General features: G+C 58.0%; 55 protein-coding genes (1 of these 55 cut by a window edge). 18 read left to right on the plus strand and 37 right to left on the minus strand.

All coding sequences use genetic code 11. The features are described 5' to 3' along the window. Positions 1–205 precede the first annotated feature (205 nt). The 15 genes from KGB03_RS20355 to KGB03_RS20425 all read right to left on the minus strand — a co-directional run bounded on the left by KGB03_RS20355 (position 206) and on the right by KGB03_RS20425 (position 16368). Entirely contained in the window at positions 206–535 is a 330-nt protein-coding gene (locus KGB03_RS20355; protein WP_178082235.1) for a GlpM family protein, read from the minus strand. An 8-nt stretch (positions 536–543) separates the two neighbouring features. Beyond that, a complete protein-coding gene (locus KGB03_RS20360) occupies positions 544–1872 on the minus strand; it encodes a sigma-54-dependent transcriptional regulator (protein ID WP_223528576.1) in 1329 nt (442 codons plus the stop codon). Further along, positions 1869–3770 carry a sensor histidine kinase gene (locus KGB03_RS20365; protein WP_223528579.1) on the minus strand — a complete coding sequence of 634 codons (1902 nt, stop codon included), beginning with the start codon at positions 3768–3770 and terminating at the stop codon, positions 1869–1871. Before KGB03_RS20365 ends, KGB03_RS20360 begins: the two co-directional genes overlap by 4 nt. Positions 3771–3842: 72 nt before the next feature. Next, positions 3843–4577, minus strand: coding sequence for an amino acid ABC transporter ATP-binding protein (locus KGB03_RS20370; RefSeq protein WP_074874020.1), 735 nt, complete (start codon positions 4575–4577; stop codon positions 3843–3845). Beyond that, positions 4574–5245 carry an amino acid ABC transporter permease gene (locus KGB03_RS20375; protein ID WP_033053683.1) on the minus strand — a complete coding sequence of 224 codons (672 nt, stop codon included), beginning with the start codon at positions 5243–5245 and terminating at the stop codon, positions 4574–4576. Before KGB03_RS20375 ends, KGB03_RS20370 begins: the two co-directional genes overlap by 4 nt. Continuing rightward, on the minus strand, positions 5245–5991 hold the full coding sequence (locus tag KGB03_RS20380) for an amino acid ABC transporter permease (RefSeq protein ID WP_111451999.1): 747 nt from the start codon (positions 5989–5991) through the stop codon (positions 5245–5247). Before KGB03_RS20380 ends, KGB03_RS20375 begins: the two co-directional genes overlap by 1 nt. 193 nt (positions 5992–6184) lie before the next feature. After that, positions 6185–7099: a glutamate/aspartate ABC transporter substrate-binding protein gene (locus KGB03_RS20385; protein ID WP_111451998.1), complete on the minus strand. Its 915-nt coding sequence runs from the start codon at positions 7097–7099 to the stop codon at positions 6185–6187. Between the two features lie 269 nt (positions 7100–7368). After that, positions 7369–8646 carry a tryptophan permease gene (gene mtr / locus KGB03_RS20390; RefSeq protein ID WP_223528582.1) on the minus strand — a complete coding sequence of 426 codons (1278 nt, stop codon included), beginning with the start codon at positions 8644–8646 and terminating at the stop codon, positions 7369–7371. A gap of 118 nt (positions 8647–8764) precedes the next feature. Next, on the minus strand, positions 8765–10102 hold the full coding sequence (locus KGB03_RS20395; RefSeq protein ID WP_218538361.1) for an amidase family protein: 1338 nt from the start codon (positions 10100–10102) through the stop codon (positions 8765–8767). Between the two features lie 44 nt (positions 10103–10146). Next, entirely contained in the window at positions 10147–11847 is a 1701-nt protein-coding gene (locus KGB03_RS20400) for an NAD(P)/FAD-dependent oxidoreductase (RefSeq protein ID WP_218538393.1), read from the minus strand. A gap of 26 nt (positions 11848–11873) precedes the next feature. After that, positions 11874–12359 carry an aromatic-ring-hydroxylating dioxygenase subunit beta gene (locus KGB03_RS20405; RefSeq protein ID WP_223528585.1) on the minus strand — a complete coding sequence of 162 codons (486 nt, stop codon included), beginning with the start codon at positions 12357–12359 and terminating at the stop codon, positions 11874–11876. After that, positions 12337–13614 carry a Rieske 2Fe-2S domain-containing protein gene (locus KGB03_RS20410; RefSeq protein ID WP_223528588.1) on the minus strand — a complete coding sequence of 426 codons (1278 nt, stop codon included), beginning with the start codon at positions 13612–13614 and terminating at the stop codon, positions 12337–12339. The genes KGB03_RS20405 and KGB03_RS20410 overlap by 23 nt, the downstream gene beginning before the upstream one ends. Before the next feature lie 40 nt (positions 13615–13654). Beyond that, positions 13655–14602, minus strand: coding sequence for a flavin reductase family protein (locus KGB03_RS20415; protein WP_218538364.1), 948 nt, complete (start codon positions 14600–14602; stop codon positions 13655–13657). Between the two features lie 7 nt (positions 14603–14609). Then, complete coding sequence (locus tag KGB03_RS20420) at positions 14610–15020, minus strand: DUF4440 domain-containing protein (RefSeq protein WP_218538365.1); 411 nt, start codon at positions 15018–15020, stop codon at positions 14610–14612. Next, complete coding sequence (locus KGB03_RS20425) at positions 15001–16368, minus strand: MFS transporter (RefSeq protein ID WP_218538366.1); 1368 nt, start codon at positions 16366–16368, stop codon at positions 15001–15003. Before KGB03_RS20425 ends, KGB03_RS20420 begins: the two co-directional genes overlap by 20 nt. Positions 16369–16473: 105 nt before the next feature. On the opposite strand from KGB03_RS20425, the gene KGB03_RS20430 reads away from it, so the two are divergent. Next, positions 16474–17361, plus strand: coding sequence for a LysR family transcriptional regulator (locus KGB03_RS20430; protein WP_218538394.1), 888 nt, complete (start codon positions 16474–16476; stop codon positions 17359–17361). 63 nt (positions 17362–17424) lie between these two features. Here KGB03_RS20430 and glpD read toward each other — a convergent pair whose 3' ends face one another. The 4 genes from glpD to KGB03_RS20450 form a co-directional block, all read right to left on the minus strand. Continuing rightward, positions 17425–18963 (minus strand): glycerol-3-phosphate dehydrogenase, encoded by a 1539-nt coding sequence (gene glpD, locus KGB03_RS20435; RefSeq protein WP_218538367.1) that lies wholly within the window; start codon positions 18961–18963, stop codon positions 17425–17427. Between the two features lie 276 nt (positions 18964–19239). Continuing rightward, a complete protein-coding gene (locus KGB03_RS20440; protein WP_027922833.1) occupies positions 19240–19995 on the minus strand; it encodes a DeoR/GlpR family transcriptional regulator in 756 nt (251 codons plus the stop codon). A 254-nt stretch (positions 19996–20249) separates the two neighbouring features. Further along, a complete protein-coding gene (gene glpK, locus KGB03_RS20445) occupies positions 20250–21755 on the minus strand; it encodes a glycerol kinase GlpK (RefSeq protein ID WP_033057460.1) in 1506 nt (501 codons plus the stop codon). A gap of 76 nt (positions 21756–21831) precedes the next feature. After that, positions 21832–22683 (minus strand): MIP/aquaporin family protein, encoded by an 852-nt coding sequence (locus tag KGB03_RS20450; protein WP_218538395.1) that lies wholly within the window; start codon positions 22681–22683, stop codon positions 21832–21834. Between the two features lie 370 nt (positions 22684–23053). Here KGB03_RS20450 and ybaK point away from each other — a divergent pair, with 370 nt between their 5' ends. Then, positions 23054–23524: a Cys-tRNA(Pro) deacylase gene (ybaK, locus tag KGB03_RS20455; RefSeq protein ID WP_007971306.1), complete on the plus strand. Its 471-nt coding sequence runs from the start codon at positions 23054–23056 to the stop codon at positions 23522–23524. Positions 23525–23630: 106 nt separating this feature from the next. Further along, a complete protein-coding gene (locus tag KGB03_RS20460) occupies positions 23631–24413 on the plus strand; it encodes a PhzF family phenazine biosynthesis protein (RefSeq protein WP_111451995.1) in 783 nt (260 codons plus the stop codon). Between the two features lie 111 nt (positions 24414–24524). On the opposite strand, the gene KGB03_RS20465 is transcribed toward KGB03_RS20460, so the two are convergent. Both KGB03_RS20465 and argF read right to left on the minus strand, forming a co-directional pair. Beyond that, positions 24525–25634 (minus strand): ABC transporter ATP-binding protein, encoded by a 1110-nt coding sequence (locus tag KGB03_RS20465; RefSeq protein ID WP_129438036.1) that lies wholly within the window; start codon positions 25632–25634, stop codon positions 24525–24527. Further along, positions 25631–26551, minus strand: a complete 921-nt coding sequence (gene argF / locus KGB03_RS20470; RefSeq protein WP_033053690.1) for an ornithine carbamoyltransferase — start codon at positions 26549–26551, stop codon at positions 25631–25633. The genes KGB03_RS20465 and argF overlap by 4 nt, the downstream gene beginning before the upstream one ends. Positions 26552–26968: 417 nt before the next feature. Between argF and KGB03_RS20475 the strand changes: the two genes are divergently transcribed. The 3 genes from KGB03_RS20475 to grxD all read left to right on the plus strand — a co-directional run bounded on the left by KGB03_RS20475 (position 26969) and on the right by grxD (position 29938). Continuing rightward, positions 26969–27259: a hypothetical protein gene (locus KGB03_RS20475; RefSeq protein WP_111451992.1), complete on the plus strand. Its 291-nt coding sequence runs from the start codon at positions 26969–26971 to the stop codon at positions 27257–27259. A gap of 134 nt (positions 27260–27393) precedes the next feature. Next, entirely contained in the window at positions 27394–29499 is a 2106-nt protein-coding gene (locus KGB03_RS20480; RefSeq protein ID WP_223528591.1) for a molybdopterin oxidoreductase family protein, read from the plus strand. Positions 29500–29596: 97 nt separating this feature from the next. Further along, entirely contained in the window at positions 29597–29938 is a 342-nt protein-coding gene (grxD, locus tag KGB03_RS20485) for a Grx4 family monothiol glutaredoxin (protein WP_007943565.1), read from the plus strand. Between the two features lie 175 nt (positions 29939–30113). On the opposite strand, the gene bfr is transcribed toward grxD, so the two are convergent. Together bfr and KGB03_RS20495 are read right to left on the minus strand one after the other, a co-directional pair. After that, positions 30114–30587, minus strand: a complete 474-nt coding sequence (bfr, locus tag KGB03_RS20490; RefSeq protein WP_008155586.1) for a bacterioferritin — start codon at positions 30585–30587, stop codon at positions 30114–30116. A gap of 198 nt (positions 30588–30785) precedes the next feature. Next, positions 30786–31004, minus strand: a complete 219-nt coding sequence (locus KGB03_RS20495; protein ID WP_008155585.1) for a bacterioferritin-associated ferredoxin — start codon at positions 31002–31004, stop codon at positions 30786–30788. 302 nt (positions 31005–31306) lie between these two features. Here KGB03_RS20495 and KGB03_RS20500 point away from each other — a divergent pair, with 302 nt between their 5' ends. Further along, positions 31307–31909 (plus strand): peroxiredoxin, encoded by a 603-nt coding sequence (locus KGB03_RS20500; protein ID WP_111451990.1) that lies wholly within the window; start codon positions 31307–31309, stop codon positions 31907–31909. Positions 31910–31984: 75 nt separating this feature from the next. On the opposite strand, the gene rnt is transcribed toward KGB03_RS20500, so the two are convergent. Both rnt and pyrC read right to left on the minus strand, forming a co-directional pair. Beyond that, the gene (gene rnt / locus KGB03_RS20505; protein WP_008155580.1) at positions 31985–32662 is read right to left on the minus strand and encodes a ribonuclease T; all 678 of its coding nucleotides are present in this window, start codon (positions 32660–32662) and stop codon (positions 31985–31987) included. Further along, positions 32659–33705, minus strand: a complete 1047-nt coding sequence (pyrC, locus tag KGB03_RS20510; RefSeq protein WP_223528593.1) for a dihydroorotase — start codon at positions 33703–33705, stop codon at positions 32659–32661. The genes rnt and pyrC overlap by 4 nt, the downstream gene beginning before the upstream one ends. A 159-nt stretch (positions 33706–33864) precedes the next feature. Here pyrC and KGB03_RS20515 point away from each other — a divergent pair, with 159 nt between their 5' ends. Both KGB03_RS20515 and KGB03_RS20520 read left to right on the plus strand, forming a co-directional pair. Beyond that, positions 33865–34773, plus strand: a complete 909-nt coding sequence (locus KGB03_RS20515; RefSeq protein ID WP_218538371.1) for a flagellar protein MotY — start codon at positions 33865–33867, stop codon at positions 34771–34773. Between the two features lie 129 nt (positions 34774–34902). Continuing rightward, a complete protein-coding gene (locus tag KGB03_RS20520; protein WP_007898502.1) occupies positions 34903–36120 on the plus strand; it encodes an argininosuccinate synthase in 1218 nt (405 codons plus the stop codon). A gap of 154 nt (positions 36121–36274) precedes the next feature. Here the strand turns inward: KGB03_RS20520 and KGB03_RS20525 are convergent, their stop codons facing one another. Continuing rightward, a complete protein-coding gene (locus KGB03_RS20525) occupies positions 36275–36907 on the minus strand; it encodes a hypothetical protein (protein ID WP_192410298.1) in 633 nt (210 codons plus the stop codon). A 580-nt stretch (positions 36908–37487) separates the two neighbouring features. Here KGB03_RS20525 and KGB03_RS20530 point away from each other — a divergent pair. Continuing rightward, the gene (locus KGB03_RS20530; protein WP_218538372.1) at positions 37488–38114 is read left to right on the plus strand and encodes a response regulator transcription factor; all 627 of its coding nucleotides are present in this window, start codon (positions 37488–37490) and stop codon (positions 38112–38114) included. Between the two features lie 88 nt (positions 38115–38202). On the opposite strand, the gene KGB03_RS20535 is transcribed toward KGB03_RS20530, so the two are convergent. The 8 genes from KGB03_RS20535 to metG form a co-directional block, all read right to left on the minus strand. Then, on the minus strand, positions 38203–38382 hold the full coding sequence (locus KGB03_RS20535; protein WP_007898493.1) for a PA3496 family putative envelope integrity protein: 180 nt from the start codon (positions 38380–38382) through the stop codon (positions 38203–38205). A 106-nt stretch (positions 38383–38488) separates the two neighbouring features. After that, on the minus strand, positions 38489–39127 hold the full coding sequence (gene nth / locus KGB03_RS20540) for an endonuclease III (RefSeq protein ID WP_111451985.1): 639 nt from the start codon (positions 39125–39127) through the stop codon (positions 38489–38491). A gap of 25 nt (positions 39128–39152) precedes the next feature. Further along, a complete protein-coding gene (locus KGB03_RS20545; RefSeq protein WP_218538373.1) occupies positions 39153–39740 on the minus strand; it encodes an Rnf-Nqr domain containing protein in 588 nt (195 codons plus the stop codon). Then, positions 39733–40344, minus strand: a complete 612-nt coding sequence (locus tag KGB03_RS20550; protein ID WP_218538374.1) for an RnfABCDGE type electron transport complex subunit G — start codon at positions 40342–40344, stop codon at positions 39733–39735. Before KGB03_RS20550 ends, KGB03_RS20545 begins: the two co-directional genes overlap by 8 nt. After that, the gene (locus tag KGB03_RS20555) at positions 40341–41333 is read right to left on the minus strand and encodes an RnfABCDGE type electron transport complex subunit D (protein ID WP_218538375.1); all 993 of its coding nucleotides are present in this window, start codon (positions 41331–41333) and stop codon (positions 40341–40343) included. Before KGB03_RS20555 ends, KGB03_RS20550 begins: the two co-directional genes overlap by 4 nt. Then, complete coding sequence (gene rsxB / locus KGB03_RS20560) at positions 41320–42330, minus strand: electron transport complex subunit RsxB (RefSeq protein ID WP_223528597.1); 1011 nt, start codon at positions 42328–42330, stop codon at positions 41320–41322. The genes KGB03_RS20555 and rsxB overlap by 14 nt, the downstream gene beginning before the upstream one ends. Then, a complete protein-coding gene (locus KGB03_RS20565; protein WP_218538377.1) occupies positions 42327–42896 on the minus strand; it encodes an electron transport complex protein RnfA in 570 nt (189 codons plus the stop codon). The genes rsxB and KGB03_RS20565 overlap by 4 nt, the downstream gene beginning before the upstream one ends. A 142-nt stretch (positions 42897–43038) precedes the next feature. Continuing rightward, on the minus strand, positions 43039–45090 hold the full coding sequence (gene metG, locus KGB03_RS20570; RefSeq protein ID WP_223528601.1) for a methionine--tRNA ligase: 2052 nt from the start codon (positions 45088–45090) through the stop codon (positions 43039–43041). Between the two features lie 386 nt (positions 45091–45476). Here metG and apbC point away from each other — a divergent pair, with 386 nt between their 5' ends. Then, entirely contained in the window at positions 45477–46571 is a 1095-nt protein-coding gene (gene apbC, locus KGB03_RS20575; protein WP_192410306.1) for an iron-sulfur cluster carrier protein ApbC, read from the plus strand. A 176-nt stretch (positions 46572–46747) separates the two neighbouring features. Here the strand turns inward: apbC and KGB03_RS20580 are convergent, their stop codons facing one another. After that, on the minus strand, positions 46748–47506 hold the full coding sequence (locus KGB03_RS20580) for an SDR family oxidoreductase (RefSeq protein ID WP_111451978.1): 759 nt from the start codon (positions 47504–47506) through the stop codon (positions 46748–46750). Positions 47507–47673: 167 nt separating this feature from the next. Between KGB03_RS20580 and KGB03_RS20585 the strand changes: the two genes are divergently transcribed. The 4 genes from KGB03_RS20585 (at position 47674) to groL (ending at position 51183) form a co-directional block, all read left to right on the plus strand. Continuing rightward, positions 47674–48405 (plus strand): HugZ family protein, encoded by a 732-nt coding sequence (locus KGB03_RS20585; protein ID WP_008155551.1) that lies wholly within the window; start codon positions 47674–47676, stop codon positions 48403–48405. A gap of 66 nt (positions 48406–48471) precedes the next feature. Continuing rightward, positions 48472–48948, plus strand: a complete 477-nt coding sequence (locus tag KGB03_RS20590; RefSeq protein WP_223528604.1) for an FxsA family protein — start codon at positions 48472–48474, stop codon at positions 48946–48948. Between the two features lie 248 nt (positions 48949–49196). Then, positions 49197–49490: a co-chaperone GroES gene (locus KGB03_RS20595; protein WP_008155545.1), complete on the plus strand. Its 294-nt coding sequence runs from the start codon at positions 49197–49199 to the stop codon at positions 49488–49490. Positions 49491–49539: 49 nt separating this feature from the next. Next, entirely contained in the window at positions 49540–51183 is a 1644-nt protein-coding gene (gene groL / locus KGB03_RS20600) for a chaperonin GroEL (protein ID WP_008155543.1), read from the plus strand. Between the two features lie 184 nt (positions 51184–51367). On the opposite strand, the gene KGB03_RS20605 is transcribed toward groL, so the two are convergent. Both KGB03_RS20605 and KGB03_RS20610 read right to left on the minus strand, forming a co-directional pair. Then, complete coding sequence (locus KGB03_RS20605) at positions 51368–52111, minus strand: phosphatase PAP2 family protein (protein WP_223528607.1); 744 nt, start codon at positions 52109–52111, stop codon at positions 51368–51370. A gap of 54 nt (positions 52112–52165) precedes the next feature. Beyond that, entirely contained in the window at positions 52166–54115 is a 1950-nt protein-coding gene (locus tag KGB03_RS20610; RefSeq protein WP_218538380.1) for an LTA synthase family protein, read from the minus strand. Between the two features lie 204 nt (positions 54116–54319). Here KGB03_RS20610 and colR point away from each other — a divergent pair, with 204 nt between their 5' ends. From colR to KGB03_RS20625, 3 genes are all read left to right on the plus strand, one after another. Next, positions 54320–55003, plus strand: a complete 684-nt coding sequence (gene colR / locus KGB03_RS20615; protein WP_008155536.1) for a two-component system response regulator ColR — start codon at positions 54320–54322, stop codon at positions 55001–55003. Beyond that, positions 54993–56270: a sensor histidine kinase gene (locus KGB03_RS20620; RefSeq protein WP_223528610.1), complete on the plus strand. Its 1278-nt coding sequence runs from the start codon at positions 54993–54995 to the stop codon at positions 56268–56270. Before colR ends, KGB03_RS20620 begins: the two co-directional genes overlap by 11 nt. 162 nt (positions 56271–56432) lie before the next feature. Further along, positions 56433–56704: the beginning of a class I SAM-dependent methyltransferase gene (locus KGB03_RS20625; RefSeq protein WP_223528755.1), read on the plus strand. Its footprint extends 397 nt past the window's final position; only the first 272 of its 669 coding nucleotides appear in the window; the start codon lies at positions 56433–56435; its stop codon lies beyond the right edge, outside the window.

Raw genomic sequence — 56704 nt, forward strand, 5'->3', positions numbered from 1 at the left:
TATCGGCGCTTGGGTGAAAGGAGGAGGGGCGAAATCTCCCACGGTCTGTACTGCGTCAACAGTCGGAATCGAGCCTTGTCCCTCCTCCTCCCTTCAAGTCCTACCATACAAGCGAGCCTGCTCGCGAAGAGGGAGTGTCAGTTGGCATTAATGTCGACTGAAACACCGCCTTCGCGAGCAAGCTCGCTCCCACAGTGATTTGCGCTCAATTCTGGAAGTGGACCCAAACCGAAACCAGCACCGTAGCCGCCATCAACCAAGCCACCGCTGCCACAGCGAGCGAAGCCTCCAGCCGCATCCGGTCCACCATCACATACAACGTCGCCAGGTAGATGAAGTAAGGAATGATCGACCACATCCCAAACACGATGGTGGTCTTCAAATCCTCCAGCGAGCGACCCTTGCCGACGATGTAATGCGCAATCAGCGCAAAGGTCGGAAACAGCGGCACCAATCCTGCGATGTAATAGTTTTTGGTCTTGGCCAGTGCGGCGAGGATCACCACCACGGCTGCGCCCAGGGTTGCTTTGAGGATCAGGTCCATCAGTGGCTCAGCCCGTACTTCTTCACTTTGTCGAACAGCGTGGTCTTGGCCATCCCGAGTTCCAGACTGGCCTGGGTCAGGTTGCCGCCACTGCGCTGCAAAGCGTCGCTCAGCAGGTTGCGTTCAAACGCTTCTACCGCTTCGGCGAAGGCCAGGCCCTGATTGCTGCCGATGGCGCCGGATTTCTTGAAGGCCGGCAGACCGAGGGCAAAACGCTCGGCGACGTTGCGCAGTTCGCGTACGTTGCCCGGCCAGTCGTGGCTCATCAGGTTCGACAGGGTCTGGTTGTCCAGGTCCGGCACGGCACGGTCGAAGCGCAGGGACGACTGCTGCAGAAAGTGTTCGAACAATTGCAGGATGTCTTCGCGGCGTTCGCGCAGCGGTGGCAATTCGAGGGTCACCACGTTCAAGCGGTAATACAGGTCGCTGCGAAATTCGCCCGCCTTGCTCGACTCGTCCAGATCGGACTTGGTCGCCGCGATCACCCGGCAATCCACCGCCACGCTCTGGTTCGACCCGAGGCGTTCCAGGGTGCGTTCCTGCAACACCCGCAGCAGCTTGATTTGCAGCGGTAGCGGCATGCTTTCCACTTCGTCGAGGAACAGCGTGCCGCCGTCGGCGTGTTCGATTTTGCCGATCCGGCGCTTGCCGGCGCCGGTAAAGGCGTTGGCTTCATGGCCGAAGATTTCGCTTTCGAACAGGTTCTCCGGCAGGCCACCGCAGTTCAGCGCGACGAACTGCTTGGTGTGCCGCCGACTGAAATCGTGCAGGCAACGCGCAACCAACTCTTTACCGGTGCCGGTTTCGCCTTCGATCAGCACGTTGGCCGACGTATCGGCGACGTTGGCGATCAGTTCCCGCAGGTTCTGCATGGCGGGCGAGCGGCCGATGATCCGGCCTTCGAGGGAATCCCGTTCCGCCAGTTGCCGACGCAACGAAGAGACTTCCCGCGCCAGGCTGCGTTGCTCCAGCGCACGGCGCGCTACATCGACCAGACGCTCGGGGGAGAAAGGTTTCTCCATGAAGTCATAGGCGCCTTTCTGCATTGCGCCGACGGCCATGGAGATGTCGCCGTGACCGGTGATCAGCACCACCGGCAGGCTGCGGTCGCGGGCCTTGAGTCGGGTCAGCAATTCCAGACCGTCGATGCCCGGCAGGCGGATGTCGCTGATGACGATGCCGGCGAAGTTGTCGCCGACCCGCTCCAGCGCTTCTTCGGCGCTGCCGACGCCCACGCAGGGAATGTCTTCCAGGGTCAGCGCCTGTTGGCAGCCGAGCAGCACATGGGGGTCGTCTTCGACGATCAGCACACTAAGGTCGTTGTTCATATTGGCTCGGCGTGAGTGGGGCTTACCAACGGTAAACTGAGGACGAAAGTGGTACCACCGCTGGCCGGGTGCTCGACACCCAGGTGCCCGCCAGTGGCGGCGGCCAGGCTGGCGGAAAGGGTCAGGCCAAGGCCCAGGCCCTGTTCGCCGGGTTTGGTGGTGAAGAACGGCTCGAACAAATGCTTGCGCGCTTCGGCGTCGATGCCGTGGCCGTTGTCGCGTACACGAAGGCGATATTTGCCATCGTACTCTTCGCCTTCGAGCCACAGTTCTGGCAGCGGCTGCGCCTGCATGGCGTCGAGGGCGTTGCCGATCAGGTTGACCAGAATCTGCTCCAGACGGGTCTGGTCGATCTGCACCTGCACATCGGCGAAGTCTCGGTGCAGTTGCAGATGCGCGCTTTCCACGCGACCACCGAGCAGCTGCAAGGCTGCATCCACCCCTTTGCCGAGGCTGGCCTGACCTTTGTCGTCTCCGCGGCGAGCGAACGAACGCAGGCTCGCGGTGATCCGGCCCATGCGGTCGATCAATTCGTTGATGGTCTTGAGGTTGGTGCTGGCAACGTCCAGTTGACCACGTTCCAGAAACCGCACGGTGTTGCCGGACAAGGTCCGCAACGCCGCCAGTGGCTGGTTCAATTCGTGGGCGATGCTGGTGGACATCTGGCCGATGGCCGCGAGTTTACCGGCCTGCACCAGTTCATCCTGGGCACGGCGTAGCGTCTCTTCAGCCACACGTCGTTCGCGGATCTGGCCCTTGAGCCGTTCGTTGCTGGCGCGCAGGTCGGTGGTGCGTTCGGTAATCCGACGCTCCAGTTGATTGTTGGCTTCCTGCAAGGCTTCCCGGGCGGCGAGGCGCGTGGCAATGACCTTGCGCCGCTCGTTCCAGGCGATCAGCAGGAACGCCACGAGGGCAAACGCCACCGCCACCAGAATCCCCTGATTGATCGCTTCGCGACGCAAATCCTGCAGGGGGGTGAGCAGGGTGAAATTCCACGGGGTATCGCTCAATGGCCGGGTTTGCGAGAGGTAGCTGATGTCCTCTTCATCGGATTCCACTTCGCTGTTGGCGGGGAAGGTCAGTTTTTCCTCGCCTTCGGCCAGTTGTTCACGGGCCAGCGGTTGCAGTTCGTTCAGTGGGAACCAGTAGTACTGAAGGCTGCGGGCCAGTTTTTCCTTGGTCTCGTCGCTCAGCGGTACAACCGATTTCAGGCGCCGTGCCGGATCGCTGGAAAGAATGATGATGCCGTTTTCATCGCTGACGAACGCTTCCAGCCGCGCGCGCTGCCAGCGTTCTTCCATGGCTTCGAGGCGCACCTTGACCACCGCGACGCCAATGATCTTGCCGTGTTCTTCCAGGCCATGAGCCAGGTAATAACCGGGCTCGCCGTTGGTGCTGCCGATGCCATAGAAGCGCCCCGGCTGACCGCGCACGGCATTCTGGAAATAGGCGCGAAAGGACAGGTCTTCGCCCAGGTAACTGTCGACATCGCGCCAGTTACTGGTGGCCATGACCCGGCCAGTGGTGTCCATCACGTAGATAGCCCGACTGCGGCTGCGCCGGTTCAGGCCTTCGAGGTATTCATTGACCGTCTGTCGGTGTTCTGGCGACGGGTCGGCTAACAGCGTCGAAACGCTGGATTCGAGTTCCAGCAGGCTGGGCAGGTAGGTGTACTTGCTGATCTCGCTCTCGACGGCGCGGGCGTGCAGTTCCAGCTGACGCTGGCCGTTCTCGCTGAGGCTGCGAATCCCGTAGTGTTCACTGACCCAGAAGCCGAGGTAACCCAATCCGATCATCAGGGCGATGACCAGCGGCGGCAGGAACAGATGGCGAATCAGACGGGGTTTCACGGCGAGTGATGGCGGCGCGGCGCGATAGAGATTGGTGTCGCATTTCATCACAGATGCCTTGGGTCAACCACAACACAAATCTCCAGACCACCACCGGCCCCTGTGGGAGCGGTGCCTTTCTTAGTGCTGCAGAATCTTGGCGAGGAAGTGCTGCGTACGCTCGGCGCGGGCGTTGATGTCGCCGAAGAACTCCTCTTTCTTGCAGTCTTCGATGATCTTGCCCTGGTCCATGAAGATCACCCGGTCCGCCACTTTACGGGCGAAGCCCATTTCGTGGGTCACGCACATCATGGTCATGCCTTCGTGGGCCAGTTGCACCATCACGTCGAGTACTTCGTTGACCATTTCAGGGTCCAGCGCCGAAGTCGGTTCGTCGAACAACATGACGATCGGGTCCATCGCCAGCGCACGGGCAATCGCCACACGCTGTTGCTGACCACCGGAAAGCTGGCCCGGGTGCTTGTGCGCATGGGCAGACAGCCCGACGCGCTCAAGCAGTTGCAGGCCTTTCTTGGTGGCTTCTTCCTTGCTGCGGCCCAACACCTTGATCTGCGCGATGGTCAGGTTTTCGGTGATGGTCAGGTGCGGAAACAGTTCGAAATGCTGGAACACCATGCCAACGCGCGAACGCAGTTTCGGCAGGTCAGTCTTCGGGTCGGCGATGGACGTGCCATCGACCACCACGTCGCCTTTCTGGAACGGTTCCAGGGCATTGACGCATTTGATCAGGGTGGATTTGCCGGAACCGGACGGCCCGCACACCACAATCACTTCGCCTTTTTTGACCTCGGTGCTGCAGTCAGTCAGTACCTGGAAGTCGCCATACCACTTGTTGACATTCTTGATAGAGATCATACGGCAAACCTTTTTTGCAGACGCTTGACCAGCAGCGAGGCGGCAAAGCTGATTGTGAAGTACGTGAGACCTGCAAAGATCAGGAACTCGTTGGAGCGACCGATGATGTCGCCACTGGCACGGGAGGCGTTGAGGAAGTCCACCAGACCAACCGCGTAGACCAGCGAGGTGTCCTGAAACAGGATGATGCTCTGTTGCAGCAGCAGCGGGGTCATCTTGCGGAACGCTTGCGGCAGGATGATCAACCGCATCATCTGGCCATACGTCATGCCCAGGGCTTGGGCTGCACCCATCTGACCCTTGGAAATCGACTGGACGCCGGCCCGGACGATTTCGCAGAAGTACGCCGCTTCGAACATCATGAATGCCACGATGCACGAGGCAAATGCGCCGATCGGGGTGTCTTCGCCGGTGATCCAGCGCAGTACGAACGGCACCGCCAGGTAGAACCAGGTGATCACCAGCAGCAGTGGAATCGAGCGGAAGTAGTTAACGTAGGCGCCGGCAATGTTCGACAGCAGTTTGCTGTGGGACAGGCGCATCAGCGCCAGGATCGTGCCGAGGATGATCCCGCCGACGACGCCCAGCGCCATCAATTGCAGGGTCATGACCATGCCGTTCCACAAGCCCGGCAGGGACGGGATGATGCCCGAGAAGTCGAATTCCATCATTTACCCCCTACGGAGATCAGGCCCGGTACGGCGACTTTCTTCTCGACCATGCGCATCAGCAGCATCAGGCCCATGTTCAGGGTGAAGTAGATCAGCGTGGCCAGGGTGAAGGCTTCGAACAGGTTGGCGGAGAACTCGGCGGTCTGTTTGGTCTGCGCGAGCAACTCCATCAGGCCGATCAGCGACGCCACGGAAGAGTTCTTGAACACGTTCAGGAATTCCGAGGTGAGCGGCGGAATGATGATCCGGTAAGCCTGGGGCAGCAGCACGTTCCAGTAGATTTGCGGCAGTTTGAAGCCCATGGCGCGAGCGGCGGATTCCTGGCCGCGAGGCAGCGCCTGGATACCGGTACGCACTTGTTCGCAAACACGAGCGGCGGTGAACAGGCCCAGGCAGACGACGACGCTGAGGTAAGCCGAGGTGGTCGGGTTCAGGTCCTGCTTGTACCAGTCTTGCAGGTTCTGAGGCAGCAGGTCGGGCACCAGGAAGTACCAGATGAACAGCTGAACCAGCAGTGGCACGTTACGGAAGAGTTCGACGTAACAGGTCGCAATGCCCGATACGATGCGGTTCGGCACGGTGCGCATGACGCCCAGCATCGAGCCCAGCAGCAGTGCAACGATCCAGGCCACGACGGCGATGGCGATGGTCCAGCCCAAACCGGAGGCGTACCAGTCGAGATACGTCTCGCTGCCCACTCCGGTGGACTTGAAGAACACGCCCCAGTCCCAGTTGTAATTCATTAGGGTCTCCCCTCAGATCGATCGATGTACAAGTGCCCGCCTGGGGAAGCTCCGTTCCCGCCCTGATCGTGAAGACCGGGCACACACGAGCGGCTCGACAGCCACCGGTTCGAGTGTTTCCAAAAATGCCAGCAGGGAGTGACTATCCCCCGAAAGGGCAGTGGCCCTTTCAGGAGATAAGGTTAGTCAGAAATCAGGATTTCTTTTCGTCAGCCGCTTTATCGGTCGGATTGGCGATCAGGGCCTTGAGCTCGTCGCTCATCGGGAACATGAGGTTCAGATTTTTTGGCGGGATTGGCTGCATGAACCATTTTTCGTAGATCTTGTTGATCTCGCCGGACTTGTAAGTCGCGATGATTGCGTCATCCACAGCTTTCTTGAATGGTGCGTCGCCCTTGCGGACCATGCAGCCGTAGATTTCGTAGGACTGTGCAGTACCGGTCACGGCCCAATCGGTTGGCTTCTTGGCCTTGGCCATTTCACCGGCCAGCAAGGCGTCGTCCATCATGAAAGCCACGGCGCGGCCGCTTTCCAGCATGTTGAACGACTCGCCGTGGTCTTTGGCGGAGATGACGTTCATGCCCATTTGCTTGTCGGCGTTCATCGACTTGAGGATGCGCTCGGACGTGGTGCCAGCGGTGGTCACGACGTTCTTGCCTTTCAGGTCCGGGAAGTCCTTGTAAGGCGAATCTTTCTTGGACAGCAGCTTGGTGCCGATTTCGAAGATGCCGACGGAGAAGTCAACTTGCTGCTGACGTTCGACGTTGTTGGTAGTGGAGCCGCACTCGACGTCCACGGTGCCGTTCTGCACCAGCGGGATACGGGTTTGCGAAGTCACGAGGTTGTATTTGACCTGGAGGTTCGGCATGTCCAGGTCTTTTTTGATGGCTTCAACGATTTTCAGCTGGATATCGTGGGAGTAGCCAACCGGTTTGCCGGAAGCGTCCGCGATGTAGGAAAACGGAATGGAAGCGTCACGATGCCCGAGGGTGATAACGCCGGACTCTTTGATCTTCTTCAGGGTGCCGGTGAGTTCGGCGGCGAAAACTGGAGTGCTGATCAGAGCGGCAGCAATGGCTGCGCCCAGGAGATGGGGAACGATGCGCATCAAATTTTCCTCGACATTGTTTTTATATGGAGCCAGTTCATCGGCTCTTTTTTGTGCTTCGAATGCTTGCCGGCTCCTGAAGGGTTGGCACAGCTGTCATTCGTCCAAGAGTGTAGAGCATGACTCGTGCCAGGCCAGGCTGAATAGATCAACCTATTGATTTATAAGGGGATTAAATATTTATGGCGAGATTTTTGATGGTGGGTAAATACGGTTATCCGAATCGACCGACTGGTCGCGTTCGGAAAACCGAATGGTGTTCAGGCCTGCTAACGCCACACCGGCAACCAACCCAGTGAAAACAGGACATGTGAAACCGCGCTGATCACGCCGAAAAACAGCACCAGGGCAATCATGGGCTGGCCTCCCCAGACGCGATACCGCGGGCTGCCAAAGCGTTTGCGTGAGGCGCTGGCCAGCAATGCCGGGGTGATGACGGCCCAGAGGGTCGCCGCCAGACCGGCGAAACCGATGGCATGGATAAATCCTTCGGGCCACAACAACCCGCAGAGCATGGGCGGTAGAAAGGTGGTGGCCGCAGTTTTCAAGCGACCTCGCGGGCTGTCATCAAAACCCAGCACATCGGCCAGATAATCGAAGAGCCCCAAGGTCACACCGAGAAAGGAGCAAGCAACGGCGAAGTTGGAAAAAAATGTGAGGAACACGTCGATTTTTGCGCTGTTGAGCATTGCTCCCAACGCGCTGATCAGTACGTCGATATTACCGCCACGCTGAGCGATATTCTTGAACCCGTCCCGGGGAATGTTGCCCATGCTGCAAACCATCCAGACGACGTAGAGCCCAAGCGCGATGAGGGTGCCGCTGACCAGGCAGGCACGGATACGCTGCGGGTCTTTGCCGAAGTGTTTCACCAGGCTTGGAACATTGCCGTGAAAACCGAAGGACGTCAGGCAGAAGGGCAGGGTCATCAGCAGGTAAGGGAGGTAGTGGTTATCCGTGGCGTTTCGATTGAGCAGCGTCGCCGGTTGCACATGACCGAGCAGCCCGCCGAAGGTCAGGAAAAACGCGATGATCTTTGCGCCAAAGATCAGCGTGGTCACCCGGCTCACCGCTGCCGTGCTCAGCCATACGATGAGCGCGACCGTCAGCGTGAAAAACCAGCCCCCGGTACGTGCCGACAGATTCCATTCCAATGATTGGGCGCTGTGATGAATCACCGAGCCGCTGGCCGAGATGTAAGCGTAAGTTAGCGTGTACAGGACAAACACGATGCTCAATCCGTTCAACACATTCCAGCGACGACCCAGCAAGTCTTTGGTGATCGTTGAAAAACTGGCGCCCGGACGATAGTTGAGGTTGGCCTCAAGAATCATCAACCCGGAATGCAAGGTGCAGAACCAGGCAAACAACAGGACCGCGACAGAGCCATAAAACCACAGGCCGGACATGACGACCGGCAGCGAAAACATGCCGGCGCCGACAATGGTGCCACCGATCATCATGGCGCCGCCGAGCACCGAAGGCGACCGTTCGAGTGCGACGGGGGTAGTGGATGAGGTGGAAGAGGACGTAGAAGTGCTGCGCATGGCAAGGCCTGCATTTGAATTATTAGAGGGCTGTTCTTTCGGCGGGCTGTGCTGCCGGCCGCGCGTGCGAAAGGATCAGCGCCATTCAGCGTTGCTGATGAATGGCGCCGACAGCGCGTTAGTGCATGGCCAGCAAGCGTGATAACTGACGGGCTCTCTCCAGCAGCAGGCTGTCCTGACCGGGCAATGCGTCGAACGAGAGTCCGACCGGCAGCGAGTGTTTTTCCGCTACGGGAACGGTGACACTGGGAGCTGCCAGATTGCTGGCCGGGTCGGTGTTGCGCACGAACGTTTCGAAGTTGCTTTCTGCCTCGCAATCGGTGAGCAACGGTGCCGTGCAGCTGACGGTGGGGTACGCAATCACATCCAGTTGATGGACATTGAACAGACGGCTGTATTCCCGACCCAGCTGCAGCTTGCTCATCAATGCCTGCACATAATCCTTGTAGGAAATCGCCGGGCTTTCGAGTTGTGCCGTCAGTATTTTCTTAATGCCCGGGTCCTGGATCTGCGCCAGGATGCTCAGGAAGTTGTCGCCCCAGCCTTCCTTCATCAAGAAACGCGGGAAGTCGATAAAGAACTCATAAATCGGCAACGGGAACTGAATGCTCTCGTTGATTTCCCCGATCAACAGGTCATCGACTGGAACCAATTCCACGCCCTGATCTGCCAGTACTTCGATCGCTGCGAAGCAGTCGCGTCGGACTTTCTCTTCGAGATCGGCCCAGAGGAATTTTTCCGGAATGCCCACCCGTAGCGGTCTGGTGTCGTCCGGGGCGGCGGGGGGGGACCCGATCAGTTGATGGTGGATGAACTGGCAGTCTTGCAGGGTGCGGGTCAGTAGCCCCGGCGTGTCCTTGGTCTGGGAAACGGGCACGATGCCATCGACCGGGTAGCAACCCGTGGTGGGACGGAATCCGACGATCCCGCAGAATGCTGCGGGGATGCGCACCGAACCGCCGGTGTCGGTGCCCACGGCGCAGGGCACCAGACCGGCGGCGACGGCTGCCGCACAACCGCCGCTGCTGCCGCCGGCGCTGTAGCGTTCGTCGACCGGGTTGACCACGGCGCCGTGGGTTCGGTTGGCCGACGTCACCCCGAACGAAAGTTCATGCATGTTGTTTTTACCCACGACTCTGGCGCCCAGCTGCTTGAAGCGCTGGACAATCCCGGCATCGGACGACGGGTAGTAGGCGGCCAGCCCCGGCGTGCCTGCGGTGGTCGGCATGCCGTTGACATTGATGTTGTCCTTGAAGGAAACGGGCATGCCATACAGGCCGGCCTCTCGGTCCGCGCCGGGGGTGCCCTCGAACGCTGTCGGATCGAATGTGATGAAGCTGTTCAGGTGTTGATGATCACGCTGTTTGTCGCGCTGGGATTGGTGCCAGGTGTCCAGGCAGTGACTGCCACTGCGAAATCCGCTGACGAGTTCTTCAATTGAATGTTGGCTGTACATAAAACGGGTCTCGGCTATGGGGATGGAGGCTTGCGATGAAGGCATCAGCAATAGCGGTATTGAGCGTGCAGCCCGTCCAGCGGATTGTCGGCAATCAAGTCGCCACCCAGACTGCTGATCACCGCACAGGCACCGTTGAGCGCTGTTTGAATGGCGCCTTCCGCCCAGCCTCCGGTGAAAGAGCAGCCGCACCCGGCGAGGTACAACCCCGTGTCCTGTTGTGAGTCGAGGGCTGTTTTGAATTGGTAGAACAAACGTTCCGAGTAAATATCGTCACCTGGAAAGTTGAGTTTGAAGGCCCCCAGTGAATGCTTGTCGGTCAGCCAGTCATACTCCAGGACGTATCGCTGGTAGTTACCATTGAGCGGTAAAAGGTGGCCGGCAAACTCAGGTGCACTCATGGCCAGTTCATCGACAAGACGCAAGCAGCGTTGAACTTTGTCGGTCATTGAAACCATCTTGTGGGAGTCGTCTTCCCAGGTGTAACTGATCAATACCACGCCCCAGGAATCAGGGTCTTGCGGCGCGTAATCCAGGCAATACACGCCCTTCACCAAGGTGTCCGTCTGGATGTTCTGTGGCAGACCGTGTTTCAACCAAAACTTGTCTTTGGTCAGGATGAACAGCTTGGACGAACCGACCATGTGGGTTTCGTTGATCGCCCGGGCGACATCTCGATTCACGAAGGCCTGGTTCTGTGTGAGCTTCATGTTCACTTGCAGCGCCCGGGTTGTAGTCGTGGTGATCACCCGGTCGCAGGCATAGGTCTCACCATTACTGCCGGCCAGCAGGATTTCACCGTTATCGCCCTTGTTGATGGACTCGATGCGGGTGCGGCAGATTCGGTCGCGCAATGGCATGCCGTTGAATGATGTATCGGCAATCAACTCCGACAGCGACGAGATGCCCATTGGCACCAGTCGTTGATTGACTTCGAGGCCATTGACCACCAGCCGCAGGATCTCGGTAAAGGAGGCGCGGTAAACCGATTGGAAACCGCCCGAGCCAATCCCCAGAGACCCGAATAGATGGAAGTCTTCGGGTTTGCGCCACTGTTGTCCGCCGGGCGGGTTGCTGCCGGTGAAAATCCGCACCATGGCCGAATAGAACGAGCTGTCGCCGAAACAATCCAGATAGCGCTGCCATTCCGGCTGCACTTCCGGGTAATTGTGTTGCTTCAGTAACTCGGTCAGTAATAACGGTGGCGCCAGGCAGGTGCCGTCATCGAAGGTCACGCCCTCTTTCAAAAAGGCATTCCAGCCCCGATGGACCGTGCTGAAGATGGCCGGTGGCGGCTGCATGGCGGCCCAGTGGTAAGTCTCCCCGCGGTAGTGAATTTCGGTATCCACCACACCGGGGTCAGGAAACGCTTCAGTGGTTTCGATGCCGAACCGGTTCAGGTAGTGAAACAAACCGACCTCGCTGGGAGGAAAACGCATCGCCCCCATTTCGGCGATGAATTGCGGGTGGTCATCGTCAAAGCGTTGGGTCAGCAACCGACCGCCCAAGTGTTCCTCGGCAGCCTCGAACAGTGTGACGCGGTGGGCGCCGGCACGGAGTAATTCATAGGCAGCGACCAGCCCGCTCAATCCGGCGCCGACAATGCCAATGTGTTTGTCGGCCGCTCCGGGTGGCAAGTAACCGATTGCATCAACGGCATTGCGCAAAAACTGGCCGTAGTCGTACAACAGATCGACATACGGAAAAGAACAGGGAAATGTGGCTTCGTCGAAGCCGGTACTCATAACGTTCACGTGTGATTCTCGATAAATCAGATGATTAACTGCAGGCTTTCAATCGCACGGGAGGGATTGAGCAGAAGTACTTTTTTGCCTTTGATTTTCCAGGTGCCTTCGACGTTAATCAGTTGATGCTCGACGGTGACCGGGTAATGCCATTCGCTGTCACCGCGGGCTTCGCAATAGAGCATGTTGGTGCTGCTCGATGCGCTCAGTTCGTCGTCTTCCATACGGATCAACGAACACTGGGCAATATGCAAGCTGCGGCTCTTGGGCTGTTGCGAGTAGTTGCGCGCATTGGCCAATCGGTTGATGCGCAACGTCGTCAGAAACCGGTCTTCATACAGCAGCGACGACTCATGAAGGGGGCTGGTCTGTTCTCGTCGCAACGGTATCCAGTAGGTGTACTCGAGGGTCAGCAGTTGTTGCCAGGCACCGAAATCTTGTTGGTCCAACAGCTGGATTTCGGTGGCGATCAACTGTTCGATGGCGTGTTTATTGTTCGGATCGAGTTGCATTGTTTCCCCGCATCAAGTGCTGCCAGCTGTTGTAAAAGTTGCGCATCGCCATTTCGCTGGTGCCCGAAACCACCTGCGTCCGCTCATAGGATTCGTTCGATTCAAAGAGTCGCGCCACGTTGACCCACTCGTTGGCGTCGCTGCGCAATCCCTCCGTCGCCCGCTCGTACATTTCCACATCGTCGTGGGCAACCATCGAGCAGGGGGAATTGATCAGGTTGTTGTACTGGACGGTTCTTTCCAGCAACTGGATGGGGGCACCCAACAACTCGAAGATCCACGACTCGACCACCGTCTCCTGGGCGCTGATCGGCTTGATCACCCGCAACGTCTGGATCGGTCCCTTGACCATCAGGTTCGGGAAATAGACGGTGTTGTGTCGGGTGTCTTCGAGAATCTCGGTGGCCTGGCGCTCGCCATAGCTCTGGACCATCAGGTCCCAATAACCCGGAATATCGGCATAGGCTTTATGGATTGAGTTGCTGACGCCGGTATGCCCATGGCCGTTGGGCCAGGTGCGAATGCCCATGTTGGCGAAAAACTCGTAGGACGCCATGAACGGTGCAAACAGTTCGACCGCCATGGGCGAAGGGCTGCTCTGGTCGCTGGTTTCCTTCCACAAGCGAATTGCCTCGCCCGCCGAGGACTCATGGGCAATCATCGGGTGACAGGTATCGGTCTGGTTATCGACGACCATTTTCCAGTTGCAGTGATGTCGGTGCAGGAGCGGCTGGCCAACGACGCGAAGCTGACCCAGGGGCGAGCGCAGCACCATGTTGTCCAGTGTCGATAATGACTCGCCGAAAAACGTGTTGAAGTCGATGCCTTCCACCTGGAGGCGGACAAACACAAAACCGCGATAATTCTCCACCGCTGCGACGGCTTGCATCCCCTTGTGGGCGGAGCAGGCGCTGAGGTCGCAATCGTCGTATTCCTTCTTCACCGGAATACTCAACAGTTCGCCATCGGTCTTGAATGTCCACGCATGGTAAGGGCAGCGGATGAACCGGCCGACGTTGCCGCGAGGCTCGGCCAATACTTTCACGCCTTTGTGCGGGCAGCGGTTATGCAGGACAACTATCTCGCCATTTTTTTGCCGGACCATTGCCAATGGTTGTTGGGCAATGTCGGTGGTGAAAAAGTCACCAGGCTGCGGGATCAGACTGTCGTGCCCCACGTAGCACCAACTGGCGGCGAAGACGCTGTGTTGTTCTTGTTCGAAGAGTTGCTGATCAAGGAAGAGCGATTTGTGCACTTCTCTGCCGTTGAAGTAATTGTCCAAACGGTTTACCTCGTTAGATAGCCAGCTTCAGGCGTTGGCTTTTGGCTCGCGAGACGCAGGGATAAATCCTTGCGCTACAGGCAGCTTCTTTTTCGCTCATGATGAAATCGCGATGGTCGACTTCGCCCTCAAGGACCTCTAGCGCGCAGACGCCGCACTCACCGCGTCGACAGTCGTAGAGCGGGTCTAGACCGGCAGCCTCCAGCGCCTCCAGCAAGGTTTGATCTTGATCGACGTTGACGCTGATACCCGACTCGACGGCGTCAATCACAAAGGCCGACTCATCGTCTTCCCGGACCACATTGAAGATTTCAAAATGGATGCGCTCGCGCGCCAGGCCATTGGCTTCGGCATGGCAAAACACGTCGTTGAGCATCGATTGCGGACCGCAGACGTAGAGCCGGTCGTGTGGCGAAAGGTCTGCCAGGACCTGGCTGACGGAGCGGCGGCCATCGGGTTGACTGGAGAAGTGGAAGTGCAGGCGCTCCTGCAACAGTGCCTTCATTGGCAAGGCATAGGCCGCGTCGTCGTCGCTCCTGGCGAAATAATGCAGATGTGCGCTTCGATTTAATGACGCCAGGTGATGAAGGATCCCGGTCAGTGGTGTAATGCCGATGCCTCCGGCAAGCGCAATGTCTCTGCCGACGCTTTCAACGAGCGGGTAGGTGAACGTATTGAACGGGCCATCGAGCTGCACCGTGTCGTTGACGGCCAGCGAACGAATGTAGCGACTGCTGACCGAGTCGGCAGTGAGCCGGATGGCAAAGATGACGCTGCCTTGCGGCGTAGTGCGGTCTGCCAGCTGTACCGCCGAGTAGTGCCGCCATTCATTCAGTTCGGGGATGAACCATTTGAAATGTGCGCCCGCTGCTGGCGACGCAGACCCCGCTGCTAGCGGGCTGACGGTGATTTCTTTGATAGACGCCGAGAGCATTCGGCAATCAGTGATGGTGTAGTTCATACGATAATCAGCTTCCCTGACTTAGCGGCGTTTCATGCAGGTAGATCCATTGGGCGTTGTGGTGATGCATGCCAATGATCGCCACCGAAACCCGTGAGCTTTCGCGCTGGGCGAGGTGATGGGTTTCCTTGTAGCGGATCGCCACGCTGTTGCCTTCCTGCCAGACCGTCTGCAGGTCGCTGATGACGATCTCCAGGCCTGGCTTGGCGCCGACTGCACCTTTGAACATCTGTTCGACCGTCGCCCGGCTGACAATGGCGGCCGAGGTGGTGACCAGGGTGAAGTGCTCGGCAAAGGCCGACATCAGCGGTTCAAGCACGGCCTGCCCCTTGCCGTTTGCGTCGGTGAACAGGGTGTGGATCAGCTCGTGCACGTGATGAATGCTGTGGTGCGCCTGTTCAACTATTTTGTTGTGCATGACAGTCCTTTTGAGTGTTCAACTGACTCAGTTGAAAGAGTGGGAACAGGCCCACCAGCGCGGCGATAGCAAAGGTCACGTGGTAGGCCTGGGTGGTATCGAAATGCTTCAAGAGCAGGTTGAAAACCATCAGGAAGAGGGCGGCGCCGATGCTGAATGACATCTGTCGGTTGATGTTCCAGATGACACTGGCCTTGTGGGTGTCATTGCCCTCGAAGTCCATCAGCGACGTGGTTTGTGCTGTGTTGGCGCCGATGCCGCCGCCGATTCCCATCAAGCTGTAGGCGATGACAATCACCATAAAATCTGAGGGATCGTTCACCAGTAACAGGGTGGCGATGCCGGCGCTGTGCAAGAGCATGCCGAGGGCAAACAGCCGCTTCGCGCCCATCCGGTTATAGACCCGGCCACAGATCAGCATCGCGATGAACGCGCCGATGGCGTACAGGATCATGAACATCCCTGTCAGTCGGGCACTGAAGTGCAGAGTGTTTTGCAGGAAAAAGATGCTCATCAAGTTGACCCCCGTGAACACACCGGGAATCGCGTAATAGATAAAGATGGAGGTGCTGAGTTTTTTGCTTTTGAGCAGGCTCAGTTCAATGATCGGGTTTTTGCAGGTGCGGTAGTGCAGCCCGTACAGCACGACGAAAGCAACGCCGGCCATGACGAAGAGGGCGGCCACCCATGCCGGAGCGTCGCCGCCATACAACGACATGCCCATCAGCAGGCTGCCGAGTGCCGCGCTGACCAGCAGCAAGCCCTTGATGTCGGGCCGGGGTAAACTCGTCGGCCGCGCTTCGTTGATCCAGAACCAGGACAGCAATGCCGCGATCAGCGAGAACGGGATGTTGCTGTAGAACACCCAGCGCCAGGAGCTGCTGTCGACGATGACACCGCCGATGGTCGGTGAAATGGCGGGCGCTATCAGGGCAACGGCCATGACCAATGTGGATATTTTCGCCCGCTGCTCGCCCTTGAACAGGTTGAACGTCAGCGCCTGGCCGACAGGAATCAAAAGGCCGCCACCAATCCCCTGGACGAAGCGCCAGATCACCAAATCGTTGAAGCTGTTGGCCAGTCCGCACATCCACACCGAGGCGGTGAACACGATCATCGAGGCGGTGAGGATTTCCCGGCTGCCAAGACGACCGGCCAGCCAGGTGCTGACCGGGATGATCAGAGTCAGCCCCAGAATATAAGCGTTAGCCACCCAGGCAACGTCTGAAGTACTAACGTGCAGCGCCGCCGAGATACTCGGTAATGCGACCGCCGACATAAAGATGTTAATGCAGTCTATAAAAAAGCCGATCAGAAATATCAGTGCAACTTTGTAGCGATAGGTCATGTTGTTTCCCCTTTGCCACAAAGCATAGGGGCGGTGGACTTGAACTGTCGATACGACTATCCTTGAAACAATGTTTGACGGGATTTAACAGTGAGCCTTATTGCTATGCACACTCATCTTAATCGGGTCCAGACATTCCTGGCCGTGGTCGATTTTGGTTCTTACACCAAGGCTGCCAATTACCTGAGCATCAGCAAAGCCATGGCCAGCCTGCATGTCAAGGCGCTGGAGGACGTGCTGTCAGCGACGTTGTTGATTCGAAATACCCGAAATATATCCCTCACCGAAATCGGTCAGGACTTTTATGAAGAGTTCAAAGGTATTGTCGCGGACATCGATAATGCCTTCGATAATGTATTAAAAGGGCATGATCGGGTGTCCGGCAAGTTGCGCTTCAGTTCCACCAGTGAATACGGCGAGGCCTATATTCTTCCGTTGATACCGCAATTTATAGAGCGTTATCCGGAAATAAAACTCTGTTATAACTTCAACTCGTCACTCAATGATCTGGTGGCGGAAAAGTTAGACCTGGTTATCCGTTTAGGTAACTTGGCGGACTCGGCTTTCAAGAGCCGTAAACTGGCGGATTATGAAATTGTCCTGGTGGCTACCGAGACGTTTCTTGCACGTCACCCGGTGCAGAATCCTCAGGACCTGAATTCGGTACCCTGGATCGCCAACAGCAACCTGCAGGCACCGACCCAGTGGTCGTTGCGCCATCCGCAATTGGGGGCTGTCGAGATCAACGGAATCAATCAATTTGAATCCAATTCTTCCACGGCCATCCGCTCCATGACGTTATCGTCGCTAGGCGTCTCGGTGCTGCCCGCTTGGATGGTCAAGGAAGACATTGCCAGCGAGCGGCTGATGCGGTTATTGCCCGACTATTCGCTGCCCTCTCAGTCAGTCAACGTGGTGTTCCCCAACAGCCCGCATTTGCCCCACAAATCGAGGGCGTTCATTGATTTCCTGTTGCTGCATCTAGCGCAGTAAGCACGTACAAAAAAAGCCCCTGAATCGTGAGATTCAGGGGCTTTCGTTTAAGCGGATCAGGGATCAGGCCGCTTCGATCTTGCTGCGGTTCTGCTCGACCTTGCTCAGGTAATCCTTGAGCTTTTCCTGTTCCGCCGGAGTAGTGAACAACCCCAGCTTGCTGCGGCGCCACAGAATGTCGTGCGCGGTGGTTGCCCATTCTTCGCTGCACAGGTAATCGACTTCACGGGTGTAGAGCCCGCCGCCGATGTGTTCGCCCATATCGCCGAGATTCTGCACGCCTTCGAGCATGCGCCAGGTGCGGCTGCCATAGGTGGTGGCCCAGCGGCGGGCGATTTCGGTCGGCACCCAGTCGAACTTGTCGCGGATCAAGGCGCACAAGGCTTGCGGGGTGGTCATGTCTTCGCCGCCCGGCAGGGGAGCGCTGGCGGTCCAGCTCGGCTTGATGTCTTTGAAGTACGGAGCCAGTTGCGCCAGCGCCGACTCGGCCAGTTTGCGGTAGGTGGTCAGCTTGCCGCCGAACACCGACAACAGCGGCGCTTCTTCGCCGGTGCCCGACAGCGCCAGGGTGTAGTCGCGAGTGACAGCCGACGGGTTATCGGATTCGTCGTTGCACAGCGGGCGAACGCCGGAATAGCTGTGCAGGATGTCGTCGCGGCTGATGCGTTTCTTGAAATGGGAATTGACCACTTTCAACAGGTAATCGGTTTCGCTTTCAGTGATCGCCACTGCTGCCGGATCGCCGGTGTACTCGCGGTCGGTGGTGCCGATCAGGGTGAAGTGGTTCAGGTATGGAATGGTGAACACGATGCGCTGATCTTCGTTTTGCAGAATGTGCGCGTGTTCGCCTTCGTACAGTTTCGGCACGATCAGGTGGCTGCCCTGGATCAGGCGGATGCCGTACGGCGATTCCATCTTCAGGTCGTCACGAATGAACTTGGCGACCCACGGGCCGGCGGCGTTTACCAGTGCCTTGGCGCGGATCGAAAACAGACTGCCATCGGCGCGTTCCAGATGCAGGTGCCACATACCCTTGGTGCGACGGGCGCTGACGCAGCGAGTCTGGGTGTGAACGTGGGCGCCTTTTTCGCGGGCGGCCATGGCGTTCAGCACCACCAGTCGGGCATCGTCAACCCAGCAATCGGAGTATTCGAAGCCTTTGGTGATTTCGCTTTTCAGCGGGCTGTCCGGGCCGAACTTCACGCTTTTCGAGCCTTCGAGTTTTTCCCGCTTGCCAAGGTGGTCATAAAGGAACAGACCGGCGCGGATCATCCAGGCTGGACGCAGGTGTGGACGGTGCGGCAGCACGAAGCGCATCTGCTTGACGATGTGCGGGGCCTTGGCCAGCAGCACTTCGCGTTCGGCCAGGGCTTCGCGCACCAGGCGGAATTCGTAATGTTCAAGGTAGCGCAAGCCGCCGTGGATCAGCTTGCTGCTGGCTGACGAGGTGTGGCTGGCCAAGTCGTCTTTTTCGCATAGAAACACCGAAAGACCGCGACCGGCGGCATCCGCTGCGATCCCCACGCCATTGATCCCGCCACCGATGACGGCGATATCGTAGATCTCAGCGAGAGGGGGCGTAGGCAAGGTAGAAGTGGGCATCGGCTAGCCTCGGGCTTTTATGATTTTCTGTATTGGAATTCGAACATTAATGTTCATTTGCGAAAATGGTAGCCCATAAAGTCGCCCACAGCCAGTTAACTTCGATTGAAAATACTGATCGAAGGGCCGTGAAAGGAAAATTTTCGAACATTGAGAGAGTGAAGAGGGGAGATTTGCCGCGACTTCTGTAGGAGCATGGCTTGCCCGCGATGGCATACTCGAGGCCGCCATCGCCGGCAAGCCGTGCTCCTACAGGTTATTTAACCGCTTTCGCGGTTAAACGACTTCTAGCCGAATCTTGTGCTGACTCAACAACTGCGCCAGCGCCGGCACAGGTTGCTGATCGGTTACCAGGCAATCAATCAAACTGATCGGCCCCAGACGAATCATGGCGTTGCGCCCGAATTTGCTGGAGTCAGCCGCCAGTATCACCTTCCGGGCATTGGCGATGATCGCCTGGGACACCCGAACTTCCTGATAGTCGAAGTCCAGCAGACTGCCGTCTTCATCGATACCGCTGATGCCGACCAAGGCGAAATCAACCTTGAACTGGTTAATGAAGTCGACACTGGCCTGACCGACCACACCACCGTCGCGCCGCACGTTGCCACCGGTCAGCAGGACATCGAAGTCGTCCTTGGCGCTGAGCATCGAAGCCACATGCAGGTTGTTGGTGATGATCTTCAGGTGATTGTGATTGAGCAACGCCCGGGCGATGGATTCGGTGGTGGTGCCGATATTGATGAACAGCGAGGCGTGATCGGGGATTTGAGCCGCAATGGCTTCACCGATACGCTGCTTTTCATCACGCATCTGATCGGCACGCATGGCGTAGGCGGTGTTTTCGACGCTGGAATCGTAGGCTGCGCCGCCGTGGTAGCGACGCAACAAATTAGCTTCCGCGAGCTGATTGATATCGCGGCGGATGGTTTGCGGTGTAACGACGAACAGCGTAGCCATTTCCTCGATGCTGACATAGCCGCGTTCGCGGACCAGTTCGAGGATTTGCTGCTGACGGGGAGGCAGATTCATGGGGCTTCCTTTGGGCTGCCGTGCAAAAATTTGCCCATGATGACGCAGGAATCTGCTCCCTGCCAGTTTCCAAATAACGTGAAAGCTACTGCGCTCGGCAATCCTGCGTTAAAAACAGGCTCGGACTGCTCATTTACAACCTCGTAAAGTCGGGTGCGACCCCAGCCGGTCCTCGCCTGTTTTTGCCTTGTCTTGCCTTCGCTCGCTACGCTTTCACGCTATTTGGACATACAGATACGAGTACTCAGCCCGGCTTATTCAGCGCCTTCATGCGGTTCCCAATCGCGGGTGCGGCTGACGGCTTTTTTCCAGCCGGCGTAGAGTTTTTCCTTCGCGGTTTCGTCCAGGGTCGGTTCGAATTCGCGCTCGATCACAGCCTTGCCGCGCAACTCGTCCAGGCTGCCCCAGAAGCCACACGCCAGACCAGCCAGGTAAGCCGCACCGAGTGCGGTGGTTTCGCGCATTTGCGGACGCTCGACCTGAGTGCCGAGGATGTCGGCCTGGAACTGCATCAGGAAGTTGTTCGCGACTGCGCCGCCGTCGACACGCAGGGATTTCAAGCGTTCGCCGGAGTCCTGTTGCATGGCATCGAGAACGTCGCGGGTCTGGTAGGCAATCGACTCCAGGGCTGCACGAATGATGTGATCCACGCGTACGCCGCGAGTCAGGCCGAACAGCGCGCCACGGGCATACGGGTCCCAGTACGGAGCACCCAGACCGGTGAAGGCGGGTACCAGGTACACGCCGTTGCTGTCCTTGACCTTGTTGGCGAAGTATTCGGTGTCGTGGGCGTCGTTGATGATTTTCAGTTCATCACGCAGCCATTGAACGGTGGAACCACCGTTGAACACAGCACCTTCCAGCGCGTAAGCCACTTCGCCGCGCGGGCCGCAAGCGATGGTAGTCAACATGCCGTGCTTGGATTTCACCGCTTTGTCGCCGGTGTTCATCAGCAGGAAGCAGCCGGTGCCGTAGGTGTTTTTCGCCTGGCCTGGCTCGACGCACATCTGGCCGAACAGGGCCGCTTGCTGGTCACCCGCGATACCGCCGATGGCGATGCCGCTTTTGGTGTGGCCGTAGATTTCGGACGAGGATTTAACTTCCGGCAGCATTTCGCGCGGAATATCCAGCACCTCCAGCATCTTCGCGTCCCACTCAAGCGTGTGGATGTTGAAGAGCATGGTGCGCGAGGCGTTGGTGTAGTCGGTGACGTGCACTTTGCCGCCGGTAAATTTCCAGATCAGCCAGCTGTCGATGGTGCCGAACAACAGTTCGCCTTTGCGCGCGCGTTCGCGGCTGCCTTCGACGTTGTCGAGGATCCACTTGAGCTTGGTGCCGGAGAAGTACGGGTCGGTGACCAGGCCGGTGGTGTCGCTGATGTATTGCTCGTGACCGTCGCGCTTGAGCTGCTGGCAGATCTCGGTGCTGCGGCGGCACTGCCAGACGATCGCGTTGTAGATCGGGCGGCCGGTGGTCTTGTCCCAGACCACGGTGGTTTCGCGCTGGTTGGTGATGCCGATGGCGGCGACCTGGTCGTGATGCAGGCCGGCTTGAGCCAGGGCCTCGACCATCACGGCGCTTTGGGTGGCGAAGATTTCCATCGGGTCGTGTTCAACCCAGCCGGCTTGCGGGTAATGCTGTGCGAATTCGCGCTGGGCGGTGCAGACCACGTTCGCGTCGCGGTCGAAAATGATCGCGCGGGAGCTGGTCGTACCCTGATCGAGGGCAATGATGTAGTTCTTATTCTGAGTGTCGGTCATGTCGATTGCCTTGGACGAAAAAAGGGGAGTGAGGTCCGGCGCGTGATCTGATGGGCAGGATCACACGCCAACGGTATCAAGAAGTTCTTGGTTTGCCGTCAATGGCCGGTACTGCTTCCTTTGTAGCAGGTAGGGCGCTGGGCAGATGACGGGCAATCAGCCCGCGATACGCTGCAGCACCGAGGCAGGCACCGACAATCGGTGCAAAAATCGGAATCAGGAAATACGGGATATCGCGCCCGCCGGTGAAGGAAATTTCACCCCAGCCAGCGAAGAAAGTCATCAGTTTAGGACCGAAGTCGCGCGCCGGGTTCATCGCAAAACCGGTCAGCGGCCCCATCGAGCTGCCAATCACGGCAATCAGCAGGCCGATCAGCAGCGGAGCGAGCGGACCCTTTGGCAAGCCGTTGTTGTCGTCGGTCAGGGACATGATCACGCCCATCAGGATGGCGGTGATGATCACTTCAACCAGGAAGGCTTGCGCCGTGGTCAAGGCCGGATTGGGGAAGGTGGAAAACACCGACGCCAATTCGAGGCTGGCCTGAGTACCACGAACCATATGGTGAGTTTGTTCGTAATCGAAGAATAAATTGCTGTACAGCGTGTAAACCAACAACGCTCCACAGAAGGCCCCAGCGATCTGGGCGAGAATATAGAAAGGCAGTTTGCGCTTTTCGAAGTCAGCGAAAATGCTCAGGGCAATGCTGACGGCGGGATTGAGATGAGCCCCGGAAACGCCGGCGGTCAGGTAGATCGCCATGCTCACGCCGACCCCCCAGATGATGCTGATTTCCCAAAGGCCGAAGCTGGCACCCGCGACCTTGAGCGCGGCAACACAGCCTGTACCAAAAAAGATCAGCAGCGCAGTGCCCAGGAATTCGGCCATGCATTGGCTTGAGAGCGACGGTTGTTGTAAAGCAGTTGTCATCGAAAACCTCATTTTTGTTGTTGTCTGGCGCTTTTGCATCATGGTCAAAGCGCGATTTTCACCGAGACAGGATCCCCATCCTGTTCTCGGCCTGCTGCTGGGTGCTGCGATAGGAACATTCGTACAGTATTCAGATTCGAAAAAATATAGACAAGAAACGCTGATGTCAAAGGTCGAAAGTGAACCGTCAGTCACAATCGAACTATTAGTCACGTGAATGACCGCATCGTTCACGGGGCAGACCGAAGGTGGACGAACGGCATAAGGCGCCGCCAAGCCTTTGAAATAACGCCGCAATAGAGCCTTTTATGGAGCAATGGCCTAGAATCCAGCGCAGTATTTTTCTACTGCCGCCCAGTCTGGAGCTGTCATGACCCCCGCATTGGATTTGTTGAAAAAAGTTCGTGCCGAACATCGCGTGCACAGTTATGAACATGATCCGAAGGCAGCGTCCTACGGGCTGGAGGCCGCGGAGAAGCTGGGGCTGGATCCGGCGCAGGTGTTCAAGACCTTGCTGGCGGCCAGCGAAAAAGGTGAATTGTTGGTGGCTGTCGTGCCGGTCGTCGGAAGTCTGGACTTGAAAGGCCTGGCTCATGCCGCAGGCGTGAAAAAAGTCGAAATGGCCGATCCTGCCGCTGCGCAACGATCCACCGGATACCTGTTGGGTGGGATCAGCCCGCTGGGACAGAAAAAGCGCTTGCGTACCTTTATCGATAATTCAGCTCAGCCCTTTGCCAGCATTTTTGTCAGCGCGGGGCGACGAGGGTTGGAAGTCGAATTGGCACCCGCGGTGCTGGCCGAACATACCCAGGCGAAGTTCGCCGATATCGGCCGCGCCTGACGCGCACTATCAGCCCGGCGCTGTATGGTGACAATGTATGGGCTCTGTCACTGGTGCCGGGGTGTCGGCAGCTTCATGCTCGGCGGTCTGACAAAGGGAGAAGGTTATGCAGCTTGAGTTTCATCAGGTCGATGCGTTCAGTGATCGGCCGTTCAGTGGCAACCCGGCGATGGTCTATCGATTGGATGCGTGGCTTGCCGATGAGTTGATGCAGAAGATCGCCGCCGAACACAACCTCGCCGAAACCGCTTTCGTGGTGCGCGAAGGGCTGGGCTGGCACATCCGCTGGTTTACCCCGACCACCGAAGTGCCGTTGTGCGGTCATGCGACCCTGGCCAGCGCTTACGTGCTGTTTGAAATCTATAAGGAACCGGTCGAGCGGCTGGACTTCATCTGCAAGTCCGGCCTGCTAAGCGTGAGCCGTGAAGGTGAGCGCTTGTGGCTGGATTTCCCGGCGCTCATTGCGTCGGAAGTGGGTGTGACCCTGGATGTCGAGCGCGCGCTGGGTGTGGAGGCGGTTGATGTGCTGGGGTCGAACGAGTTGTTCGTGGTGCTGGAATCCGAGCAGGCGGTGCTCGAGTGTCAGCCGGACATGGCGGCACTCGCGAAACTGCCGTGGCCGGGGGCAATCGTCACGGCCAAGGGCAGCCAGCATGATTTCGTTTCCCGCTACTTCGCGCCGGCGATCGGCATCAACGAAGACCCGGTGACGGGGTCGACTCATTGCAGCCTGATCCCGTACTGGTCGAAACGCTTGGGCAAGTTGAGCCTGACGGCTTGTCAGCGTTCGGCTCGAGGCGGGGAGTTGTTCTGTCGGCTGGAAGGGGATCGGGTAAAAATCGGCGGGAATGCGACGCTCGTTGCGAGCGGAACGCTGATGCTGGGTTGATGCTGATCTTTGTAGGAGCAAAGCTCGCTCGCGATGAACGATGACGCGGTGCATCAGTTAAACCGCGGTGATGCTATCGCGAGCAAGCTTTGCTCCTACAGAAACGGAGTGTCAGTGGGCGCTGCTGTAACGGCGGACACCGGACTCGACGACCGGAATCTGCGCCGCCGTACTGCCCGACGCCTGAAACAGCACCAGGTGTTCAGCCGCGACACGAATGCCGACCTCTGAACCCACCTGATGATCGGCATGGCTCGGGAAAATCGATTCCAGCTGCGCGCCGGTCGGCAACTGCAAGCGATACAAGGTGGACGCACCCTGGAAAGACTTGCCGACAATCCGCGCCTTCAACGTGCTGTCCGGTGCATAAACGATATCGTCCGGACGCAGCAACACATCCACCGCCCCGCCAACCGGCCAGGTGTAGGCACGATTACCGCGTAACTCACCCAGCTCGGTCTGCACCGACTCGGGGCTGCTCAACTGACCGCGAATGAAATAACCCTGACCGATGAAGCTGGCGACATACGGCGTCAGCGGTTCGTGATACAGGTTATAAGGCGTGTCCCACTGCTCCAGGCGACCTTCCTTGAAAACCCCCACATGATCACTCACTGCGAACGCTTCTTCCTGATCGTGGGTTACCAGAATTGCGCTGGTGCCACGGGCCTTGAGGATGTCGCGCACCTCATGGCTGAGCTTGCGTCGCAGCTCTCCATCAAGGTTGGAAAAGGGTTCGTCGAGCAGTAGCAGTTGAGGTTCCGGCGCCAGGGCGCGGGCCAGTGCGACGCGCTGCTGTTGACCACCGGACAGCTCATGGGGGAAGCGCTTGCCGAGGTTTTTCAGGTTGACCAGTTCCAGCAGCTCTTCGGTAACGCGATCCTTTTGCGGGTGCTTGCGGATCCCGAAGGCGATGTTCTCGGCGACGCTCAAGTGCGGAAACAGAGCGTAATCCTGGAACACCATGCCGATCCGGCGTTTCTCCGGGGCGAGGGTGAAACCAGCGCGGGAGATTGTCTCGCCCGCCAACTGGATTTCACCTTCGTGTACCGGTTCGAAACCGGCAATTGCCCGTAGCGTGGTGGTTTTGCCGCAACCCGAAGAGCCCAGCAGGCAACCGATGTCGCCGGCATTCAAATGCAGGTTGAGGTTCTGCACGACGCGCTGGTCTTGATAGCCGCAGGCGAGATTGCGCAGGTTCAACAGTAATGGATGGCTCATGCGTGGTGGTACGCCGGTTCGACGAGAAACTCGAGCAGGGCCTTTTGTGCGTGAAGACGGTTTTCGGCTTGATCCCACGCGACGGAGCGCTGGTCATCGAGCAGGTCGACGCTGATCTCTTCGCCACGGTGGGCCGGCAGGCAATGCATGAACAGCACGTCCGGTGCGGCCAGGTCGAGCAGGGCGCGGTTGACTTGAAACGGCGCGAACAGTTTCAGGCGCTTGGCGGTTTCCTCTTCCTGGCCCATGGAGGTCCAGACGTCGGTGCTGACCAGGTGGGCGCCGCGCACGGCATCCTTCGGATCGCGGACGATGGTGACCCGATCGCCGGCCTTGGCCACGAATTCAGGGTTGGGTTCAAAGCCTTCCGGGCACGCGACTCGCAACTGGAAGTCGAACTGGATCGCCGCTTCTATATAGCTGTTGCACATGTTGTTGCCGTCGCCGATCCAGGCCACGGTTTTGCCCTGGATCGAACCGCGGTGTTCGAGGAACGTCTGCATGTCGGCCAGCAACTGGCACGGGTGCAGGTCATCGGACAGGCCGTTGATCACGGGCACGCGGGAGTTGGCGGCGAATTCGGTCAGGGTGCTGTGGGCAAAGGTACGGATCATCACGGCGTCGAGCATGCTCGACATGACGATCGCGCAGTCGCCGATCGGCTCGCCACGGCCCAGTTGGGTGTCGCGCGGCGACAGGAAGATCGCCTGGCCACCGAGCTGGATCATGCCGGCTTCGAAAGAAATACGGGTGCGGGTCGAGGACTTCTCGAAAATCATCCCGAGCACGCGGTTTTTCAGAGGCTCGAACAGTACGCCGCGGTTACGCAGGTCTTTGAGCTCAACGCCTCGACGGATCACGCTGACCAGCTCTTCGGGCGTGCAATCCATCAGGGAGAGAAAGTGCCTTGCGCTCATCATTGACTACCTTTTTGCAACAGACCGCAGATACTCAAAGCCTTGTTTAACTGAAAAACGGGCGAGACCTGCGGCGTAAGCCGCACGGGGCGACGAAATAGGGGAAGGCGCGATCTTATAATTAAATGTCGCGTCTTACCAATAGGGCTACGGTTTTTAGGGGATTTCAGAGGGGCTACGGGATGACCGCAGTAGCGCTTTTGAAGCCTGTTTCCTGACAGCAGCCGGTCATTTGTACACTGGGGTCACGGGGCTTTGCAATCAAACGGGGCGCAGACGGCATAGCCGCGGTCGGTTTCTGGCCTGTCATTTGAAGCATTTGTGCTCGGGATCGATCGATATGTCTGGTCTGAAACATTTGCTAAAGCAAAGTGGCGGGTTATAACTAACGCACGAACGACGCAGGAAGCCTTCGGAATGGAATCGAAAGAACGACAGTTAATGGAATTACTCGGCCTCACGGCTCGCTCGCTGACCCACCTCACCGCGTCCATGACCTCGATGTCCTTCGAGTTGATGCGCAGTGAAGACGAAGTGACCAAGGCCGCCGGCCGGCGGATGATCGACCGTATGGCAACCATCAGCACCGGGCTAGACGAGCACTGGCGGCTGATCGGCGAACTCACCGGTGTTCATCTCGCTCAAGAGCAGATCGAAACCATCCAGGAGATCCAGTTGCAGGCGCCGCCGAAGCTGCCGCCCAACTGATCCCCTGCGGTCATCGGCTGGCCTGATGGCCGCCGATTCACAAGACGAACGTCGCTGGCGCAGCAGTGGATCAGGCGCCATAGTTTTGTTCCCGCGGCCGATATTGCCCGCCCAGAACAAGACAGAGACTGGCCATGACCAAGACTCTCCATCACCGTGCGTGCCACTTGTGCGAAGCCATCTGCGGCCTGACCATCGAAACCACCGAGGTCGAAGGCGCAGTGCAGATCACGTCGATCAAGGGTGACGCTCAGGATACCTTCAGCCGGGGGCACATCTGCCCCAAGGCTGTCGCCCTGCAAGATATTCAGAACGATCCGGATCGTCTGCATCAGCCGATGCTGCGGGTCGGCAGTGAATGGCAGCCCATCGAGTGGGAAGACGCCTTCAACCTTGTAGCCGAACGTCTGGCGGCGATTCAGGAGCGTCACGGACAGAACGCGGTGGCGGTCTATCAAGGCAACCCCAGCGTGCACAATTACGGGCTGATGACCCACAGCAATTACTTTCTCGGCCTGTTGAAAACCCGCAACCGGTTTTCCGCGACCTCGGTCGACCAGTTGCCCCATCACCTGACCAGCCATTTGATGTACGGCCACGGTTTGCTGTTGCCAATCCCGGACATCGATCACACCGATTTCATGCTGATCCTCGGCGGCAATCCGCTGGCCTCCAACGGCAGCATCATGACCGTGCCGGATGTGGAGAAGCGCTTGAAGGCCATTCAGGCCCGCGGCGGCAAAGTGGTGGTGGTCGATCCGCGCCGTAGCGAAACCGCGGCGATTGCCGACCAGCATTTGTTCGTGCGCCCCGGTGGCGATGCGGCGTTGTTGTTCGGACTGCTCAATACCTTGTTCGCTGAAGGCCTGACCCGCGACAGTCATTTGCCGGTGGACGGTCTGAATGAGGTACGCGAGGCGGTCGCGAATTTCACCGCCGAGGCCATGAGCCCACTGTGCGCGGTGCCCGCCGAACAGATCCGCCAACTGGCGCGGGACTTTGCGGCGGCGCCGACAGCGGTCTGCTACGGCCGCATGGGCGTTTCGACCCAGGCGTTTGGCACTTTGTGTCATTGGGTTGTGCAACTGATCAACCTGGTCACCGGTAATCTTGATCGCGTGGGAGGGGCGTTGTGCACCGAACCGGCGGTGGACTTGGTGGCATCGACCTCAGGTGGGCATTTCAATCTGTGGCAGAGCCGGGTCTCCGGGCGTCCTGAATACGGTGGCGAACTGCCGGTCTCGGCGCTCGCCGAAGAGATGCTTACCGAAGGGGAAGGGCAGGTCCGCGCGCTGATTACCGTGGCGGGTAACCCGGTGCTGTCGACGCCCAATGGCCGACAACTGGAACAGGCGCTGGACGGATTGGAGTTCATGGTCAGCATCGACCTGTACATCAATGAAACCACGCGGTATGCCGACCTGATCCTGCCGTCCACATCGGCCCTGGAAAACGATCATTACGACACGACGTTCAATATGTTCGCGGTGCGTAACGTCACTCGGTTCAATCGCGCGATCCTGGCCAAACCTGAAGGTGCGTTGCATGACTGGGAGATTTTCGTAGGGCTGGCCAAGGCGTTTGCGGCAAAGACCGGTAAGGAACTGAAACCAACGATCCCGCCAGCGCAGATGATCGACCGTGGCTTGCGGATGGGGTTGTATGGCGATACTTCAGAACAGAAATTATCACTGGCGACCTTGTTCGATCACCCGCATGGTGTCGATCTCGGGGCGCTGAAATCCAACCTGACGCCTCGCCTGAAAACCGAAAACCAGCGCGTCCAGGCTGCGCCGCCAGCGATCCTTGCTGACCTGGCGCGTTTTGCAGCCCTGCAAGCACCCCCGGCCGATGAATTGCTGATGATTGGCCGCCGTCATGTGCGCAGTAACAACTCGTGGATGCATAACTATCACCGCCTGGTGAAGGGCAAGCCGCGCCATCAATTGCTGATGCACCCGGATGACCTGGCCAGCCGTGGGCTCAACGACGGGCAGCGCGTGCGGGTCAGTTCGCGGGTCGGTGTGATTGAAGTTGAAGTGCTCGGCAGTCTGGATATGATGAAAGGCGTGGTCAGCCTTCCGCACGGTTGGGGCCATGCGCGGCCAGGCGTGCAGATGACCATTGCCAGTGGTCAGCCGGGCTCCAGCGCCAATGACCTGACCGACGAATGTCTGCTCGATGAGTTGTCGGGCAATGCGGCGTTGAATGGCGTGCCAGTGACCGTGGCGGCGGCTTGACTGAGTCTGTCGGGGAGACCGAGCATGGCGCTCGGGTTTCCGTTACAATGCGCCACCGTGCCGACCCCTGAGTCGGAAAGTTCAGCCGAGGTGCTCCATGGATATCATCGAAACGATTAAAGAGCAGATTGCTAACAACACCATTCTGCTTTACATGAAAGGTTCGCCGAATGCCCCGCAGTGCGGCTTCTCCGCGAAAGCCGCGCAGGCCGTGATGGCATGTGGTGAAAAGTTTGCGTACGTGGACATCCTGCAGAACCCGGAAATCCGCGCCAACCTGCCAAAATACGCCAACTGGCCAACCTTCCCGCAACTGTGGGTGGGCGGTGAGCTGGTCGGCGGTAGCGACATCATGACCGAGATGGCTGCAGACGGTTCGCTGCAGACCACCATCAAGGCTGCTGTCGAAGCTGCTGCTGCCAACAAGACCGAAGCCTGACCCGCTCTTTGTAGGAGCAAAGCTTGCTCGCGATGCAGGCGCCGCGGTTTAGCAAGAACACCGCGTCATCGTTCATCGCTGGCAAGCCATGCTCCTAAAAGAGCAGGCATTAAAAAGCCCCGCCTCTTAAAAGAGAGCGGGGCTTTTTATTGTCTCGAGTTTAGCGGGCGCTAACTTACTCTTCGCCCATCTGCGATTGCAGATAGTTCTCAAGACCGACTTTATCGATCAGACCCAGTTGGGTTTCCAGCCAGTCGATATGTTCTTCTTCGGATTCAAGAATATCTTCGAGCAGTTCACGGCTGCCGAAGTCACCAACGGTCTCGCAATGAGCGATAGCCACTTTGAGATCCGCGTGACCGGTGCGTTCGATACGCAGGTCGCACTCAAGCATTTCCTGGGTGTGTTCGCCGATCTGCAGCTTGCCCAGGTCCTGGACGTTCGGCAGGCCTTCAAGGAACAGGATGCGCTTGATCAGCTTGTCCGCGTGCTTCATCTCGTCGATGGATTCGTGGTATTCGTGCTTGCCGAGCTTGTTCAGGCCCCAATCTTCGTACATGCGTGCATGCAGGAAGTATTGATTGATCGCGACCAGTTCATTGGCAAGGATTTTGTTGAGATGCTGGATGACTGTAACGTCGCCTTTCATGATGGGGTCCTGCCCTAAGTAGCTGTCAATAAGGGCGAGTTTGAGCCGCGTAATTAAGAGTGTCAAACCTAAGTTATTGAAACTTAAGTGAAAATTAATCTGAATAAGAATGTTTGTGTTCCGCGTCTAGCGCGTAAGCGATTGATTTTCAGACATAAAAAAACCGGACATCAAGTCCGGTTCTTTGAAATACGTTAATTACGCGGCAGTAAATTCTACAGGGTAGGGAATCGCGGCCTGGGCCGATTGCAGTTTGGTCAGGGTTTCGCGGACCACTTCCTTGGCAAGGCAGGCACATTTACCGCATTGGCTAGCTACGCCGGTGGCCTGACGGACTTCCTTATAGCTGCAGCAACCTTCATAGATCGCTTCGCGGATTTGACCGTCGGTGACGCCAGTGCAGAGGCAAACATACATAAGTGAAAACCGTCGCTGGTTGTGACTCAATTGCGATGGATCTTAATGTTAACGAGAATGATTGTCAAAGTGGTTTCTGAAAGCTTTGATCAGGGCTGACGAACGGTTTCCTCTCAGCTTCGATCACGAGGACAACCCGTCGACTGCATTTCCCTTGTCAAAAAAACCGTTAAGGACAGGGTAAAAACGCAGTGTATGATGGCCGGTCCTTATGAAGCGGGTTCGTGTCACAGGGCTGTCGCCTGAAGGTGGCAGGCTGGCGCAAACCCGGAACTTCACGTTTTTACACCAGGAGATATCCAATGAGCGTACTCGTAGGCAAACAAGCCCCTGACTTCACCGTACCGGCTGTACTCGGCAATGGCGAAATCGTAGACAGCTTCACCCTGTCGTCGGCCATCAAAGGCAAATACGGCCTGGTGTTCTTCTACCCACTGGACTTCACCTTCGTTTGCCCGTCCGAGCTGATCGCTCTGGACAACCGCATGTCTGACTTCAAGGCACGCAACGTTGAAGTGGTCGCCGTTTCGATCGACTCGCACTTCACCCACAACGCCTGGCGCAACACCCCGGTCAACAATGGTGGTATCGGCCAGGTCCGTTACACCATGGCTGCCGATATCAAGCAGGAAATCATGAAGGCTTACGACGTTCAGTCCGCTGACGGCGTAGCTTTCCGTGGTGCGTTCCTGATCGACGACAAAGGCGTTGTCCGCTCGCAGATCATCAACGACCTGCCGCTGGGCCGTAACATCGAAGAGCTGGTTCGTCTGGTCGACGCGCTGCAATTCCACGAAGAGCACGGTGAAGTCTGCCCTGCCAACTGGAAAAAAGGCGACAAAGGCATGACCGCTTCCACCGAAGGTGTTGCGGCTTACCTGACCGAGCACGCTGCTGCGCTGTAAGGCACGTTTGAGGCATAAAAAAACCGGCCGTTGAGGCCGGTTTTTTTATGGGCGGGGTAAGTCCAGCGACCGGGATCAGTCGTTGAAGTCTTCCCAGCCGCCCATTTGTTTCCAGCGATTGACGATGCCGCAGAACAGCTCGGCCGTCTTCTCGGTGTCGTAGCGCGCCGAGTGAGCCTCGCGACCGTCAAAGTCGATGTCTGCTGCCTGGCAAGCCTTGGCCAGTACAGTTTGACCGTAAGCCAGACCGGCCAGGGTCGCGGTATCGAAGCTGGAGAACGGATGAAACGGGTTGCGTTTCATGTCCAGACGCGCGACAGCGGCGTTGAGGAAACCCAGATCGAAGCTGCTGTTGTGCCCGACCAGAATCGCCCGTTTGCAGCCGTTGGCTTTCAGGGCCTTGCGGATGCCGCGGAAGATATCGGTCAGGGCCGTTTCTTCGCTCACCGCCATACGCAGCGGGTGATCGAGTTTGATCCCGGTGAATTCCAGCGCGGCCGCTTCAATGTTCGCGCCTTCAAAAGGCTCGACGCGGAAGAAATAGGTGTGATCGGGATACACAAACCCTTTTTCATCCATGGCGATAGTGGTTGCGGCAATTTCCAGCAAGGCGTCAGTGGCAGAGTTGAAACCACCGGTTTCAACGTCGACAACGACTGGCAGGTATCCACGGAAGCGCTCAGCCATCGGGTGGCGCGAACCACCTCCGCCGCCTTGACCGTCCTGTTCGTCGTCGAAATGGTCTTCACTCACGCGTGTTCCTCCAGCAGGCGCCAGCGCAGTTTTTCACCGGCGCGCAGCGGGATTACGGTCAGCTCGCCAAATGGCAGGCTGGTTGGGGCGGTCCACTCTTCGCGGACCAGGGTGATGCGGTCGGTGTTCACCGGCAGGCCGTAGAAACGCGGGCCGTTCAGGCTGGCGAAGGCTTCGAGCTTGTCCAGCGCGTTGCGCTGTTCGAAGGCTTCGGCATACATCTCGATCGCTGCATAAGCGGTGTAGCAACCGGCACAGCCGCAAGCGGCTTCTTTGGCGTGCAGGGCATGGGGCGCCGAGTCGGTGCCGAGGAAGAACTTGTCGCTGCCGCTGGTGGCGGCGTCGAGCAGGGCTTCCTGATGGGTGTTGCGCTTGAGGATCGGCAGGCAATAGAAGTGCGGCCGAATCCCGCCCACCAGCATGTGGTTGCGGTTGTAGAGCAGGTGATGCGCGGTGATGGTCGCGCCAACATTGGCCGAAGCCTCGTTGACGAACTGCACGGCGTCGGCGGTAGTGATGTGTTCGAACACCACTTTGAGGCTCGGGAAGCGCTCGACCACACGACGCATGTGCTCATCGATAAAGATTTTTTCGCGATCGAACACGTCGACATCGCCACGGGTGACTTCACCGTGAACCAACAAGGGCATCCCGACTTCGGCCATGGCCTCAAGTGCAGGGAAAATCTTGTCGATGCTGGTGACGCCAGAGTCCGAGTTGGTGGTCGCGCCGGCCGGGTACAGCTTGGCGGCGTGAATGAAGCCGCTGGCCTTGGCCTCGCGAATTTCTTCGGGCTGGGTGCGGTCGGTCAGGTACAGCACCATCAACGGTTCAAAGCGGCTGCCAGCCGGGCGTGCAGCGAGAATCCGCTGGCGATAGCCGTCGGCTTCAGCGGTGTTACGCACCGGAGGTACCAGGTTGGGCATGATGATGGCGCGACCAAAGGTGCGCGCGACATCCGCGACTGTATTGGGCAACACAGCACCATCGCGAAGATGAATATGCCAGTCGTCGGGACGCAGCAGGGTCAGGCGGTCGGACATGAGGGGATTCCAGGCGGGTCAAACTGAAGGGAATGCTACCGGAAAAGACTCTTCCAGGCACTCGCTATCAAGTTTTGCAGGAAGCTTCCGATATCCAACAGGTATGCCGTAAACATCTGTGTGTCGGTCTTTTTGTTGTAGAAGCCAGTGGAGCCTCCCGTGCGCCAGCGTTATTTAGCCTTGCTCAGCGTGTTTGCCAGCCTTCCTGCGATGGCGCTCACTTTCCAGACCCGTCTGGAGAGCATCGAGTGGACGGTCGAAGGAGACAAGTTCGAGTGCCGCCTGGCTCAGCCGATCACCGATTTTGGTTCGGGTGAATTCGTGCGTCGCGCTGGCGAGCAAGCGACGTTCCGTCTGAAGGCCTATAACTCGATGATCGGCGGCGGTTCGGCCACCTTGCTGGCGGCGGCTGCACCCTGGCAGCCGGGGCGTGGCGACATCAACCTCGGTTCTGTGCGAATCGGCAGCGGCAATGTGTTGTTCAACAGTTCGCAAGTTCAGGCGGGCCGCTTGATCAGTGGCCTGATGGATGGCCGCAGTCCGGTCGTTCGACATGATTCGGGCGATGGCCGGGTGTCGGAAGTGCGTCTGTTGCCAGTCAAGTTCAGCAAGGCATTTAACGACTATCAGGGCTGCGTGGCGAAGCTGCTGCCGAAGAATTTCGAGCAGGTCAAGCAATCGCAGATCGGCTTCCCCGGCGAAGGCATCGAACTCGACACGCAGGCCAAGGCGCAATTACAAGTAATGCTGGAGTTCATGAAGGCTGATCCGACGGTCAACCACATCGAACTCGATGGTCACTCCGATAACAGCGGCAACCGCCTGACCAACCGTGACCTGTCGCGGCGTCGGGCCCTGGCCGTCATGGAGTTCTTCAAGGCCAACGGCATTCAGGAATCGCAGATCACCGTGCGCTTTCACGGCGAGCGTTATCCATTAGTGCCCAATACCAATTCCGCCAACCGGGCGAAGAACCGTCGGGTCAATGTGCACCTCGCGCGCGTTGCGCCCACCGAAAAGCCGGCCCCTCAGGCCACTGCTTCGGCGAGCGCCGCGTCGACCTCCTGAACCCGCTGTTATCGTCGCTCACTCGACATAATCTGTCGCTTCGTCGTCATAAGCTGTCGCGCCTCTGTAAATTATCCTGCATGACCGGTAGACTTGACGGCTTTCCGTAGAACCCCGTGGAGTGATGGCATGGCGGACGTAAACAAGGTCGTTCTGGCGTATTCCGGCGGCCTGGACACTTCGGTGATCCTCAAGTGGCTGCAGGATACTTATAACTGTGAAGTCGTGACCTTCACCGCTGACCTGGGTCAGGGCGAAGAAGTCGAACCTGCACGCGCCAAGGCACAGGCCATGGGCGTGAAAGAGATCTACATCGACGACTTGCGCGAAGAATTCGTGCGCGATTTCGTTTTCCCAATGTTCCGCGCCAACACCGTTTACGAAGGCGAGTACCTGCTGGGTACTTCCATCGCTCGTCCGTTGATCGCCAAGCGCCTGATCGAAATCGCCAACGAAACCGGCGCTGACGCCATTTCCCACGGCGCCACCGGCAAGGGCAACGACCAGGTTCGTTTCGAACTGGGCGCCTACGCCTTGAAGCCAGGAGTGAAAGTGATCGCTCCGTGGCGCGAATGGGACCTGCTCTCCCGTGAAAAGCTGATGGATTATGCTGAAAAGCACAACATCCCGATCGAGCGTCACGGCAAGAAAAAATCCCCGTACTCGATGGATGCCAACCTGCTGCACATCTCCTATGAAGGCGGCGTGCTGGAAGACACCTGGACCGAGCACGAAGAAGACATGTGGAAATGGACCGTCTCCCCGGAGAAGGCTCCAGATAAAGCACAATACCTGGAACTGACCTACCGCAACGGCGATATCGTTGCACTGGACGGCGTCGAAATGACCCCGGCTACCGTGCTGGCGACTCTGAATCGTATCGGTGGCGAACACGGTATCGGCCGTCTCGACATCGTTGAGAACCGTTACGTGGGCATGAAGTCCCGTGGCTGCTACGAAACCCCAGGCGGCACCATCATGCTGCGCGCCCACCGTGCGATCGAATCGATCACCCTGGACCGCGAAGTGGCTCACCTCAAAGACGAGCTGATGCCTAAATACGCCAGCCTGATCTACACCGGTTACTGGTGGAGCCCTGAGCGTCTGATGCTGCAACAGATGATCGACGCGTCCCAGGCCCACGTGAACGGCGTTGTGCGCCTGAAGCTGTACAAGGGCAACGTGATCGTCACCGGTCGCAAGTCCGACGAATCGTTGTTCGATGCCAATATCGCGACCTTCGAAGAAGATGGCGGCGCCTACAACCAGGCCGACGCGGCGGGCTTCATCAAGCTCAACGCGTTGCGCATGCGTATTGCGGCGAACAAAGGCCGGAAGCTTTTCTGAGATCTTTGAAACCGTAGAGTTGTGGCCTTGTCGGTGACAAGGCCACAATTTCTGAATAGGGGGGAGTTTTCCTGCCGGACATCGTGTTATCAACGCTCTTTTTGTATCGGTAATACCTTCCTTCTGTTTCCTCTCTCTGAATGCTCTTCAAGCGTTACCTGCTGCATGTCAGGTAAAAAGAGTGATCAAGAATCGTCAGGCCGTGTGAATTCAAATTGTAAGCAATGCAAAGCGTTGGGCCGTTGCGATTCTTTGCCTGTTTTGATTGCTTGCTTGCGCTTTCCTTCAGTAGTGCCTCCGAATCGGTACAGGTGAGAAATACGATCACTTGTGCAGGGCTTCCCTGTGGGTGCCGGTTTTTTTCAATCCAGGCGCCGAACTCCATTTTCTTGTGTAGCCACCGCGCATCGACGATGTGCAGGTTTTTTAGCTGCTCGGCCATGCAAACGTGCTGTAGAGCCGAGAGGCCCGTCTGAATACTGATCCGGGCGGGAGGGTCCTTCAGGTTGTCGGGCCGCTGACCGCGTTCTGCGTTGTCCATCACTTTTATAAAATGCTTTCCCTTGCCGTAATCGGATGGCGCATACAGCGACCGGTAGTTGAAGTTGAGTGTGGCGAAGAAAAGAAAAAGCAAATAAAAAGGGAAACTAATCAGGAACCAGACATAGAGTTCCCGCTCCTTGTTGTCGAGAAAGGGCAGTGAGACGGCGGCCGAAGTTTCAGAAATAGCGGCAAATATCGCAATGACGGTCATGGGGTTGATGATTTTTTTCTTTTGTTTGTTCATGTTTTTTGCTCATAAAGTATTGTCTTTTCTCGAATGATTAGTGTTTTTGGTTTTGATCTTAATAACTAAGTGGTCGGTGTTTATATTGGTGTGGTACTCCTTTTTAAGTTTTGAATTTCGAGGGTTTTATAGTAGCGGTATTGAGTGTGTGGCGGGTACCTCTGTTGATGAGTTTTAAGTGGTGATGGGGTGAGTTTGTTGATGAAGTGTTGCTTGGTGTGATTTTTTATTACAATCTTGATGTCCGGTGTTTGTGGTGTGGGGGTTTCAAGTGGTAAATATCAGTTACTTTTAAGGGTAGCTCAATAGTCAGTATTCGTTGGATCGTCTTGCGACGATCCCTGCTATTTGGTTTTCTGGTTGTAAACAGAAACAAAAAACCGCGGATAATCGAAATGTTTTCAGGTCGATAAAATTTTTATCCCCTCGGTATTTTTGGGAGTTTTGTAAGACAATTCTCTAATGTCTGTAGGGAATGTCTCTCGGTGTGGGTGGCCGAGGGGGGCGGCATGCCATGGGTGAAACGACTAGGCTATCGTGCGGGCTCTAAAAATTCGAACAGCGAAAATTGGACTTGCCCATGAATAAAGTGCTGATCGTGGATGATCACCCCGTCATTCGTCTTGCGGTACGTATGCTAATGGAACGTCACGGCTACGAGGTTGTTGCAGAGACAGATAATGGCGTGGATGCGTTGCAACTTGCCCGTGAGCATATGCCGGATATTGTTATCCTGGATATTGGAATACCAAAACTTGATGGGCTGGAAGTCATTGCGCGTCTGACATCGACAGCAATGCCTATGAAAGTACTGATACTAACTTCTCAGGCACCCGGGCATTTCTCTATGCGTTGCATGCAATCGGGTGCTGCTGGGTATGTTTGTAAGCAACAGGATCTCACCGAGTTGCTCAGTGCAATAAAGGCAGTATTGTCGGGCTACAGTTACTTTCCGAATCAAGCCTTGCATACCGTACGTTCCAGTTTGGGGAACGCCAGTGAAGCCGATATGGTGGATCGGCTGTCGGGACGGGAAATGATGGTCTTGCAGCAATTGGCCCGAGGCAAGACCAACAAGGAGATTGCCGATGGAATGTTCCTCAGCAATAAGACTGTCAGTACTTACAAGACGCGTCTGTTGTTGAAGCTCAATGCCCGCTCCCTGGTCGACCTGATCGAATTGGCTCAACGCAATGGTCTGGTGTGACTGCCTGGGCGTTTGACGAGGCGCGATGAGCGGGGGGGCATCAAGCGGCACTTAGTAAAAAGCCTCCGTTTCGGGAGGCTTTTAGGTGTCATAGGTCAAAATCGTAATCGGCCAATTGCTTTTGCAGTCGGCGCTCCTCCAGCAGATTGTCGATGGTACGGCGTTTGCTCAGGTTGGTCTTCGCCACTTCAACCACTGGTTCAGCATCATCAGCCTCAACAGGGGTGAAGTCGTCTTCTACGTCCAATTGCTCTTTGCCAGTGCTCATAGTGTTACTCCAGGCTAAGGCTGCCTTTGGCGCTCCTTATATCGATAATCTCCCGGCGGGTAAAAAAGATTTTTTCAATCGATAAATTGAAAAACCTAATAGCGCCTCAATCGTCCGACGTTTTTTGCTTGTATTCGCACAAGTCTTCGATCCGACAGCTGCCGCAACGAGGCTTGCGGGCCAGGCAAACGTAGCGTCCGTGGAGGATCAGCCAGTGATGGGCATCCAGCAGATATTCCTTCGGCACGAACTTAATCAGTTTTTGCTCAACCTCGACCACATTTTTGCCGGGAGCAATGCCGGTACGGTTGCTGACCCGGAAAATATGCGTGTCCACGGCCATGGTCAGCTGACGGAATGCGGTATTGAGTACCACGTTGGCAGTCTTGCGGCCGACGCCGGGTAACGCTTCCAGCTCTTCACGGGTTTGCGGGACTTCGCCTCCATGACGTTCCATCAGTAAGCGACAGGTCTCGATCACGTTTTTCGCTTTGCTGTTGAACAGGCCGATGGTCTTGATGTATTCCGACAGTCCCTCGACACCCAAGGCATAAATCGCCGCGGGTGTATTGGCCACCGGATAGAGTTTCGCGGTGGCCTTGTTGACGCCGACATCGGTCGACTGCGCCGAGAGAATCACGGAGATCAGCAATTCGAACGGCGAGGAGTAGGCCAGTTCGGTCTTCGGTTCCGGGTTGTCTTCGTGAAATCGGCGAAAAATTTCCAGACGTTTTGCGGCATTCATGGGCAGTGCATTTCCTCGAAGGCGGTCAGTGTGAGGGCGTCGAGCGGGTCCAGGCCTGACGTGCGGCGATCAGCAGTCCCAGCAGAATGAAACCACCAGGGGCCAGGGTGGCCAGGCGCAAGCCACCGTCGGTGGTCAGCACCCAGCCTTGCCAGTCCGCTTGCGCAGTGCCAGCCAGCCATGGCAGGTGGCTGCCGAATGTTCCGTTGCCGATGAATTCGCGCAGCACGCCAAGGCCCGCCATCAACGCACCGAACAGGCCACACAGGCGCAGGCGATCACGCCAGGCGCTCTGTAGAAAACCGGTGTGTTCCAGCACAACACATTGCAAGGCAATCAGTCCCGCATAGAACCCTACATGTTGGTGCCATTGCAGCGACCAGATTTGCACGGCGAGTTCCGTGCAACTGGTCAGTGTGGCCGCCAGCAGGACGCTGGCAAGCAAATGTGTCTCTGGGACAAGTCGGGATCGCAAGGCGCCCATGCTCACTCCAAAGGTACTGATCACCACGATAAACATCAGCCACAAGCCCAGAGCGGACACCAATGAATCCGTGGCACCGATCAGCGGTGCAAGCATCAGCGAATGCTGCAGCATCGATGACTTATTCATGAGCGCTGCTCCCGATCATCTGTTGCTGATGTTCGTCGAAATAGCGCAACGCGTCATGGATGGCGTTGATGACCGCTCTCGACGTAATGGTCGCCCCCGCCATTTGATCGAATTGCCCCTGATCCTTTTTCAAGGCCCAGCCATTGTCGGCAGGTTCGGTTCGGGACTTTCCGGAAAAAGCCTGAAGCCAGGCATTGGGCCAGTCGGCGAGTCGACCGCCCAGCCCCGGAGTTTCCGATTGCTTGAGCGTTTTTACGCCCAGTACCTTGCCGTTTGCGCCGATGGCGATCAGCAATTCGATGGAACCCTCGTAACCCAGGGTCTGGCTGCGCAGCAACACGGCGCTGGTCTGGCCTGTCTTGGTTGCCAGATAGCCACCCAGCAGCGTGCTATTGGCTAACCCAGTGTTTTCAAGGGCGAGTGGTTGTTCCAGTGGCTGATTGTCGTAGCTTTCAGCAGGAAGCAGGTCCAGCAGGTTACGACTGTCGATCAGGCGCTGTTCGGCCGCAATGCGCGGCGCGCTGGTGTGCTGCACGAGGTAAGTCGCGCCAATCCCCAGGCCTGCCAGCAACACCAGGATCACAACGCTCGACGCTCGGCTCATGGCGTCCCCCGTTCCTGTCTGGAGGCGGCAAACCGCTCCAGCGCCGGCACACAGAGGTTCATCAACAGCACGGCAAAGGCGACGCCGTCCGGATAACCTCCCCAGGTACGAATCAAGTACGTCAGCAGCCCGACGCCCGCGCCGAACAGCAGTCGCGCGGCGGGGCTTTTTGCGCCGGACACCGGTTCCGTGACGATGAAGAATGCGCCCAGCATGCTCGCGCCAGTGAGCAGATGAAACAGCGGTGAACCATGGGAGTCGGAGCCCGAGCCGTTCCAGCACAGCAGGCTGATGATGAACAGGCTGGCCAGCATGCCGACCGGCGCATGCCAGCTGAACACCCGTCGTTGCAGCAAAAATGCGCCGCCCGCCAAAAAAGCCAGGTTGACCCATTCCATGCCTCGGCCGCCGAAATGACCGAAGGCCGGGTTAGCGGCAAACAGTTCGTCCATGGTCAGGCTTTTGTTGATCCGCAGGCTGTCCAGCGCCGTGGCCTGGACCCACGCATCTGGAGTCTGGCTGAGGCTGAACCCAAACACCTGCTGCAAACCGCCGAGCAGGTCGAGTCCATGGGACGACGGCCAGTGGGTCATCTGTTGGGGAAAGGTCACCAGCACCAGGGCGAAGCCCAGCATTGCCGGGTTGAACGGGTTCTTGCCAACGCCGCCATACAGGTGTTTGCCGAACACCATCGCGAACGCTGCGGCACAGACCGTCAGCCACCACGGGCAATAAGGCGGCAAGGCCAGCGCCAACAGCGTCGCGCTGACCAGTGCGCTGCCGTCGCTCAAGGTCGGCTTGAGCGGTTGCTCGCGCAAGCGCAACACGGCCGCTTCAACGGCCAGTGCGGTAACACCCGTCAGAATCAGGTTGATCAACACGCCCCAGCCGTACAGCCAGAAAAACACCAACATCCCCGGCACGGTGGCCAGCAATACCAGCTTCATGGCCTGCTGAAGGCGCTCGTCGACCGATTCAAGGGGCGGCATAGGCATCTACCTGACGCTCGGCTTCAATTACCGCGAGTTCCAGGGCTTCAATCTGCTCCACCGGCGCTTCGCTGGCCTGGGCTTTCTTGAGTTCGGCGCGGCGCATGGCCAACTGGATCTTTGCCCGATTCAGCTGCGCATTTTTCGCCGGAACGACGGGTGCTGCGACTGGTTGTGCAGTGCTTTCCAGTTCCGCCAACGCCTGTTCGCTAGCCTCGAATTGCTGTTGCAAGACAATCAATTGCGACTGCTGTTCGAAGGTCGGCGGATGCCCGAACGCCTTGAGTGACTTGTTCAGTTGCGCCCGACTCATCGCCAGATCGATCTTGGCCTTTTTCAACGCCGCATCGGCATTGGCTGCCTTCTGTGCGCGGACGCGCTCAAGAGCGGCCTGAACCGGATCAAGCGTTGCGACCTCACTGTGCTGGACGGCGCGCTGGGCCCGGGCCTGACGTTCGGCGATTTTCTGTTCTTCTTCGCGATGCAGGCGAGCGTTGCGCTGTTCGAATCGGCGCCGTGCGTGATCGCGCTTGGCCGCCCGGGCGCGTTGTTCCTCAAGGCTGAACGCCAGGCCGCCGACAACCGGCAGCACAGTGTCCAGCGGCAACGGCCGCATTTCGATGCAATCCACCGGGCAGGGCGCTACGCACAAGTCGCAACCGGTGCATTCGTCGATGATCACCGTGTGCATCAGTTTCGCCGCGCCGACAATGGCATCCACCGGGCAGGCCTGGATGCACTTGGTGCAACCAATACACTCGGCTTCACGAATATAGGCGATCTGCGCCGGGGCCGAACCGCGACTGACGTCCAGTTCCAGCACCGGCACTTTCAGCAGCTCGGCCAGGGCCGCGATGGTTTCGCTGCCGCCCGGCGGGCACTTGTTGATCGGTTCGCCGCTGGCAATGCCTTCGGCGTACGGTTTGCATCCGGGGTGGCCGCACTTGCCGCATTGGGTCTGCGGCAAGAGGGCATCGATGCGTTGAATCAGACTCATGTTTTGATCAGTCCGCTGAATCCGAGAAAGGCCACTGCAATCAGTCCGGCGCCGATCAGGTCGATGGGCAGGCCGCGAAAGGGCAGGGGGATATCATTTTCGAGGGTGCGTTGGCGCAAGTCGCTGAACAGGCTCAGTACCAGCCAGAATCCCAGCCCGGCGCCCAGGCTCAGGGCCAGGGCGTGGAAGAAGCCTTTGTCGTCCTGAGCGTTGAGCAGCGTCAGCCCGAGTACGCCAGCGTTGCCCAGCAGCAGGGGCCAGAGGCCATCGAACGCAAGCTTTGGAAGTAACCGGGAAAGCATTTTCAGCAGCGGGCCAATCAGCAGAACGCTTAATGGCAGGAACACGAAAAGGCGCAGCGACGTCAGCTCCAGCGGGACCAGCAACCAACGGTAGGCCGAGTAGCCCAGCGTACCGACGATCAGCATCAAACACGTCGTCGCAAGGCCCAACGCGTGGACTTGTCGGTGCTCGTTGCCCAGCAGCGGATCGACGCCCAGCGGCCAGTGCAACACGAGGTTGTTGATCAGGGCAGTGCTGATAAGCGTAAGAACAATTTCGGTCATGATCGTGCCGGCAAGAACGGGGCTTTTTAACGGAGCGGTCTAAAAAGCTTAGGCATTATCCGGCAAGGACGGAGGGTGGGCCAGACATGAAAATCCCACAGTCGCGCCAGGCGCGACTGTGGGATCGGTTTACAGCAGAGCCTTACTTGATGCGCTGACCTGGCTTGGCGCCGCTGTCAGGGCTGAGCAGGTAGATTTCTTCACCGCCAGGGCCAGCCGCCATCACCATGCCTTCGGAGATGCCGAACTTCATTTTCCGTGGTTTGAGGTTGGCGATCATCATGGTCAGGCGACCATTGAGCTTGGACGGATCCGGATAAGCGCTCTTGATCCCGGAGAACACGTTGCGTTGCTCGTCACCGATATCGAGGGTCAGGCGCAGCAGTTTGTCGGCGCCTTCCACGTGTTCGGCCTTGAGGATCAGGGCGACGCGCAGGTCGACAGCGGCAAAGGCATCGAACTCGATTTCCGGCGACAGCGGATCCTTGGCCAGTTCGCCATTGCCGGCAGGTGCAGCGTCGCCGGTGTCGGTAGCGCTGGCGGTCAGGTCTTCTTTCGAGGCGTCGCTCATGGCTTGCACTTTTACCGGATCGATACGGGTCATCAACGGTTTGAACTCGTTCAGCTGATGGTTGCTGAGCAAGGTCGCGTGGTCGTTCCAGGTCAGCGGCGCGACGTTCAGGAACGCCTCGGCGTCGGCGGCCAGCAGCGGCAGCACCGGCTTGAGGAAGATCACCAGCTGGCGGAACAGGTTGACGCCCAGGGCGCAGATGGCCTGGACTTCGTCTTGCTTGCCTTCCTGTTTGTTCAGCGACCACGGCGCCTTGTCGGCGATCCAGGCATTGGCACGGTCGGCCAGGCCCATGATCTCGCGCATGGCACGGGCGAAGTCGCGAGCCTCGTAGGCTTCGGCGATGCTCGGCGCTGCGGCCAGGAACGCTTCGGTCAGTTCCGGCGCGGCATTGCCCGCCACCAGTACACCGGCGTTGCCTTTGTGGATGAAACCGGCGCAACGGCTGGCGATGTTGACGACTTTGCCGACCAGGTCGGAGTTGACCTTCTGCACGAAGTCTTCGAGGTTCAGGTCGAGGTCATCGACGCCACGGCTCAGCTTCGCCGCGTAGTAGTAGCGCAGGTATTCCGGCGACAGGTGGTCGAGATAGGTCCGGGCCTTGATGAAGGTGCCGCGGGATTTCGACATTTTCTGACCATTGACGGTCAGGTAGCCGTGTACGTTGATACCGGTCGGTTTACGGAAACCGGCGCCTTCGAGCATGGCTGGCCAGAACAGAGCGTGGAAGTTGACGATGTCCTTGCCGATGAAATGGTACAGCTCGGCGGTGGAATCCTTGCCCCAGAACGCGTCGAAATCAAGTGCAGGCGTGCGGTCGCAGAGGTTCTTGAAGCTGGCCATGTAGCCGATCGGCGCGTCGAGCCAGACGTAGAAGTATTTGCCTGGCTCGTCGGGGATTTCGAAACCGAAGTACGGCGCATCGCGGGAGATGTCCCACTGTTGCAGGCCGGCGTCCAGCCATTCGGCGATTTTGTTCGCCACGGCTTCTTGCAGGGTGCCGCTACGGGTCCAGGCTTGCAGCATTTCCTGGAAGTCCGGCAGCTTGAAGAAGAAGTGCTGGGAATCCTTGAGCACCGGCGTGGCGCCAGAGATCGCCGACTTCGGATCCTTCAGGTCGGTCGGCGCGTAGGTCGCACCGCATTTTTCGCAGTTGTCGCCGTACTGGTCTTCGGTGCCGCATTTCGGGCAGGTGCCCTTGATGAAGCGGTCGGCCAGGAACATTTTCTTTTCCGGGTCGAAGTACTGAGTGATCGAGCGCGTGGCAATGTGCCCGGCGTCGCGCAGCTTCAGGTAGATCTGGCTCGACAGCTCACGGTTTTCTTCGGCGTGAGTGGAGTGGAAGTTGTCGAAGTCCACCAGGAACTCGGCAAAGTCGGCGCTGTGTTCAGCCTGGACGTTGGCGATCAGTTGTTCCGGGGTGATGCCTTCTTTTTCCGCGCGCAACATGATGGCCGAACCGTGGGCGTCGTCGGCGCAGACATAAATGCATTGATTGCCGCGGTGCTTCTGGAAGCGCACCCACATATCGGTCTGGATGTATTCCAGCATGTGGCCAAGATGGATCGAACCATTGGCATAGGGCAGGGCGCTGGTGACGAGGATCTTGCGTGGCTCGGACATGGGGCTCGGCTACTTGATGAAACGGAGGTCGGCCACTATAAAGCGCCAGCGCATATTTTTCACCCCCGCGGCCCAAGGGCTTATTGTTACAAACGTGCTTTTGTGGCCAGGGGATTTATCTCTGGTGAGGGGATTTATCTGTGGCGAGGGGATTTATCCCCGTTGGGTGGCGAAGCCGCCCCCAAAATGGTCTACATCGGCATATCGGCACATTGTGTTCGATGGTTTTACGACTGCTGCGCAGTCGAACGGGGATAAATCCCCTCGCCACAGATAAATCCCCTCGCCACAGGCAAGCTCTCCAGCCACAGTAATCTGTTCGCCACAAATGTGTGTCCGGCGTAGGATACCCGCCTGATTTTCCAGTCTTGCTATCGGAGTTGCCCATGAACGCCGTCAATCGCGCAGCGGTGGAAGCCGTCCTTCGCCAATACACCGACCCTTACTTGAACCAGGACCCGGTCAGCGCCGGGTGCGTGCGCGGCATCGATATCCAGGGTGATCGCGTCAGCGTCCAACTGGAGCTGGGTTATGCCGCCGGCCTGTTCAAGAGTGGCTGGGCGCAATTACTGCAAATGGCCATTGAAGGGCTGGACGGTGTGACCATTGCGCGCGTCGAGATCACCAGTGTCATTGCCGCGCACAAGGCTCAAGCGCAGATCCCGGGTCTGGCCAACGTCAAGAACGTGGTCGCCGTGGCATCCGGCAAGGGTGGCGTGGGCAAATCAACCACCGCCGCCAACCTGGCGTTGGCCCTGGCCCGCGAAGGTGCCAAGGTCGGGATTCTCGACGCGGACATTTACGGACCGAGTCAGGGCATCATGTTCGGTATCCCTGAAGGCACCCGGCCCCAGGTCAAGGATCAGAAGTGGTTTATTCCGATCGAGTCCCATGGTGTCGAAGTCATGTCCATGGCGTTCCTGACCGATGACAACACGCCGATGGTCTGGCGCGGACCGATGGTTTCCGGCGCCTTGTTGCAACTGGTCACTCAAACCGCCTGGGGCGACCTGGATTACCTGGTCATCGACATGCCACCAGGCACCGGCGACATCCAGCTGACCCTGGCGCAGAAAGTCCCGGTGGCCGGCGCGGTGATCGTTACCACGCCGCAAGATCTGGCATTGCTGGACGCACGCAAGGGCGTGGAGATGTTCCGCAAGGTCAACATCCCGGTACTGGGCGTGGTGGAAAACATGGCCGTGCACATCTGCTCCAACTGCGGGCATGCCGAGCATCTGTTCGGTGAGGGCGGTGGTGTGAAGCTGGCCAACCAGTACGGCGTCGAGCTGCTGGCTTCGTTGCCGCTGGCGATGGCCATCCGCGAACAGGCCGACGGCGGCAAGCCAACGGTAATCGCAGAACCTGACAGCCCGATTGCAATGGTTTACCAGGAACTCGCCCGCCATGTCGGCGCGCGGATCGTGTTGCAGGAAGCGGCGACACCGGCCATGCCGAACATCACCATCAGCGACGATTGATTCGCTGAAAGAAATGCAATCCCCTGTGGGGGCGGGCTGTGGCGAGGGGATTTAGCGAAACGTCGCACCGCCCCGTTGGGTGGCGCAGCCGCCCCCAAAAAACTGGGCCTGCTTCGCAGTCCAACGGGGATAAATCCCCTCGCCACAGCCGCTCCCACATTTGTTTTGCGGTGGATTTAGATGCGCAACCCGCCATCCAGCTCCAGAATCCGACCATTGATGTAGTCGTTCTCGAAGATGTACGCCGCCGAATGGGCAATCTCTTCAGGCGTGCCCATGCGCTTGAGTGGAATCACCGACGTTATCTTCTCCAGCGCCTCAGGCTTCATGCTCAGCGTCATTTCGGTTTCGATAAAACCCGGCGCAATGCCTGCCACACGAATACCGTAGCGTGCCAATTCCTTCGCCCAGGTCACGGTCATCGCGGCGACACCGGCCTTGGCGGCGGAGTAGTTGGTCTGGCCGGCGTTGCCAGCACGGGAGATCGACGAGATATTAATGATCGTGCCGCTGTTGTTCAGCTCGATCATTTTGGCCGCGACCTCACGGGTGCACAGGAATACGCCGGTCAGATTGACGTCGATGACCGACTGCCACTGGGCCAGACTCATCTTGGTCATCTCGCCGTCCTTGACCTTGATGAGCAAGCCATCGCGCAGGATCCCGGCGTTGTTGATCAGGCCATGGATCGCCCCGAAGTCTTCGGCCACCTGGGCGGCCATATGGGTCACTTGCTCCTCATTGGCGACATTGCACAGATAAGCGCGAGCCTCGACGCCTTTGGCCTTGCAAGCGGCGACGGTGTCGTCGAGCTTTTCCTGGTTCAGGTCCACCAGCGCCAGCTTCGCGCCTTTGCCGGCGAAATACTCGGCCATGGAACGGCCTAAACCCTGGCAACCGCCGGTGATAATGATTACTTTGTCAGTGAGTTGCATTCGCATGCCCCAATAGCAGGTCAGAGAAGTGGTTTCCTTTTAGAGAGTAGCCTCTCGATCTGCACCTGATGGCCTGGCTGCACATGAGAACTGCCCCGATGGCGTGCTGGAACTTATCCCCAGGCGCCTGTCCGTTTTTTTGACGGATTCTAATAAGGAGTCATAAATTGAGCGTTGAAGCGGCCAAGAATGCCCGAGAATTGCTTCTCAAGGAATACCGTGGAGTGCTCTCGACGCACTCCAAGGCGATGCCCGGTTTCCCGTTTGGCTCCGTGGTTCCGTACTGTCTGGACGAACAGGGTTGGCCGCTGATCCTTATCAGCCGCATCGCCCAGCACACCCACAACCTGCAGAAAGATCCAAAATGCTCACTGTTTGTGGGTGAGCGCGGGGCCGAAGATGTGCAAGCCGTTGGTCGCCTGACCTACCTCGCCGAAGCAGAAAAGCTCGAGGACGAGTCAGCCATCGAAGCGGCAGCTGAGCGTTACTACCGCTATTTCCCGGATTCGCAGAGCTACCACAAGGCCCACGATTTCGATTTCTGGGTGCTCAAACCGGTACGTCATCGCTACATCGGCGGCTTCGGTGCGATTCACTGGGTCGATCAGTTAACGCTGGCCAACCCGTTCGCCGGAAAAGCCGAAGCGAGCATGGTCGAGCACATGAATGCCGATCACGCCAAAGCCATCGCCCATTACGTCGAACTGGCGGGCCTGCCGAAAACCGAGCCGGCGCAACTGGCGGGTATCGACACCGAAGGCATGCACCTGCGCATTGGTCAGGGGCTCTATTGGTTGCGGTTTCAAGCACCGTGTAATACGCCGACACAAGTGCGCGAAGCCTTGGTTTTCCTGGCTCACGCCGAACATTGGCCGAAAAATGAAGTGGCCGACGCTTGAATTCACGAATCGGCGACGTCATCTAGGGAAGACTGGCAAGGCATTCTTGCGTTGAGGAACCATTTGATGCGCCCTTTTTTATTGCTCTTTGTACTGTTTCCGGTGTTGGAGCTGTTCGTATTCGTCAAGGTCAGCGGGGCGATCGGGTTTTTCCCGGCCCTGCTGCTGGTCATTCTCGGCTCGATGCTCGGCGTGTTCGTGCTGCGTATCGCTGGTCTGGCAACCGCATTGCGTGCTCGTGAAAGCCTGAACCGCGGCGAGTTGCCGGCCCAGACCATGCTCGAAGGTTTGATGCTGGCGCTGGCGGGTGGCTTGTTGATCCTGCCGGGCTTCGTCACTGACGTGCTGGGTCTGATCATGTTGCTGCCGATCTCTCGTCGACTGTTGGCCAATAAAATGCGCCAGCGTGCCGAAGAGGCGGCAATCCGTCAGCGTGCATTCGCCGACGACCTTCAGCCACGTGGCGGTCCTGCTCCACGCGAGCAGCTGGGCCGTGAGCCCAATGTGATCGAAGGCGAATTCGAACACCGCGATACCAAGTAGTCCGCACCACCGGCACGGCACCTTCGGGTGCCGTGTTCGTTTGTGGGGCAGCAACCTGAAAAAATTTGCTTCCTCGCCCTTGTAATAAGCTTATGCGCCCTTATGTAACGGTCACCGCAAGGTTTCTGGCGATTGCGCCAGACAGACTTCCGCGGTTCGCTCGACGAACCGCACCCGGCACTGCCGGATTTGTTAAACCCGCCGGGAATACACCGGCCGATGAAAACCACAATTAGGAGAGATCGACAATGAAGCTTCGTCCTCTGCATGACCGCGTCGTCGTCCGTCGCAGCGAAGAAGAAAAGAAAACCGCTGGCGGTATCGTCCTGCCAGGTTCGGCTGCTGAAAAGCCAAACCAGGGTGAAGTTCTCGCCGTAGGTCCAGGCAAAGCACTGGAAAACGGTGAAGTGCGTGCACTGGCTGTGAAAGTGGGTGACAAGGTTGTGTTCGGCCCGTACTCCGGCAGCAACACCGTGAAAGTCGACGGCGAAGACCTGCTGGTAATTGGCGAGAGCGAAATCCTCGCCGTTATCGAAGGCTGATTCCCCGCTCATTTTCCCGCTACTACAAAGTATTTAAGGAATATCGATCATGGCTGCTAAAGAAGTTAAATTCGGCGATTCCGCCCGCAAGAAAATGCTCGCCGGTGTCAACGTCCTGGCTGACGCAGTAAAAGCTACCCTGGGCCCTAAAGGCCGTAACGTGATCATCGAGAAGAGCTTCGGCGCTCCGACCATCACCAAGGACGGCGTGTCCGTTGCCAAAGAAATCGAGCTGAAAGATCGCTTCGAAAACATGGGCGCGCAGCTGGTCAAAGACGTTGCCTCCCGTGCCAACGATGACGCAGGCGACGGCACCACCACCGCTACCGTTCTGGCTCAATCGATCGTCAACGAAGGCCTGAAAGCCGTCGCTGCCGGCATGAACCCGATGGACCTCAAGCGCGGCATCGACAAAGCGACCATCGCTATCGTCAAAGAGCTCAAAGCCCTGTCCAAGCCTTGCGCTGACACCAAGGCCATCGCTCAGGTCGGCACCATCTCGGCCAACTCCGACAGCTCCATCGGCGACATCATTGCCGAAGCCATGGAAAAAGTCGGTAAAGAAGGCGTGATCACCGTTGAAGAAGGCTCGGGCCTGGAAAACGAACTGTCGGTTGTTGAAGGCATGCAGTTCGACCGTGGCTACCTGTCCCCGTACTTCGTCAACAAGCCAGAGACCATGACTGCCGAGCTGGACGGTCCGCTGATCCTGCTGGTCGACAAAAAGATCTCTAACATCCGCGAAATGCTGCCAGTACTGGAAGCCGTTGCCAAAGCCGGCCGTCCACTGCTGATCGTGGCCGAAGACGTTGAAGGCGAAGCCCTGGCGACTCTGGTTGTGAACAACATGCGTGGCATCGTTAAAGTCGCAGCCGTCAAGGCTCCAGGCTTCGGCGACCGTCGCAAGGCCATGCTGCAGGACATCGCTGTTCTGACTGGCGGTACCGTTATCTCCGAAGAGATCGGTCTGAGCCTGGAAAGCACTACCCTGGAACACCTGGGTAATGCCAAGCGCGTGATCCTGTCCAAAGAAAACACCACCGTGATCGACGGTGCCGGCGTTGAGGCTGACATCCAGGCTCGCGTTCTGCAGATCCGTCAGCAAGTGGCCGACACTTCGTCCGACTACGACCGTGAAAAACTGCAAGAGCGTCTGGCCAAACTGTCCGGCGGCGTTGCAGTGATCAAGGTTGGCGCGGGTTCCGAAGTTGAAATGAAAGAGAAGAAAGCCCGCGTTGAAGACGCCCTGCACGCTACCCGTGCAGCCGTTGAAGAAGGCGTGGTACCTGGCGGCGGCGTGGCACTGGTTCGCGCTCTGCAGGCTATCTCCGAGCTGAAAGGCGACAACGATGACCAGAACGTTGGCATCCAGTTGCTGCGTCGCGCTGTTGAAGCGCCACTGCGTCAGATCGTTGCCAACTCCGGTGACGAGCCAAGCGTAGTAGTCGACAAGGTCAAGCAGGGTTCGGGTAACTACGGTTACAACGCTGCTACCGGCGAATACGGCGACATGATCGAAATGGGTATCCTGGACCCGGCTAAAGTGACTCGTTCGGCTCTGCAAGCGGCTTCGTCGATTGCCAGCCTGATGATCACCACCGAAGCCATGATCGCTGAGATCAAGGAAGACGGTCCAGCTGGCGGCGGCATGCCAGACATGGGCGGTATGGGCGGCATGGGCGGCATGATGTAAGCCAGCCTTACCCCTATAAAAAAACCCCGCCTGCGCTAAGCAGGCGGGGTTTTTTATTGCCCGGAATTTACCCTGTCCCGTAGGAGCATAGCTTGCTCGCGATTCAGGCGCCGCGGTGTATCAGTTACACCGCGTTATCGTTCATCGCGAGCAAGCTTTGCTCCTACAGGTTCTGCGCGAGGCTTCAGGCGCTGACAGGTTGTGCTTCGGACTCTCGATCAGCCTTCGAGGCTGGGCGATACAGGATGTAGTAATACGCCCCCAGACAAATCAGCCAGCAGAAAATCGCCGTCCACACGTTGTGCGAAAAGAAGTGCGCGCCCTGCATCATCCGGCTGATGGAAAACACCGTGCCCAAGGCGAAAGCGAACACAAATGCCTTGCGCGCCAGGCGCGGACGACGGTCACGCAGGACAAAGAACAGCGCAAACAGTGTGAAACCGGTTGCCGCATGACCGCCGGGCCAGCAACGGCCGGGTTTATCGGTGTGCGGGCGAGGGCTGAGCAGTTCGCTATAGGTTTCGTGACCGCCAAACTGCTCAAGGCTCCACGGGCATTGAACGGCCGTCACCGCCTTGACTGGTGTGACAAAGGAGGTTGCCAGCGCCAAAGACAGCACCAGACAGCCCAGTTCCCGTTTGATCGGTTTGAGCCGGTCCATGAAAAAGGAGGCGATGAAACCGAAGATGGCCAACACCGAGAAGGCGATGACCACCTGCTTGGCGCGGTCATGCAGGATGTCTTCCAGGAAGTAACTGTGCCGCCCGATGAATTCCCCCGTGATCGGGTCATAGAGCAGTTTGGCAAGGTCCATGTCCAGGGACGTCAGTTCGAGCAACACCAGAACGATCGCCGCGAAGACGGGAACGCCCAGGCACACCCAGAAATTGAGCGGTCGGGAGGCGGGGCGGACAGCAATTGATGACATGGAGGATCCTGAACTAAGGAAAAAGCCCCGGGGCATCAGCCCGGGGCGATTCGATTAATGTGCGCTGACTTGGTCGGTGCCCTCCATGGGCGTCTTCCAGCCAAGCAGCTGTTGCTTGAAGCCATAACTGGCGGTTTGGTAATAGGTGATCGCACGGACAATCAATGGATCGCTGGCGGTGGCCTGGGATTCGCGGCTCTCGGTCAGTGCATCATCATGGCGCCGCAGCCCTTGGCGAGGGCTCAGGATCGCCAAATTCTTACCGTCGAACAAGCCCAGATGCTGGTAATTACCAACGACCACGCGGGGCGGCAGTGGATTGTCCTGCAGCAAGTTGCGACCGAAGAAGGTCGATTGATAATCCAGGTTCAGCAAACCGAGCAAGGTCGGCGCCAGGTCGATCTGGCTGGCCAGTTGCGCGGTTTCCCGTGCATCGATCAGCTTCGGCGCATAGATGAACAGCGGAATCTGATAGTTGCTGATCGGCAAGTCTTCCATGCCGGCGCTGCCGGCCGTGTGGTCGGCGACGAAGACGAAGATTGTATTGTCAAACCACGGTTTTTGGCGCGCCTGATCGAGGAACTGACCAATGGCATAGTCAGTGTACTTCACCGCACCGTCACGACCGTTGCCGGATTTGATGTCGATCCGGTTGTCCGGGTAGGTATAAGGACGATGGTTGGAGGTGGTCATCAATTGCAGCAGAAACGGCTGCTGTTTCGCGTAGTCAGCATCGGCCAGTTTGAGGGTTTGCTTGTAGAGGTCTTCGTCAGCCATGCCCCAGGCATTTTTAAAGTGGATCTCTGATTCATCGACGCTGCTCTGGTCCACCACCCGGTAACCGTTGCCACTGAAGAACGCGTTCATATTGTCGAAGTAACCGCGTCCGCCATAGACGAACACGCTGTCGTAACCCACGGCGCTGAGTTGCTGGCCGAGGCTGGCGAAACCGCTTTCACGCCCCACACGCTTGACGATCGAACGCCCTGGAGTTGGCGGGATCGCCAGGGTGATGGCCTCGAGGCCGCGATCGGTGCGGGTGCCGGTGGCGTAGAAGTTATTGAAGTACAGGCTCTGTTTGCGCAAGGCATCGAGATTGGGTGTCAGGTTACGGGTGTCGCCGTTACTGCCCATGTACTTGGCGCTGAAGCTTTCAATCGTCACCAGCACAATGTTGGGTTTGCGCACAGTGCCCGGGTTGTCGATCATCCGGCGAATGTCCTGTGGATCCTCGCCGATGAAATGCGCGTTGGGTTCACTCAGTTCGGCACGAATCTGCTGAGCAACAATTGCCGGCGGCAGGCTGCTGTAGAACTGCGGGTAATCCAGTTCGTTGTTACGGAATGCAGCGAAGAACTGATAGGGACCATTGCTCGCCAGTTCGTTCTGATAGGCGTTACCGCCCTGGGCGCGCGGCGAATCCTGGCTGAGCAGTTGCAAGCTCAGGCCTGCGACAATCAACAGGCCCAGCGCATTCAGCAGGCGCCCGCGCAAGGGTGGCAACGGTGCGTCCAGCGCGGCATTGAACGGTTTGCGCAATGCAAAGCTCAGGGCGATGGCCAACACGGCAAGGATGCTCAGCAGTGTGCCGATCGGGTAGGACTCAAGGAGGTTGTTCAGCACTTCATCGGAATACACCAGGTAATCGACGGCGATGAAGTTGAATCGCACACCAAACTCATCCCAAAACAGCCATTCGGCCACGGACGTGAACAACATGGCGAACAGGCTGACGGTCAGCAGCCCCTGAAGAAGCCAGCGGTGGCCACGGCGACGCCACAAGGCCGGTGGGCAGAGCAGCAAGTAGAGGCCCATCGGCAGCGCTGCATAGGCAATGAAGCCCAGGTCGTACAGCAGGCCGATGCCAAACACTGACAGAAATCCGCTACCGGCCTCGTCCAGATGGGTGAGCAGCAGCACCGTGCGGGTCAGCAAGAAAATCACCAGCCATGCGCCGGTCACGAGCAGGAGAAAGCGCATTGGCGCGGTCTTGAAGAAGTCCATTGTGTGTACATTCCTTAACAACAAATGCGTGGGATTTTCGCCCCACCACTGTAGTTGGCTTGTGAATCGATAGTGAAAAACTTGTTAAGCCTAACATTTGGTTGAGCGGATTGATTCCAGGTACCGTAATCCTAGCCCTGAGCCACACTTGGCCTTAAGCTGCGCGGGCCAAGACGGCCGTTACTGTGTATGCAGGAGATAACCATGCGAATTCTATTGGTTGAAGACAACCGCGATATCCTGGCCAACCTGGCCGATTACCTGGGGCTCAAGGGTTATACCGTAGATTGCGCGCAGGACGGTTTGTCAGGCTTGCACTTGGCCGCCACCGAGCATTACGACTTGATCGTGCTCGACATCATGTTGCCAGGCATCGACGGTTACACCCTGTGCAAACGCCTGCGCGAAGACGCGCGCCGCGACACGCCGGTGATCATGCTCACCGCCCGCGATCAATTGGACGACCGGCTGCAAGGTTTCAAATCCGGCGCTGATGATTACCTGATCAAACCCTTTGCCCTGTCTGAATTGGCGGCGCGCATCGAGGCGGTCATGCGTCGTACCCAAGGTGGTGGTCGCCGTACGTTGCAGGTTGGCGATCTGAACTACGACCTCGACACTCTGGAAGTCACCCGCGAAGGTCGCCTGCTCAAACTCAACCCGGTGGGCCTGAAGTTGCTGGCCGTGCTGATGCAGAAAAGTCCGCATGTCCTGCGCCGCGAGATTCTCGAAGAGGCGCTGTGGGGGGATGACTGCCCGGACAGCGACAGCCTGCGCAGTCACGTCCATCAATTGCGCCAGGTGATCGACAAGCCGTTCGCCAAACCGTTGCTGCAAACCGTGCACGGTGTGGGTTATCGCTTGGCCGAGGGCCGTGATGGAGTTTAAGCAAAGCCTTGCTCAACGGATCATCATCGCCTTTGCGTTGATGAGCGCACTGGTCGCGGGAACCTTTGCCATGGGCATTGTGGCGACTGTGCACCTGGTGGAAGAAAAACTGATTTCGGCAGGACTGGGGGGCGATTTACAACGGCTGTTGCTCATGGACAGTGTCACGGACTGGAGCCATCGCCCTGAGCCGGATCAGCTGTTCTATTTCAGTGGCGGGCCGGGGGATTTCAATCTCCCCAAGGACTTGCGGCACCTGGACCCGGGCTTTCACGAAGTGTTTCGCGAACAGCTGTCGTATCACGCGATGGTCGAAGTCGTCGACGGCCGGCGTTATGTGCTGTTGCAGGACCAGAGCGATTTCGAAGAGCGTGAACGGGTGCTGTTTGCCGTGGTGCTGGTGGGCTTCGTCCTGAGTCTGGCATTGGCGGTGTTTCTCGGCTGGATACTGGCGCGCAAAGTGATGGCGCCCGTGGTGCGACTGGCCCGCCAGGTCCGTCACCGTGACCAGTTGTTAGGTCTGGCGCCACCCCTGGCGCCGGATTACGCCGCTGATGAGGTGGGCGAGTTGGCCGTGGCCTTCGACGCCACCCTCGGGCGCTTGCGCCAGGCGTTGACCCGCGAACGGTTGTTCACCAGTGACGTCAGCCACGAGCTGCGCACGCCATTGATGGTGCTGGCCAGTTCCTGCGAGCTGTTGCTGGAAAACCCTGGCATTGATCAGCGTGGACGTGCTCAGGTCGAGCGAATCGCCCGCGCCTGTGAAGAGATGCGCGAGCTGGTGCAAACCTTTCTGATGTTGGCCCGCGCACAACGTGAAGACGCCAGCATGTCGCCCCAGCAGACCCTGAACCAGGTCGCCGATGGACTGCTCCATCAGTGGCGCGAGCCGATCAAGGCCAAGGGGCTGACGCTGATCTTTGAACCGGGAAATCCGGCCAACACGAGCTACAACGCAACCCTTCTGCACGCGGTCATGGGCAACCTGCTACGTAATGCGCTGCATTACACCGAGCGCGGGTTTATTCGCCTGACGCTGACGGCCACCGGTTTCATGGTCGAGGACAGTGGCGTGGGCATTCCCGAGGACAAACGCGAGGCAATGTTCGAGCCCTTTGTGCGGGGCAGCGAGAAACGCGGCGAAGGCCTGGGCCTGGGGTTGTCGCTGGTGCAGCGGATCTGTGAAAACCAGGGCTGGAGCGTCAGCCTGACGAACATGGAACCCAACGGCTGTCGTTTTCAGGTGGAGTTGTCAACGAACAACTGATCGCCTTGTTGAAACGCATTTATCCGGTGCATTCGTTTTCATCTTGTAAGTCCTCGAAACAATTCGCGGTTTTACATGACATATTTTTCACAACGGTATGACCTGTCGCTGACACGGTGCTACCTATCGTGGGAGTCATCAGCAGCTCAGGAAATCTTGATGATGGACGGCCCGGTCAAACTTGAATTTTCCGAAAAATACGACGATCAACACGCTCAACAATACCTGCGTAAACACAAGGATGGCCTTGGCCGCCGCCTGTCCCACTGGCGTGACGAGCAACTGGCACGCAAGGCGCTGGCACTGGCCGGTGATCCGGGGCTGATCCTCGATTTGCCCTGTGGTGCGGGACGTTTCTGGCCATTGCTGGCGGAAAAAACCAATCGTGCGATCATTGGCGCCGACAACTCCGAATCCATGCTGAAGATTGCCAT

Origin of the sequence: Pseudomonas sp. BF-B-26, assembly GCF_019956495.1 — a bacterium.
Lineage (GTDB): Bacteria > Pseudomonadota > Gammaproteobacteria > Pseudomonadales > Pseudomonadaceae > Aquipseudomonas.

Coding starts and splice junctions, on each gene's coding strand:
- KGB03_RS20360 (WP_223528576.1), bottom strand. CDS start 1,872: ATGAACAACGACCTTAGTGTGCTGATCGTCGAAGACGACCCCCATGTG.
- KGB03_RS20365 (WP_223528579.1), bottom strand. CDS start 3,770: ATGAAATGCGACACCAATCTCTATCGCGCCGCGCCGCCATCACTCGCC.
- KGB03_RS20370 (WP_074874020.1), bottom strand. CDS start 4,577: ATGATCTCTATCAAGAATGTCAACAAGTGGTATGGCGACTTCCAGGTA.
- KGB03_RS20375 (WP_033053683.1), bottom strand. CDS start 5,245: ATGGAATTCGACTTCTCGGGCATCATCCCGTCCCTGCCGGGCTTGTGG.
- KGB03_RS20380 (WP_111451999.1), bottom strand. CDS start 5,991: ATGAATTACAACTGGGACTGGGGCGTGTTCTTCAAGTCCACCGGAGTG.
- KGB03_RS20385 (WP_111451998.1), bottom strand. CDS start 7,099: ATGCGCATCGTTCCCCATCTCCTGGGCGCAGCCATTGCTGCCGCTCTG.
- mtr (WP_223528582.1), bottom strand. CDS start 8,646: ATGCGCAGCACTTCTACGTCCTCTTCCACCTCATCCACTACCCCCGTC.
- KGB03_RS20395 (WP_218538361.1), bottom strand. CDS start 10,102: ATGTACAGCCAACATTCAATTGAAGAACTCGTCAGCGGATTTCGCAGT.
- KGB03_RS20400 (WP_218538393.1), bottom strand. CDS start 11,847: ATGAGTACCGGCTTCGACGAAGCCACATTTCCCTGTTCTTTTCCGTAT.
- KGB03_RS20405 (WP_223528585.1), bottom strand. CDS start 12,359: ATGCAACTCGATCCGAACAATAAACACGCCATCGAACAGTTGATCGCC.
- KGB03_RS20415 (WP_218538364.1), bottom strand. CDS start 14,602: ATGAACTACACCATCACTGATTGCCGAATGCTCTCGGCGTCTATCAAA.
- KGB03_RS20420 (WP_218538365.1), bottom strand. CDS start 15,020: ATGCACAACAAAATAGTTGAACAGGCGCACCACAGCATTCATCACGTG.
- KGB03_RS20425 (WP_218538366.1), bottom strand. CDS start 16,368: ATGACCTATCGCTACAAAGTTGCACTGATATTTCTGATCGGCTTTTTT.
- KGB03_RS20430 (WP_218538394.1), top strand. CDS start 16,474: ATGCACACTCATCTTAATCGGGTCCAGACATTCCTGGCCGTGGTCGAT.
- glpD (WP_218538367.1), bottom strand. CDS start 18,963: ATGCCCACTTCTACCTTGCCTACGCCCCCTCTCGCTGAGATCTACGAT.
- KGB03_RS20440 (WP_027922833.1), bottom strand. CDS start 19,995: ATGAATCTGCCTCCCCGTCAGCAGCAAATCCTCGAACTGGTCCGCGAA.
- glpK (WP_033057460.1), bottom strand. CDS start 21,755: ATGACCGACACTCAGAATAAGAACTACATCATTGCCCTCGATCAGGGT.
- KGB03_RS20450 (WP_218538395.1), bottom strand. CDS start 22,683: ATGACAACTGCTTTACAACAACCGTCGCTCTCAAGCCAATGCATGGCC.
- ybaK (WP_007971306.1), top strand. CDS start 23,054: ATGACCCCCGCATTGGATTTGTTGAAAAAAGTTCGTGCCGAACATCGC.
- KGB03_RS20460 (WP_111451995.1), top strand. CDS start 23,631: ATGCAGCTTGAGTTTCATCAGGTCGATGCGTTCAGTGATCGGCCGTTC.
- KGB03_RS20465 (WP_129438036.1), bottom strand. CDS start 25,634: ATGAGCCATCCATTACTGTTGAACCTGCGCAATCTCGCCTGCGGCTAT.
- argF (WP_033053690.1), bottom strand. CDS start 26,551: ATGAGCGCAAGGCACTTTCTCTCCCTGATGGATTGCACGCCCGAAGAG.
- KGB03_RS20475 (WP_111451992.1), top strand. CDS start 26,969: ATGGAATCGAAAGAACGACAGTTAATGGAATTACTCGGCCTCACGGCT.
- KGB03_RS20480 (WP_223528591.1), top strand. CDS start 27,394: ATGACCAAGACTCTCCATCACCGTGCGTGCCACTTGTGCGAAGCCATC.
- grxD (WP_007943565.1), top strand. CDS start 29,597: ATGGATATCATCGAAACGATTAAAGAGCAGATTGCTAACAACACCATT.
- bfr (WP_008155586.1), bottom strand. CDS start 30,587: ATGAAAGGCGACGTTACAGTCATCCAGCATCTCAACAAAATCCTTGCC.
- KGB03_RS20495 (WP_008155585.1), bottom strand. CDS start 31,004: ATGTATGTTTGCCTCTGCACTGGCGTCACCGACGGTCAAATCCGCGAA.
- KGB03_RS20500 (WP_111451990.1), top strand. CDS start 31,307: ATGAGCGTACTCGTAGGCAAACAAGCCCCTGACTTCACCGTACCGGCT.
- pyrC (WP_223528593.1), bottom strand. CDS start 33,705: ATGTCCGACCGCCTGACCCTGCTGCGTCCCGACGACTGGCATATTCAT.
- KGB03_RS20520 (WP_007898502.1), top strand. CDS start 34,903: ATGGCGGACGTAAACAAGGTCGTTCTGGCGTATTCCGGCGGCCTGGAC.
- KGB03_RS20525 (WP_192410298.1), bottom strand. CDS start 36,907: ATGAACAAACAAAAGAAAAAAATCATCAACCCCATGACCGTCATTGCG.
- KGB03_RS20530 (WP_218538372.1), top strand. CDS start 37,488: ATGAATAAAGTGCTGATCGTGGATGATCACCCCGTCATTCGTCTTGCG.
- KGB03_RS20535 (WP_007898493.1), bottom strand. CDS start 38,382: ATGAGCACTGGCAAAGAGCAATTGGACGTAGAAGACGACTTCACCCCT.
- nth (WP_111451985.1), bottom strand. CDS start 39,127: ATGAATGCCGCAAAACGTCTGGAAATTTTTCGCCGATTTCACGAAGAC.
- KGB03_RS20545 (WP_218538373.1), bottom strand. CDS start 39,740: ATGAATAAGTCATCGATGCTGCAGCATTCGCTGATGCTTGCACCGCTG.
- KGB03_RS20550 (WP_218538374.1), bottom strand. CDS start 40,344: ATGAGCCGAGCGTCGAGCGTTGTGATCCTGGTGTTGCTGGCAGGCCTG.
- KGB03_RS20555 (WP_218538375.1), bottom strand. CDS start 41,333: ATGCCGCCCCTTGAATCGGTCGACGAGCGCCTTCAGCAGGCCATGAAG.
- rsxB (WP_223528597.1), bottom strand. CDS start 42,330: ATGAGTCTGATTCAACGCATCGATGCCCTCTTGCCGCAGACCCAATGC.
- KGB03_RS20565 (WP_218538377.1), bottom strand. CDS start 42,896: ATGACCGAAATTGTTCTTACGCTTATCAGCACTGCCCTGATCAACAAC.
- metG (WP_223528601.1), bottom strand. CDS start 45,090: ATGTCCGAGCCACGCAAGATCCTCGTCACCAGCGCCCTGCCCTATGCC.
- apbC (WP_192410306.1), top strand. CDS start 45,477: ATGAACGCCGTCAATCGCGCAGCGGTGGAAGCCGTCCTTCGCCAATAC.
- KGB03_RS20580 (WP_111451978.1), bottom strand. CDS start 47,506: ATGCAACTCACTGACAAAGTAATCATTATCACCGGCGGTTGCCAGGGT.
- KGB03_RS20590 (WP_223528604.1), top strand. CDS start 48,472: ATGCGCCCTTTTTTATTGCTCTTTGTACTGTTTCCGGTGTTGGAGCTG.
- KGB03_RS20595 (WP_008155545.1), top strand. CDS start 49,197: ATGAAGCTTCGTCCTCTGCATGACCGCGTCGTCGTCCGTCGCAGCGAA.
- groL (WP_008155543.1), top strand. CDS start 49,540: ATGGCTGCTAAAGAAGTTAAATTCGGCGATTCCGCCCGCAAGAAAATG.
- KGB03_RS20605 (WP_223528607.1), bottom strand. CDS start 52,111: ATGTCATCAATTGCTGTCCGCCCCGCCTCCCGACCGCTCAATTTCTGG.
- KGB03_RS20610 (WP_218538380.1), bottom strand. CDS start 54,115: ATGGACTTCTTCAAGACCGCGCCAATGCGCTTTCTCCTGCTCGTGACC.
- colR (WP_008155536.1), top strand. CDS start 54,320: ATGCGAATTCTATTGGTTGAAGACAACCGCGATATCCTGGCCAACCTG.
- KGB03_RS20620 (WP_223528610.1), top strand. CDS start 54,993: ATGGAGTTTAAGCAAAGCCTTGCTCAACGGATCATCATCGCCTTTGCG.